This window comes from Rhodococcus sp. IEGM 1305 (assembly GCF_030058635.1).
Taxonomy (GTDB): domain Bacteria; phylum Actinomycetota; class Actinomycetes; order Mycobacteriales; family Mycobacteriaceae; genus Rhodococcus_F; species Rhodococcus_F opacus_D.
On sequence record NZ_JASHKX010000031.1, the window covers coordinates 1 to 57671 of the forward strand.

At 68.4% G+C, this 57671-nt stretch carries 53 protein-coding genes (1 of these 53 running past the window's edge); 20 read left to right on the forward strand and 33 right to left on the reverse strand.

Going from position 1 to position 57671, the window contains the following annotated elements; translation table 11 throughout:
• The coding region (locus tag QM693_RS28920) for a universal stress protein (protein ID WP_283354030.1) at positions 1-857 on the forward strand (857 nt) is incomplete at its 5' end.
• 55 nt (positions 858-912) lie between these two features.
• Positions 913-2493 carry an APC family permease gene (locus QM693_RS28925; RefSeq protein WP_283354031.1) on the forward strand — a complete coding sequence of 527 codons (1581 nt, stop codon included), beginning with the start codon at positions 913-915 and terminating at the stop codon, positions 2491-2493.
• Here QM693_RS28925 and QM693_RS28930 read toward each other — a convergent pair.
• Positions 2453-3064 carry a TetR/AcrR family transcriptional regulator gene (locus tag QM693_RS28930; RefSeq protein WP_283331535.1) on the reverse strand — a complete coding sequence of 204 codons (612 nt, stop codon included), beginning with the start codon at positions 3062-3064 and terminating at the stop codon, positions 2453-2455. The two genes, QM693_RS28925 and QM693_RS28930, sit on opposite strands and share 41 nt — an antisense overlap.
• Before the next feature lie 162 nt (positions 3065-3226).
• Between QM693_RS28930 and QM693_RS28935 the strand changes: the two genes are divergently transcribed.
• Both QM693_RS28935 and QM693_RS28940 read left to right on the forward strand, forming a co-directional pair.
• Positions 3227-4207 carry a nitrilase-related carbon-nitrogen hydrolase gene (locus QM693_RS28935; protein WP_283354032.1) on the forward strand — a complete coding sequence of 327 codons (981 nt, stop codon included), beginning with the start codon at positions 3227-3229 and terminating at the stop codon, positions 4205-4207.
• Entirely contained in the window at positions 4207-5229 is a 1023-nt protein-coding gene (locus QM693_RS28940) for an agmatine deiminase family protein (RefSeq protein WP_283354033.1), read from the forward strand. The genes QM693_RS28935 and QM693_RS28940 overlap by 1 nt, the downstream gene beginning before the upstream one ends.
• A 50-nt stretch (positions 5230-5279) precedes the next feature.
• Here QM693_RS28940 and QM693_RS28945 read toward each other — a convergent pair whose 3' ends face one another.
• From QM693_RS28945 to QM693_RS28960, 4 genes are all read right to left on the reverse strand, one after another.
• Positions 5280-7253, reverse strand: a complete 1974-nt coding sequence (locus QM693_RS28945) for a vWA domain-containing protein (protein ID WP_283354034.1) — start codon at positions 7251-7253, stop codon at positions 5280-5282.
• Positions 7253-8638 carry an ATP-binding protein gene (locus QM693_RS28950; protein ID WP_005238585.1) on the reverse strand — a complete coding sequence of 462 codons (1386 nt, stop codon included), beginning with the start codon at positions 8636-8638 and terminating at the stop codon, positions 7253-7255. Before QM693_RS28950 ends, QM693_RS28945 begins: the two co-directional genes overlap by 1 nt.
• 63 nt (positions 8639-8701) lie before the next feature.
• Entirely contained in the window at positions 8702-9118 is a 417-nt protein-coding gene (locus QM693_RS28955; RefSeq protein ID WP_280784105.1) for a DoxX family protein, read from the reverse strand.
• Complete coding sequence (locus tag QM693_RS28960) at positions 9115-9528, reverse strand: VOC family protein (RefSeq protein WP_283354035.1); 414 nt, start codon at positions 9526-9528, stop codon at positions 9115-9117. The genes QM693_RS28955 and QM693_RS28960 overlap by 4 nt, the downstream gene beginning before the upstream one ends.
• A gap of 136 nt (positions 9529-9664) precedes the next feature.
• Here QM693_RS28960 and QM693_RS28965 point away from each other — a divergent pair, with 136 nt between their 5' ends.
• A complete protein-coding gene (locus tag QM693_RS28965; protein WP_280784107.1) occupies positions 9665-10309 on the forward strand; it encodes a winged helix-turn-helix transcriptional regulator in 645 nt (214 codons plus the stop codon).
• An 8-nt stretch (positions 10310-10317) separates the two neighbouring features.
• Here QM693_RS28965 and QM693_RS28970 read toward each other — a convergent pair whose 3' ends face one another.
• Positions 10318-10629 (reverse strand): hypothetical protein, encoded by a 312-nt coding sequence (locus tag QM693_RS28970; protein ID WP_280784108.1) that lies wholly within the window; start codon positions 10627-10629, stop codon positions 10318-10320.
• Between the two features lie 164 nt (positions 10630-10793).
• Between QM693_RS28970 and QM693_RS28975 the strand changes: the two genes are divergently transcribed.
• Complete coding sequence (locus tag QM693_RS28975; RefSeq protein ID WP_283354036.1) at positions 10794-11366, forward strand: DUF4126 domain-containing protein; 573 nt, start codon at positions 10794-10796, stop codon at positions 11364-11366.
• Between the two features lie 17 nt (positions 11367-11383).
• Positions 11384-12349 (forward strand): alpha/beta hydrolase, encoded by a 966-nt coding sequence (locus QM693_RS28980; RefSeq protein WP_283354037.1) that lies wholly within the window; start codon positions 11384-11386, stop codon positions 12347-12349.
• On the opposite strand, the gene QM693_RS28985 is transcribed toward QM693_RS28980, so the two are convergent.
• Entirely contained in the window at positions 12350-13444 is a 1095-nt protein-coding gene (locus QM693_RS28985) for an N-acetylmuramoyl-L-alanine amidase (RefSeq protein WP_283354038.1), read from the reverse strand.
• 204 nt (positions 13445-13648) lie between these two features.
• Complete coding sequence (locus tag QM693_RS28990; RefSeq protein WP_283354039.1) at positions 13649-14512, reverse strand: hypothetical protein; 864 nt, start codon at positions 14510-14512, stop codon at positions 13649-13651.
• A 402-nt stretch (positions 14513-14914) separates the two neighbouring features.
• Here QM693_RS28990 and QM693_RS28995 point away from each other — a divergent pair, with 402 nt between their 5' ends.
• On the forward strand, positions 14915-15148 hold the full coding sequence (locus QM693_RS28995; protein WP_005238564.1) for a hypothetical protein: 234 nt from the start codon (positions 14915-14917) through the stop codon (positions 15146-15148).
• 55 nt (positions 15149-15203) lie between these two features.
• On the opposite strand, the gene purH is transcribed toward QM693_RS28995, so the two are convergent.
• The 4 genes from purH to QM693_RS29015 all read right to left on the reverse strand — a co-directional run bounded on the left by purH (position 15204) and on the right by QM693_RS29015 (position 20193).
• Positions 15204-16760 (reverse strand): bifunctional phosphoribosylaminoimidazolecarboxamide formyltransferase/IMP cyclohydrolase, encoded by a 1557-nt coding sequence (purH, locus tag QM693_RS29000; RefSeq protein ID WP_280784113.1) that lies wholly within the window; start codon positions 16758-16760, stop codon positions 15204-15206.
• The gene (gene purN, locus QM693_RS29005) at positions 16753-17418 is read right to left on the reverse strand and encodes a phosphoribosylglycinamide formyltransferase (protein WP_280784114.1); all 666 of its coding nucleotides are present in this window, start codon (positions 17416-17418) and stop codon (positions 16753-16755) included. Before purN ends, purH begins: the two co-directional genes overlap by 8 nt.
• Before the next feature lie 68 nt (positions 17419-17486).
• Positions 17487-19010 carry a cell division protein PerM gene (locus QM693_RS29010; protein ID WP_349307526.1) on the reverse strand — a complete coding sequence of 508 codons (1524 nt, stop codon included), beginning with the start codon at positions 19008-19010 and terminating at the stop codon, positions 17487-17489.
• 112 nt (positions 19011-19122) lie between these two features.
• The gene (locus tag QM693_RS29015; RefSeq protein ID WP_283354041.1) at positions 19123-20193 is read right to left on the reverse strand and encodes a DUF5336 domain-containing protein; all 1071 of its coding nucleotides are present in this window, start codon (positions 20191-20193) and stop codon (positions 19123-19125) included.
• A gap of 126 nt (positions 20194-20319) precedes the next feature.
• Here QM693_RS29015 and QM693_RS29020 point away from each other — a divergent pair, with 126 nt between their 5' ends.
• Complete coding sequence (locus QM693_RS29020; protein WP_283354042.1) at positions 20320-20946, forward strand: IMPACT family protein; 627 nt, start codon at positions 20320-20322, stop codon at positions 20944-20946.
• Between the two features lie 60 nt (positions 20947-21006).
• Here the strand turns inward: QM693_RS29020 and sucD are convergent, their stop codons facing one another.
• From sucD to QM693_RS29035, 3 genes are all read right to left on the reverse strand, one after another.
• Positions 21007-21909, reverse strand: a complete 903-nt coding sequence (gene sucD, locus QM693_RS29025) for a succinate--CoA ligase subunit alpha (protein ID WP_005238543.1) — start codon at positions 21907-21909, stop codon at positions 21007-21009.
• Positions 21910-21924: 15 nt separating this feature from the next.
• Positions 21925-23094, reverse strand: a complete 1170-nt coding sequence (gene sucC, locus QM693_RS29030; protein WP_005238541.1) for an ADP-forming succinate--CoA ligase subunit beta — start codon at positions 23092-23094, stop codon at positions 21925-21927.
• A gap of 169 nt (positions 23095-23263) precedes the next feature.
• Positions 23264-25216, reverse strand: coding sequence for a hypothetical protein (locus tag QM693_RS29035; protein WP_283354043.1), 1953 nt, complete (start codon positions 25214-25216; stop codon positions 23264-23266).
• 230 nt (positions 25217-25446) lie between these two features.
• Between QM693_RS29035 and QM693_RS29040 the strand changes: the two genes are divergently transcribed.
• Positions 25447-26508 carry a M23 family metallopeptidase gene (locus tag QM693_RS29040; protein WP_283354044.1) on the forward strand — a complete coding sequence of 354 codons (1062 nt, stop codon included), beginning with the start codon at positions 25447-25449 and terminating at the stop codon, positions 26506-26508.
• A 75-nt stretch (positions 26509-26583) separates the two neighbouring features.
• Here the strand turns inward: QM693_RS29040 and pcrA are convergent, their stop codons facing one another.
• On the reverse strand, positions 26584-29070 hold the full coding sequence (gene pcrA, locus QM693_RS29045; protein ID WP_283354045.1) for a DNA helicase PcrA: 2487 nt from the start codon (positions 29068-29070) through the stop codon (positions 26584-26586).
• A gap of 273 nt (positions 29071-29343) precedes the next feature.
• On the opposite strand from pcrA, the gene QM693_RS29050 reads away from it, so the two are divergent.
• Positions 29344-29640: a chorismate mutase gene (locus tag QM693_RS29050; RefSeq protein ID WP_005238528.1), complete on the forward strand. Its 297-nt coding sequence runs from the start codon at positions 29344-29346 to the stop codon at positions 29638-29640.
• Between the two features lie 38 nt (positions 29641-29678).
• Here the strand turns inward: QM693_RS29050 and QM693_RS29055 are convergent, their stop codons facing one another.
• A complete protein-coding gene (locus tag QM693_RS29055) occupies positions 29679-31133 on the reverse strand; it encodes an NAD-dependent succinate-semialdehyde dehydrogenase (protein ID WP_283354046.1) in 1455 nt (484 codons plus the stop codon).
• Positions 31134-31202: 69 nt separating this feature from the next.
• Here QM693_RS29055 and pgi point away from each other — a divergent pair, with 69 nt between their 5' ends.
• The gene (gene pgi, locus QM693_RS29060) at positions 31203-32855 is read left to right on the forward strand and encodes a glucose-6-phosphate isomerase (RefSeq protein ID WP_283354047.1); all 1653 of its coding nucleotides are present in this window, start codon (positions 31203-31205) and stop codon (positions 32853-32855) included.
• A 1-nt stretch (position 32856) separates the two neighbouring features.
• Here pgi and QM693_RS29065 read toward each other — a convergent pair whose 3' ends face one another.
• Positions 32857-33636: an FAD:protein FMN transferase gene (locus tag QM693_RS29065; protein WP_009478830.1), complete on the reverse strand. Its 780-nt coding sequence runs from the start codon at positions 33634-33636 to the stop codon at positions 32857-32859.
• A 104-nt stretch (positions 33637-33740) separates the two neighbouring features.
• Between QM693_RS29065 and QM693_RS29070 the strand changes: the two genes are divergently transcribed.
• Complete coding sequence (locus QM693_RS29070; RefSeq protein WP_283354048.1) at positions 33741-35000, forward strand: hypothetical protein; 1260 nt, start codon at positions 33741-33743, stop codon at positions 34998-35000.
• 1 nt (position 35001) lies between these two features.
• On the opposite strand, the gene QM693_RS29075 is transcribed toward QM693_RS29070, so the two are convergent.
• Together QM693_RS29075 and QM693_RS29080 are read right to left on the reverse strand one after the other, a co-directional pair.
• Positions 35002-36366 carry an NAD(P)/FAD-dependent oxidoreductase gene (locus QM693_RS29075; protein ID WP_283354049.1) on the reverse strand — a complete coding sequence of 455 codons (1365 nt, stop codon included), beginning with the start codon at positions 36364-36366 and terminating at the stop codon, positions 35002-35004.
• Between the two features lie 9 nt (positions 36367-36375).
• A complete protein-coding gene (locus QM693_RS29080; RefSeq protein WP_280784125.1) occupies positions 36376-37128 on the reverse strand; it encodes an SDR family oxidoreductase in 753 nt (250 codons plus the stop codon).
• 88 nt (positions 37129-37216) lie between these two features.
• Here QM693_RS29080 and QM693_RS29085 point away from each other — a divergent pair, with 88 nt between their 5' ends.
• The 4 genes from QM693_RS29085 (at position 37217) to QM693_RS29100 (ending at position 42708) form a co-directional block, all read left to right on the forward strand.
• Positions 37217-38650 (forward strand): dihydrolipoyl dehydrogenase family protein, encoded by a 1434-nt coding sequence (locus tag QM693_RS29085; protein ID WP_283354050.1) that lies wholly within the window; start codon positions 37217-37219, stop codon positions 38648-38650.
• A gap of 64 nt (positions 38651-38714) precedes the next feature.
• Positions 38715-40244, forward strand: a complete 1530-nt coding sequence (locus tag QM693_RS29090; protein ID WP_283354051.1) for a carboxylesterase/lipase family protein — start codon at positions 38715-38717, stop codon at positions 40242-40244.
• Positions 40241-41707 (forward strand): carboxylesterase/lipase family protein, encoded by a 1467-nt coding sequence (locus tag QM693_RS29095; protein WP_283354052.1) that lies wholly within the window; start codon positions 40241-40243, stop codon positions 41705-41707. The genes QM693_RS29090 and QM693_RS29095 overlap by 4 nt, the downstream gene beginning before the upstream one ends.
• A 98-nt stretch (positions 41708-41805) precedes the next feature.
• Positions 41806-42708 carry an SDR family oxidoreductase gene (locus tag QM693_RS29100; RefSeq protein WP_283354053.1) on the forward strand — a complete coding sequence of 301 codons (903 nt, stop codon included), beginning with the start codon at positions 41806-41808 and terminating at the stop codon, positions 42706-42708.
• Between the two features lie 6 nt (positions 42709-42714).
• On the opposite strand, the gene QM693_RS29105 is transcribed toward QM693_RS29100, so the two are convergent.
• Positions 42715-43092, reverse strand: coding sequence for a VOC family protein (locus tag QM693_RS29105; protein WP_280784131.1), 378 nt, complete (start codon positions 43090-43092; stop codon positions 42715-42717).
• 145 nt (positions 43093-43237) lie between these two features.
• On the opposite strand from QM693_RS29105, the gene QM693_RS29110 reads away from it, so the two are divergent.
• Positions 43238-44335, forward strand: coding sequence for a CaiB/BaiF CoA transferase family protein (locus tag QM693_RS29110; protein ID WP_283354054.1), 1098 nt, complete (start codon positions 43238-43240; stop codon positions 44333-44335).
• Positions 44336-44386: 51 nt separating this feature from the next.
• On the opposite strand, the gene yczR is transcribed toward QM693_RS29110, so the two are convergent.
• A complete protein-coding gene (yczR, locus tag QM693_RS29115) occupies positions 44387-45871 on the reverse strand; it encodes a MocR-like transcription factor YczR (protein ID WP_280784133.1) in 1485 nt (494 codons plus the stop codon).
• Positions 45872-45933: 62 nt separating this feature from the next.
• Here yczR and QM693_RS29120 point away from each other — a divergent pair, with 62 nt between their 5' ends.
• The gene (locus tag QM693_RS29120; protein ID WP_283331562.1) at positions 45934-46146 is read left to right on the forward strand and encodes a hypothetical protein; all 213 of its coding nucleotides are present in this window, start codon (positions 45934-45936) and stop codon (positions 46144-46146) included.
• On the opposite strand, the gene QM693_RS29125 is transcribed toward QM693_RS29120, so the two are convergent.
• Positions 46119-47657 (reverse strand): alkaline phosphatase D family protein, encoded by a 1539-nt coding sequence (locus tag QM693_RS29125; protein ID WP_283354055.1) that lies wholly within the window; start codon positions 47655-47657, stop codon positions 46119-46121. The two genes, QM693_RS29120 and QM693_RS29125, sit on opposite strands and share 28 nt — an antisense overlap.
• 32 nt (positions 47658-47689) lie before the next feature.
• Between QM693_RS29125 and QM693_RS29130 the strand changes: the two genes are divergently transcribed.
• Positions 47690-48283 carry a methylated-DNA--[protein]-cysteine S-methyltransferase gene (locus QM693_RS29130; RefSeq protein ID WP_411194565.1) on the forward strand — a complete coding sequence of 198 codons (594 nt, stop codon included), beginning with the start codon at positions 47690-47692 and terminating at the stop codon, positions 48281-48283.
• Here the strand turns inward: QM693_RS29130 and QM693_RS29135 are convergent.
• The 10 genes in view from QM693_RS29135 to QM693_RS29180 are tightly spaced (at most 57 nt apart) and all read right to left on the reverse strand, a layout consistent with a single transcriptional unit that may run on beyond the window.
• Positions 48219-48650: a racemase gene (locus QM693_RS29135; protein ID WP_283354056.1), complete on the reverse strand. Its 432-nt coding sequence runs from the start codon at positions 48648-48650 to the stop codon at positions 48219-48221. The two genes, QM693_RS29130 and QM693_RS29135, sit on opposite strands and share 65 nt — an antisense overlap.
• Before the next feature lie 20 nt (positions 48651-48670).
• Positions 48671-49159: a 2-oxo-4-hydroxy-4-carboxy-5-ureidoimidazoline decarboxylase gene (locus tag QM693_RS29140; RefSeq protein WP_283331565.1), complete on the reverse strand. Its 489-nt coding sequence runs from the start codon at positions 49157-49159 to the stop codon at positions 48671-48673.
• Between the two features lie 10 nt (positions 49160-49169).
• Positions 49170-50468, reverse strand: coding sequence for a hydroxymethylglutaryl-CoA lyase-like TIM-barrel protein (locus QM693_RS29145; protein WP_283354057.1), 1299 nt, complete (start codon positions 50466-50468; stop codon positions 49170-49172).
• Entirely contained in the window at positions 50455-51966 is a 1512-nt protein-coding gene (locus QM693_RS29150; protein ID WP_283331567.1) for a chlorohydrolase family protein, read from the reverse strand. Before QM693_RS29150 ends, QM693_RS29145 begins: the two co-directional genes overlap by 14 nt.
• Positions 51963-53426: an amidohydrolase family protein gene (locus QM693_RS29155; RefSeq protein ID WP_283354058.1), complete on the reverse strand. Its 1464-nt coding sequence runs from the start codon at positions 53424-53426 to the stop codon at positions 51963-51965. Before QM693_RS29155 ends, QM693_RS29150 begins: the two co-directional genes overlap by 4 nt.
• Positions 53423-54403, reverse strand: coding sequence for a sugar phosphate isomerase/epimerase family protein (locus tag QM693_RS29160; RefSeq protein WP_283354059.1), 981 nt, complete (start codon positions 54401-54403; stop codon positions 53423-53425). The genes QM693_RS29155 and QM693_RS29160 overlap by 4 nt, the downstream gene beginning before the upstream one ends.
• Positions 54400-55509, reverse strand: coding sequence for a sugar phosphate isomerase/epimerase family protein (locus tag QM693_RS29165; protein ID WP_283354060.1), 1110 nt, complete (start codon positions 55507-55509; stop codon positions 54400-54402). Before QM693_RS29165 ends, QM693_RS29160 begins: the two co-directional genes overlap by 4 nt.
• Before the next feature lie 57 nt (positions 55510-55566).
• Positions 55567-56394, reverse strand: coding sequence for an ATP-binding cassette domain-containing protein (locus tag QM693_RS29170; protein ID WP_283331571.1), 828 nt, complete (start codon positions 56392-56394; stop codon positions 55567-55569).
• On the reverse strand, positions 56394-57380 hold the full coding sequence (locus tag QM693_RS29175) for an ABC transporter ATP-binding protein (protein ID WP_283331572.1): 987 nt from the start codon (positions 57378-57380) through the stop codon (positions 56394-56396). The genes QM693_RS29170 and QM693_RS29175 overlap by 1 nt, the downstream gene beginning before the upstream one ends.
• A gap of 6 nt (positions 57381-57386) precedes the next feature.
• A protein-coding gene (locus QM693_RS29180; protein WP_283331573.1) for an ABC transporter permease crosses the window boundary here: on the reverse strand, positions 57387-57671 show its 3' portion. It continues 612 nt past the right edge of the window; the window shows 285 of its 897 coding nt (coding positions 613-897); its start codon lies off the right edge, out of view; it ends in the stop codon at positions 57387-57389.

Consider the following 57671-nt stretch of genomic DNA (forward strand, 5'->3'; position numbering starts at 1 on the left):
GCGGGGAGGACGGTCTTGCCCTCGGGGCGCAGCTCGCCCGCAGTCTCGGCGCACAGCTCGACATCTGCATGGTGCTCCCGCCGGACCGGACGGTCCCGGCGAGAGTTCCGGCAGAGACCGGCTACGACGACATCCTCGCCTCCCGTGCCCAGCGCTGGCTGGACGAGGCGAAGTCGTCGGTGCCGAGCGACATCGACGTGGACGTCCACCTGAGCTTCCACGAATCGTTCGCGCAGGGTCTCATCGACGAGGTTTCCCGGCTGGGGGCGCAGGCGATCGTCGTCGGCGCCGCCGGGGACGGCCTGCTGGGGCGGCACTCCGTCGGCTCCGTGTCGACGGAACTGCTGCACTCGGCGCACGTTCCGCTGGCCCTCGCGCCCCGCGGGGCGCGGCACTCCTCCGCGAAGAAGATCCGCGAGGTCACCTGCGCGCTCGGGACCCGGACCGGGGCCGACGTGCTGCTGCGGACGGCGGTGCGAACGTGCGAGCGGATGCAGACCCCGCTCCGCCTCGTCTCCCTCGTCGCACTCGACCCGCAGAACGACCTTCGCGATCACCGGGACACCCCCGACGACATCCGCGACCGGGCCGTCGCCCACGCGCAGAGTACCCTCGAAGCGGCGAAATCCGCTCTTCCCGAAGACTTTCCCGTGTCCGTCACGATCGCCGACGGATCCTCCGTGGAATCGGCGGTCCGCACACTCGACTGGCAGGACGGCGACCTCGTCATGGTCGGCTCCAGCCGGCTCGCCCAACCTCATCGACTGTTCCTGGGATCCACCGCGGCCAAGATGCTCCGCGTCCTGCCGGTGCCCATGGTGGTCGTCCCCAAGCAGGAGTTCCCCAACAGTGAGTAAACCGTCCGCGACACCCGCCCCGGATCCACGCTCGTTCCCGACCGGAGGTTCAGACATGACGAACAGCGAAGGCGCACCGGCGTCGGCCGACGGCGCCGTGAGCGCCAAGGGGCTGGCCACCGGCGCGGTCGGGACCTTCTCCGGGGCGATCCTCGGGATCTCCTCCGTGGCACCGGGTTACACGCTGACGGCCAGCATCGGACTGATCGTCGCGGCGGTCGGGTTGAAGATGCCCGCCATCTTCATCGCCGGCTTCATTCCCATGTTCCTCACGGCGTACGCCTACCGTGAGCTCAACTCCGAATCACCCGACTGCGGTGCGTCGTTCACGTGGTCGACCAAGGCGTTCGGTCCGTACGTCGGCTGGATGTGCGGTTGGGGCATGGTGATCGCCACGATCATCGTCCTCTCGAACCTCGCGGCGATCGCGGTCCAGTTCTTCTATCTGTTCATCGCGAAACTGTTCGACGCCCCGAGCATCGCCGACCTCCCCGGCAACAAATTCGTGAACGTCGGGACGACGCTCGTGTTCATCGCCCTGGCCACCTGGATCGCCAGCCGCGGCATCACCACCAGCGAGCGCCTGCAGGTCGCGCTCGTCGGCTTCCAGATGGTGCTGCTCATCGCCTTCGCGGTGGTGGCACTGGTTCACGTCGGCAACGGGTCCGCCCCGGCCGGGCTCTCGTTCGACCTGAGCTGGTTCAACCCGTTCACCGGACTGGCCCTCGGCGCGTTCGTGATCGGCCTGACGGGTTCGATCTTCGCGTTCTGGGGCTGGGACACCTGCCTGACACTGGGCGAGGAGTCGAAGAACCCGAAGAAGACCCCCGGTCGCGCCGGCCTGCTGTGCGTCGCGACGATCCTGCTGACCTACCTGCTCGTGTCGGTCGCCGCGATGATGTACGCCGGCGTCGGCGAGGACGGTCTCGGCCTCGGCAACCCGGACAACTCCGAGAACGTCTTCGGCGCCCTCGCCGATCCGGTTCTCGGCAACTGGGGCGGCATGCTGCTGTTCCTCGCCGTGTTCGTCTCCTCGGTCGCGAGCCTGCAGACCACGTTCCTGCCCGCCGCGCGCACGATGCTGGCCATGGGCGCCTACGGCGCGTTCCCCAAGAAGCTCGCCGAGGTGTCGCCGCGATTCCTGGTGCCGTCCTACGCGACCGTCGTCGCCGGTGTCGTGACCGCGGTCTTCTACACCGTCGTCACGTTCCTGTCCGAGCGCACGCTGCTCGACACGATCGCCGCGCTGGGCATCATGATCTGCTGGTACTACGGCATCACCGCGTTCGCCTGCGTGTGGTACTTCCGGGGCCGGTTGTTCACGAGCGTGCGCAACGCCGTTTTCCGGTTCGCGTTCCCGCTGCTCGGCGGGCTGATGCTGTTCGCCGTGTTCGTCATCTCGATCGACGAGAGCATGGACCCGGAGAACGCGAGCGGTGCGTCCATCGGCGGAATCGGCCTCGTCTTCTTCCTCGGCTTCGGCATCCTCCTGCTCGGCGCCGTGCTGATGATGGTCATGCGCTTCCGCAGCCCCGCCTTTTTCCGCGGCGAGACCCTCAACCGCGACACGTCCGCGTTGCGGGACGAGGGCGATCTCACGGCTCGATCGGAGCCTGCGCCACCAAGCCCGCGATAAGCGTCCGCAGCCCGAACTCGAATGCTGCATCCGCCCGTCCGGGGTTCGGCCCGGACGTGGCCAGGGCGGCCAGCATGGCCTCGTTCGCCTCGGGCGCCGTCGCCCAGACCACTTCGGGTGCGGCGAGGTCCAGCGCCGACCCGAGCACGAAGCTGTCGACCGTCGTGATGGCGTGCAGAATCTCTTCGGGCGTGAAGCCGCCGTCCGAGAATGCCTGCGCCAGCGCGTTGTACAGCCCGAACGCCACACCGGACTGCACTGTGTGCGCGGTGAACAGAGGAATCAGCCGAGGATGCTCGGCGTAATTGCGCCGATACTCGCGCGCCAGGCCGGCCACCGTCTCGCTCCACTTGCCGTCGGGGTCCACCACCACGATGCCCGCCATCATGCGGGCACGCATCAGTTCGATGATCTCCGCCCTCCCGGACACGTGGTTGTACAGCGAGGAGGGCCGCACCTTCAGCCGTTCGGCGAGACCCGGCATCGTGAAGTCACCGGTGAGGTCCACCATGCGCATGGCAGCTTCGGTGATGATCTCCGGCGACAGCAGTCGCTGTGATGGCCGTGGCATGGGTGCCCTCCTGGTCGGTGTGTGTCACCGGCGACCAGGGTGGATACCGAAGGAATCGAATTCGTCACGCCCCACCCCTTGATCGCCGAGCATTCACCCACCATACTTAACGAATCCAATTCGTTTTAGGCGCTCGCTGAACCGAACATCCGAGGAAACACAATGTTGACGATTACCGCCCTCACCCCTCCCGAGTCCCTGTCGCGGACGAGCGAGACGGGACGCACCCCGCTCCGTGTCGGTCTCGTCCAGCACCGCTGGCACGAGAACGATCAGGATCTGCGGGCCGAACTCGACGAGGGCATCGCCGCGGCAGCGAAACTCGGGGCGCGCGTGGTGTTCCTCCCCGAACTCACACTGAGCCGCTACCCCGCGTCGACGCCGGGTGGCGACAACCCGGGACGTACCGCCGAGGACCTCCTCACCGGCCCCACGTTCACGTTCGCCGCCAAGGCCGCCGCCGAACACGGCGTCCTCGTCCACGCCTCGCTGTACGAGCGGAACGACACCGAGGACGGTGTGCAATACGAGGACGGACTCGGGTTCAACACGGCCATCCTCGTCGCCCCCTCCGGTGAACTGCTCGCCCGCACCCGCAAGCTGCACATCCCCGTCACCGCCGGCTACTACGAGGACACCTATTTCCGCGGCGGTCCCGCAACCGATCCGTACCCCGTCCACACCGCCGAGGCACTCGGCGGGGCAAAGCTCGGACTGCCGACGTGCTGGGACGAGTGGTTCCCCGAGGTCGCCCGCGCGTACTCGCTCGGCGGCGCCGAAATCCTGGTGTACCCCACCGCGATCGGCTCGGAGCCCGACCACCCGCAGTTCGACACCCAGCCGCTGTGGCAGCAGGTGATCGTCGGCAACGGCATCGCGAACGGCACCTTCATGGTGGTGCCCAACCGCCACGGCAGCGAAGGCCTCATCACGTTCTACGGCTCGTCGTTCATCTCCGACCCCTACGGCCGGATACTCGCGCAGGCCCCGCGCGACGATTCCGCGGTCCTGGTCGCCGACCTCGACCTCCAGCAGCGCGAAGACTGGCTGGCCCTGTTCCCGTTCCTGGCCACCCGGCGCCCCGACACGTACGGCGTCCTCACCGAGCCGGTCGATCACGCCTCCCCGTTCGGGAGGGCCTGATGACCTGGCGCATGCCCGCGGAAGGCGAACTGCACGAACGCACCTGGATGGCCTACCCCAGTGAGGGCTACTCCCTGGGCGACACCGCCGAGGAACACCACGAGGCCCGCACCACGTGGGCCGAGGTGGCGCACGCCGTGGCCCGGTTCGAGCCCGTCACCGTCGTCGTCGACCCCGGACAGGTGTCCGCAGCCGAGGAATACCTGTCCGCCGACATCGACATCGTCGAGGCGCCGCTGAACGACGCCTGGATGCGCGACATCGGACCCACATTCGTGCTGTCCGAGGACGGACGCCTCGGCGGCGTCGACTGGATCTTCAACGGCTGGGGCGGCCAGGACTGGGCCCGGTGGGACAAGGACTCGAAGATCGGCGCACTGGTCGTCGAGCGGTCCGGGGCGGAACTCGTCGACTCGCCCATCGTCAACGAGGGCGGCGGCATCCAGGTCGACGGCCTCGGCACCGTGCTGGTGACCGAGACCGTGCAACTCGACCCCGGCCGCAACCCCGAACTGTCGAAAGCCGACATCGAGGCCGAGCTCGCCCGGACGATCGGTGCCACGAAGGTCATCTGGCTGCCGCGCGGACTGACCCGGGACCAGGACACGTACGGCACGCGCGGGCACGTCGACATCGTCGCCGCCATCCCGTCACCGGGCGTCGTCCTGGTGCACGACCAGCGCAACCCCGAACACCCCGACTTCGAGGTCAGCAAGGCCGTCATCGACGTGCTGAAGCAGACCACCGACGCCCGCGGTGAGTCGTGGGAGATCATCACCGTCCCCGCGCCGACAGTCCTGCGCGACGAGGAGGGCTTCGTCGACTACAGCTACATCAACCATTTCGTCGTCAACGGCGGCGTCATCGCGTGCAGCTTCGACGATCCCGCGGACGAGGAAGCGGTCGCGATCCTGTCGTCCGCCTACCCCGGCCGCACGGTCGTGACGGTCGACGCCCGCCCGCTCTTCGCGCGCGGCGGCGGAATCCACTGCATCACCCAGCATCAGCCCGCTGTGCGCTGACGCGCCCGTGAGTACTTGTTAACCGCCCGCGGTTAACAAGTACTCACGGGCTAGCGCCTGCGACGCATGTAGTCGCTGACGACGGCGGCGCCGAGACCGTCCAGCCCGGGCGCCACGACGCGTCCGCCGACCCGCTCGGCCATCCGGTCCACCACCCGCGCGAGGCCGGGATCCTCACCGAGCCGGAAGAACGTGACGTGGGCACCGAGCCGGGCGAGGGTGTCGAGTTCCCGGACCGTCAGACCGAGGGTCCGGGCGCTCGGCGGGTAGTCGAAGTAGGCGAAACCGTCCGGCTCGAGGTGGGCCGTCGGCTCACCGTCGGTGACGATCAGGACCACCGGCTGGGCGTTGGGGTGCCGGCGCAGATGCCGGGCCGCCAGCAGCAGCGCGTGGTGCAGGTTGGTGCCCTGGTCCCAGGCGCCGTCCAGGCCGGCCAGTTCCGAGGGCGTCAGCACCTGCGCGTGCCTGCCGAACGAGATGAGTTGCAGTTCGTCGCTGCGGAATCGGGTGCTCACCAAGTGGTTCAGGGCGAGGGCGGTGCGTTTCATCGGCACCCACCGGCCCTCCATCACCATCGAGAACGACGTGTCGACGAGCAGCGCGACCGCCGCCTGCGACCGCTGTTCGGTCTCCATCACCTCGACGTCCGCCACGGACAACCGGACGGGGACGCGACCGCGCTCGACCGGATCGGACGCCGCCCGCAGCACGGCGTTGGTGATCGTGCGCGTGACGTCCCACGGCTCGGTGTCGCCGAACGCCCATTCGCGGGACGCGCCGGTCGGCTCCCCCATCGCCCCGGCGCGGCGCGTCTCCCGTTGCCCGCCACGCGAAGACAGTTGCTGCGCCACGTCCCGCAGAGCGGTCTGGCCGAGTTGCCGCATCGCCTTGGGCGACAGCCGCCACTGGCCGTCCGCCCCGCGGTCGAAGAAGCCCTGATCGCGCAGGGCCTTCTCGAGTTCGGCGAGGGTCTGGGCATCGGCCGCCGCCTCGTCGCCGAGTTGCCGGGCCAGAGCGTCCGCGTCGATGTCGTCGAGTTGTGCGCCCGCGTACTGCTGCGACAGTTGCTCGGCGAGCGACTCGAGTTCCGCGATGTCCTGCAACGCCCCGGTGCCCTCGCCCAGGCCCATGCCGTCGTCGCCGCGGAACCGCTGCGCGCCCTGCCAGTCCTCGCCGGGGCGCGCGGCCTGCAGATGCTGGTCCAGCCGGTCGAGCTGTCCGATCAGCGACGGATCGCCGAACGCCTGCTGCGCCAGCGCATCCAGTTCGTCGCGCTGCTCCTGCGACAGCGAGTTCCGCAGGCGCTGCGCCGCCGCCGCCCGCTGCGCCAGTGAGTCGAGTAGTTCCTCGACGTTCTGCGGGTTCTCGGGGAAGTATTCCCCGTGCTTGTCCATGAACTCGTCGAACTGTTCCTGCGTGTCCTCGCCACGGGAGTGCTTGTCCAGCAGGTCGTTGAGGTCGGCGAGCATCTCGCGGATGCGTTCGCGGTCCTCTTCCGTGGCACCCTCGAGGGCCTGTTTCATGCCGGCGAACCGCTGGTCCAGCATTTCGCGGCCCAGGAGGTCCCGGATCTTCTCGTAGTCCTCGCGGGCTTCCGAACTGCGCCAGTCGTAGTCGGCGAGTTCCTGCACGGCCTGCGCGGTGGACGGCGACAGTTCCTCGAGGCGCATCTCCGAGAAGCGGGCGTCGTCGTCGAGCGCGCGGGCCAGCGTCTTGCGTTCCTCGAGCACCGCGCGGTCGAGGAGTTCCCGGACCTCTTCGAGTGTGCCGTTCAGGTTGTTCCGCTTCAGCAGCTCACGGCGACGCCGATTGGCCTCGGCCGCAAGCTCGTCCAGGCCGCGCATGTCCCGGTTGCCGCGCCGGAGCATTTCGCGCAGCGCCTGCCGCGGCGACGTGCCCGCGAACACGTCGTCGCCGATCGCGGCCAGGGCCTCGCGCAGGTCCACCGGCGGCGCCAGCGGATCACCGCCCTCGTACGGCCCGTACCGCGCGTTGTGCGGTCCGCGCTCCGCCTTGCGGGACATTACGAATACACCGTCTGCCCGTTGATGTCCGGGTTCTTCGAGATCCGCCGCGCCAGGTACAGCCCTTCGAGGGCGAACTCGGCGGCTGCGGCCCGCTCGCCGTCGGACTCCGCGCCCAGACGCTCGGCCAGCTCGTCGAGGACCTCGAGTTCGGGCAGTTCGTTCAGCAGCGCCTTCGCCGTGATCCGTTCACCGGTCACCACCGGGTCGCCCTGTTCGACCGCGTCCACGAGTTCTGCCAGGTCGATGCCGCCGAGCCGGGTGCGGACGGTGTCGGCCGTCGCCCGCCGGAGCAGGTGCTCGAGGACCTCGATTTCGCGCCCTTCCTCACCGGATTCGAATTCCACCTTGCCCCGCAGGACGTCGACGACGGTCTCGAGGTCGACCGGCCGCGCGACCGGGTCGGCTTCACCGAGCACGGCGCCGCGATGCACCGCAGCGGCACTGACGGTTTCGGCGCCTGCCACCGCGAAGCGGGCGGACACACCCGACCGCTGATCGACCGACGTCGACTCACGGAGCAGACGGGTGAACCGGGCCAGGATCTCGAGGAGGTACTCGGGCACCTCCGCGGTGAGATGCGCTTCCTGCAGGATGACCGCGACCTCGTCGTCGAGCCGGGTCGGGTAGTGCGTGCGGATCTCGGCACCGAACCGGTCCTTCAGCGGGGTGATGATGCGACCGCGGTTCGTGTAGTCCTCCGGGTTCGCGCTGGCCACCATCAGGACGTCCAGCGGCAGCCGGAGGGTGTATCCGCGGACCTGGATGTCGCGTTCCTCCATGACGTTGAGCAGCGACACCTGGATGCGTTCGGCGAGGTCGGGCAGTTCGTTGATGGCGACGATGCCCCGGTGCGCGCGGGGAACCAGCCCGAAGTGAATGGTTTCCGGGTCGCCGAGACTCCGGCCCTCCGCCACCTTGACCGGATCCACGTCGCCGACGAGGTCCGCCACCGACGTGTCGGGGGTCGCGAGTTTCTCCGAATACCGCTCGCTGCGGTGCCGCCACGCGACGGGGAGGCTGTCGCCCAGTTCCTGCGCCCGACGGATCGACGCCGGGGTGATGGGCTCATAGGGATGCTCCCCGAGTTCGGAACCGGCGATCACCGGGGTCCATTCGTCGAGGAGCAGATTGAGGGTGCGGAGGAGGCGGGTCTTGCCCTGACCACGTTCGCCGAGCAACACCACGTCGTGACCGGCGATGAGAGCCCGTTCGAGCTGTGGTTCCACCGTCTCCTCGAAACCGACGATGCCGGGCCACGGATCACGACCGTCGCGTAGGGCCGCGAGCAGATTCTCGCGGATCTCTTCCTTGACGGTGCGTTGAATGTGGCCCGACTCGCGGAGCTCGCCGACGGTGGAAGGTCTGTGTTCCGATGACGTCACCACTCCACGCTACGAGGGTTCGAGCGAATCGGCACGCGGTTAACGCGCGCCGACCCGCCCGGGTCAGTCCTCGCGGCGCAGCGGGAGCAGTTCGCGGACCTTGCGATCGCGCAGGTACAGACCCGCCCAGACCGCGATTCCGACGTACACCGCGAACAGCACCGTGCTGAACAACGGCTTCTCGACGCGCCAGTTGGTGAGCACCGCCCCACCGAGATAGCCGGTCAGCAGCACCGCACCGAGCGGGGCGGTCCGTGGCACCAGATAGAGCACCGTGCAGAGGAGCAGCACCACTCCGATCGGCACGATGATGTGCATCGGCAGTCCCAGTTCGGCGGCCGAGTCCTCCACCGGTCCGATCTTCAGGAGCTTGCCGACCGCGTCGAACAGGAGGAAGGCGCCGACGAGTCCGCTGAGGACCCAGCCCACCGTGCGCGCGGATCCCGACTCCGCCGTCACGGGTGTGGTCGCGGTGCTCACGACTCCTGCCCCTGCGCCGCATCGACATCCATCCACACGACCTCCCAGAGGTGACCGTCCGGGTCCTGGAAGCTGCGGCCGTACATGAATCCCTCGTCCATCGGATCGTTGGAGAAGGATCCGCCCGACGCGAGCGCCTTGTCGACCAGCGCGTCGACGGCCTCCCGGCTGTCCGCGGAGATGCAGATGATGGATTCGGTGGTCGTGGTGGCGTCCGCGACGGCCTTCTTGGTGAAGGTGGAGAAGAACTTTTCCGTCAGCAGCATGACGTGGATCTGCTCGCTGACGACGATCGACGACGCGTTCTCGTCCGAGAACTGGGGGTTCTTCCGGTAGCCGAGCGCCTCGTAGAAGGCCGTCGACTTGCCGAGGTCCTTCACGGGGAGGTTCACGAAGATCGTGGTCGACATCGAATTCTCTTTCCGTCGGTGGAGCCGAGTGTTTTCGGTTGACGAGCCGTGCGACCTTGTGGAGCAGATCACGTACCAATGTTGCAAAAAGAAGCCTATTGATGTCAATAGGCAACTTCGGTCTATAGTTGAAACCATGGCACGGCAGGCTTATGGGCAGTACTGCGGACTCGCGCATGCCCTGGACATCGTGGGACAACGCTGGGCACTGCTCATCGTCCGAGATCTCCTGGTCGGACCCCGGCGATATACGGATCTCAAGCAGGGTTTGCCGGGCATCCCGTCCAACATCCTGTCGGCGCGCCTGAAAGAACTCGAAGACGCCGACGTGATCGCTCGCCGCGCGCTGCCCCGGCCGTCGAACGCGGTGGTCTACGAACTGACCGACTACGGCAACGCCCTGGAGGACGCCGTGAAGTCGCTGGGCCGGTGGGGCGCCCGCACTCTCGGCGAACCCGACCCGGACGATGCCGTGACCGTCGACTCGATGGTGATGGCGCTGCGATCGACGTTCCACCCCGACGCCGCACGGGACGTCACCCTCACCTACGAATTGCGGCTCGGGCCGATCGTGCTGTCCGCCCGCATCGACCGCGGCGCACTCGAGGTCGTGGAGGGCGCAGCCGAGCGGCCCGACCTCGTGATCGAGACCGGGCCGGCGGTGAAGGCACTAATGGCGCGCGAGATCACCCCGGAGGACGCCATCGCTCTCGGCAGCGTGTCCGTCACCGGCGACCCGGCGCTGCTCGCCACGTTCGCCGACGTCTTCAGCATCCCCTGAGGGTCCGCCTACGCGGCGGCACCGTACGCGGACGCGGCGTCCAACTCGCACCAGGCGCAGCGGTAGCGCTCGAGTGTCACCGGATCTGCCTCCGCCAGAAGGGAATCGAGCAGGACCCGCGGATCGTGGCGCCAGGCCCGGACCACGTCCGCGACCGCGCGGTTCGAGAACAGACCCGACCCGGTGAGCGCGGACACCCACTCGTCGATCGCTCCCCGGTGAATCCGCTCGACGGCCTCCGGGCGGAATCCGCCGTCGACGAAGTCGAGGGAGAACATGGCGGCGACGACATCACCGGTGGTCAGCTGTACGACGTTCATGGTGCGGCACCTTCCTGGAGTCGGGGGCTGTCCTCGGACGTAATCCGTTGGAACAACTGGTGATGCAGACGCTAATCGCCGATTGTGTGAGTTCTGTGATGCTTCTCTGAGATCTCGGCCGCGATGCCCGCCTGCCGTGATCGCCGAGCTTCTACACTCCGTGCATGGAGGCCTGGGTTCTGCCCGGACTGCTCGGCCTCGGCCTCGCCGCCGCGTCGGGACTGCGCACGTTCCTGCCGTTGCTGATGCTCAGCGCCGCGGTGCACTTCGAGGTGCTCGGGATCACCCTGAACGAGTCGATGCGGTGGCTCGGTTCGACCGGGGCGCTGGTCGCGCTGTCGATCGCGACAGTGGTGGAACTGACCGCCGATCTGATCCCGTTCGTCGACAACGTGCTGTCCGTGATCGGCAACGTCACCGGTCCCGTGGCGGGTGTCATCGCGACCTGGGCAGCCTTCGCGGACGTGGACCCGTCGACCGCCGCGATCGCCGGAATCGTCATCGGCGCGCCCACCGCTCTGGCGTTCAGCACCGCGCAGACCGGGACCCGTGCCGTGAGCACGGCCTCCACCGGCGGACTGGCCAATCCCGTGGTGTCGGTGATCGAAGACGTGGTCTCGTTCGTCACATCCCTGATCGCCCTGCTGCTTCCGCTGCTCGTCATCCCGCTACTCGCGTTCCTGCTGTGGTTCGCATGGCGAGGGGTGCAGCGGGTGCGGCGACTGCGCGCGACGTGAACTGGTAGACAGTCCCCATGCCTGACACCGAGATCACGTTCGACAGCGGTGCCGTCACGTACTACGGCAGCCTGCGCACCCCCGACCACGCGAACGGGTCGGCGCCCGCCGCGCTGCTGCTCGCCGGCAGCGGCCCCACCGACCGCAACGGCGACAGCGCCCTGCTCCCCGGTGACATCGGAACGCTCCGCCACCTCGCCGATGTGCTCGAACAGCACGGCATCCCCAGCCTGCGCTACGACAAGATCGGCAGCGGCGAGACCGCCCTCGGCCCCTACGAGGTGGAAGAAGTCGGGGGTCTCGGATTCACCACCTTCGTCGACGCCGCGTCCGCGGGCCTCGACTTCCTGGCCGCCCAACCCGGGGTCGACCCGTCGAAGCTGATCGTCATCGGTCACAGCGACGGCGGACTCGTCGCCCTCGCGCTCGCGACCGCGGAAGACGAGTCGCGGGTGCGCGCCGTCGGACTGCTCGAACCGCTGAGCGTCCGGCTCCTCGACCTGCTCACCACGCAGATCCACGGCCAGCTCGACGCCGTCGTCGGCACCGGCCAGCTGCCGGTGGAGCTGGCCGACGAACTCCGGCTCGCGCTCGCGGACACCGTTGAATCCCTGCGCACGTCGGGCACGATCCCCGACGACCTTCCGGAACCGTTGCAGAACGCCGGGCTGGTCCATGCCAACGCGAAGGCCCTCGCGGAGGAGGACGCTCTCGACCCGCGCGCACTGGCCGGCCGGCTGCCCGCCGGGTTCCCCGTCCTCACCAGTTGCTCCGCCAAGGACATCCAGGTACAGCTCGCGGACGTCGACGGCCTGAACGACGCCCTCGCGCACACCGCGCTGACACCGGTGCGGATGACGAACGCCAATCACGTCCTCAAGGACGTCGGCGACCGTCCGTCCACCGGACCGGATTACGTGGAACCGCTCCCCTACTCGGCGGAGTTCACCGAACCGTTCAGCAGCTGGATCGCCGCTCTGTAATCAGTTCCCGCCGGCTCCGGTGATCACGGCCATCAGTGTGCTCGCCAGATCGGACACGAGCCCCAGGTTCTTGTCGTTGACGAGATCCTCGAGCCCGTCGAGGCCCTCGACCTCGAGCAGCGGCGCCAGCATCTCCATCAACTCGGAGAACTGCGCCGAATCGGGTGCCGTCGACTTCGGTGCCGCCTTCGGGGTGGTCGCCTTCGGGGTCGTGGTGGTGGTCGACGACGCGCTGTCCTCGCTCGCCTCGGGCGTCGTCGTGGTGGCCGCCGGCGCTGCTGCCAGCTCCTCGGCCGGCGCCGCCTCCGACCCCGTCAGCAGGTAGGTGACGACGCCCGTCGTGATGGTGATCGCGTGCTTCAACTGGCCGTCGGTGCTCTCCAGCTGGGCGGAGTCTTCCTTGTTGGAACCGTTGCCCATCTCGACGAACACCAGCGGAACCTGAGTCAGCGCGGGCCCGGCCACATCGGCGCGGGTCTGAAGGCCGTCGTTCACGCCGGCGTAGTTGGCGGGAACGAATCCGTCGGATTTGTAGGCGTCGCGCATCATCGTCGACGCCTCGAGCCCGCCGCCGGACTGCGCCGCGTCCGCCTTCTCGTCGGGGATGGGCAGCGACGGGATGATCATGTGGAACCCGTGCTTGCTCGCGTCCTCGCCCTGCGCCGTCGAGTCCGCGTGAATGCTCACCGCGAGATCGGCATTCGATTCGCTTGCCGCACGCGCTCTTTCGTCGACGCATCCGCCCCAGCCGGTGTCGTCCTGGCGACTCAGGACGACCTTCGCGCCGAGACTCTCGAGGCTGCTCTTCACCAGCTGGGAGACGTTCCAGTTGATGGTGTGCTCGGGCACCCCGCCGAGCGACGTCATGCCGCTCGTCTGGCAGTCCTTGGTGTTGCCCCGGCCGTCGTTCACCTGCTGCGCGAGGTCGTGGCCCTCGCTGGAACCCTGATGTCCCGGGTCGAGGAACACCGTCATCCCGGACAGTTCGGTGCCGGTCGCCGTCGCCGCGGGTTCCGCCGAAACCTGGGCAGGGATGAGCACGGACGCACCCAGGACGCAGGCGCCGAGGCCGGCCTTGATCGCAAATCGGTTCATAACGGGGATGGGCGCACCGTCGCAGTCCGGGCGCCACTCTCCTTCCACAGGTGCCACTCGAGTCACATCAGCCCCGAGTGAATCAGCTGCACCGTGCGCGCGGGCAGCTCGAGGCCGTATCGAAAGCAACCTGTAACCAAAGTGTGGGGCCGAATACGCAGTTCCGCCGGCAAACGCCGAGAGGAGGCCTGCGGTTCTGCGCACTCACACCGGAGCACCCGCCTGCCGCAATCGGTCCCGCACTCGCGCGACGATCACCTGCGGCCGCCGACGCAACTGCTCCGCGTTCACCCGCACCACCCACCCGAGCTCGGCGAGCCGTTCCATCCGCTCGATGTCCCACGTGCGCTGACGTTCGTCCGACCAGTGATGTTCGCCGTCGTACTCGACGAGCACCTTCCACCTCCTCCAGCCCAGGTCCGCACGGGCGAAGACGCGGCCGCGGCGATCCTCGATCGGTATCTGTGTCTCCGGTGCGGGCAGCCCTCCACGGATCAGGACGAGGCGAGTGCGTGTCTCCGGTGGGGATTCGGCACCGGGATCCACGAGCGACACGACGTCACGCAGCGACGCGAGTCCACGTTCGCCCCGATGCCGTCCGGCCACCGAGGAAATCTCCGCCGGGCGCAGTCCGGTGTCGTGGCAGAGGGAGTCGAGGACCTCGACGGCGCGATCAACGGGCAACCACCGGCCCAGGTCGAAGGCTGTCCGCGCCGGAGTGGTGACGAGCATCTCGCCCACGCGACACACTTCGTCCGGCAGGAGGGCATCCGCGCGCACCTCGATGCCGTCGACGGATCGGCGGCTGCCTCGCCGGATGAGCGTCGCCGACTCGCCTACGCCGATCCACCGGGTTCCGTGTACGGCGGCCGCGGAGAAGCCCGCGAGTACCGCTTCGCCGTCGGCCCACAACCAGGCGGCACGTGCACGTGAGAGCGCTGTCAGTTCGGCACTTCTGTGCACGTACACGTCCCGGTGCAGGCGCCGGTAGGTACGTAAACCGTGCCGCGTGAGCTGCCCGTCCCGCAGCGCTTCGGATCCTCGGAACGGTTGCTGGAATTCCCCCATCGTCGAACCCTGACAGTCCGGCACTCGACATACGTCGCGAATTCCGGGTCTGTGGATAACGCACGTCGCCATCCACAGAAGCGTCACTGCGCAGAACTGTGGGTAAACATCGAGTACAACCCTGCATTTCTGCGCAGCCGCTGGATAATGGAAGTGCAAACCCTCAACCGGTGATGTACGGTCATCTACCAACCAGCAACGACACGCAGAAAGGTACGGCCATGATGCAGCTTCACGCGCTCTTCGCGTCCGTACCCGCATGGCGTCGCTGCTTCGCCGACAAGCACATCACCAAGTTCGGCGCACCCCGAGAATGTTGAGACTCAACCAAGTCATTCTCGGGCACCCAGGGCAAACCCCTCGGGTGCCTTTTCTTTTACCTTTCACTTTCAGGAGCACCCCATGAAACTTCGTATCAACCAACTGTCCACTTCTCCCCCGTATCTCGATCTGCCGGACGACCTCACCGGTTACGCCGTCACCCTCGACCTGTCGCACTGCGATGCCGCCCACGAGGCCGGTCTGGGTGAGCTGATCAGCGAGGTCCGCAGCCGCGGCGCCGCCCGCGTGGTCATCACCGGTTCGCCTCGCGAACTCCAGGGCACGGGCCGAGCACACGGGGCCGCAGCCGCCTGACGACGCGGAACGGGCCCCGGCATGATGCCGAGACCCGTTCGAGAGTTGCCGAACGCTAGTGCGCGAAGTGCCGCGCACCCGTCAGGTACATGGTGATGCCGGCCTCCTTGGCCGCATCGATCACCTCGTTGTCGCGGACGGAACCACCCGGCTGCACGACTGCCTTGACGCCGGCGTTCGCGAGCACCTGCAGTCCGTCGGGGAACGGGAAGAACGCGTCCGACGCGCCCACCGACCCGACCACCCGGTCACCGGCCCGCTGCACCGCGAGGTGCGCGGAGTCGACGCGGTTGACCTGGCCCATGCCGACGCCGACCGACGCACCGTCGGAGGCGAGCAGGATCGCGTTGGATTTCACCGAACGGCACGCGCGCCATGCGAACTCGAGATCCTTCAGGGTCTGTTCGTCGGCGGCGTCGCCGACGGCCAGCGTCCAGTTGGCGGGGTCGTCACCCTCGGCGTCGAGCACGTCGCGCTCCTGGAGGAGCGCTCCCCCGGACACGGGACGCAGTTCGATTCCCGTCGCAGTGGGTGCCTGGGCAAGGAGGACGCGAATGTTCTTCTTGCGCTGCAAGACTCCGAGCGCACCGTCCGCATAGGAGGGGGCGATGATCACCTCGGTGAAGATCTCGGCGACCTGCTCGGCCATCTCGACGGTGATCTCGCGGTTCGCGGCGATGACTCCGCCGTACGCGCTGACCGGGTCGCAGGCGTGCGCCTTGCGGTGCGCCTCGGCGATGTCGGCTCCGACCGCGATGCCACACGGGTTCGCGTGCTTGATGATCGCGACAGCCGGTTCGCTGAAGTCGAACGCCGCACGCCAGGCGGCGTCACCGTCGGTGTAGTTGTTGTACGACATTTCCTTGCCGTGCAACTGCTCCGCCTGGGCCAGACCGGCCGGGGCGGCGGGGTTCACGTAGAGGGCGGCCGCCTGGTGCGGGTTCTCGCCGTACCGCAGGACCGCCGAGCGGTCCCAGGTGGCGCCTGCCCACTCGGGGAACTGCGAGTCACCCGGTTCAACCAGTGTGGACGTCATCCAGCTGGCGACCGCGACGTCGTACGACGCGGTGTGCTGGAACGCCTGCGCGGCGAGCGCGGTGCGCTCGGGCAGCGTGAAACCGCCGTCGGCGACCGCGGTGAGCACGTCGTCGTAGCGGGCGGGATCCACCACGACCGCGACGGACGGGTGGTTCTTCGCGGCGGCACGCACCATGGACGGCCCGCCGATGTCGATCTGCTCGACGCACTCGTCGGGGGTCGCCCCCGATGCGACGGTCTGCGTGAACGGATACAGGTTCACGACCACCAGCTGGAACGCCTCGATGCCGAGTTCCTCGAGCTGCGCGAGGTGCTCCGGCTTCCGGGTGTCGGCGAGGACGCCGGCGTGCACCCGCGGATGCAGCGTCTTGACCCGGCCCTCGAGGCATTCGGGGAAGCCCGTCAGCGCCTCGACGGGGGTGACCGGGATGCCGGCGTCGGCGATCTTCGCTGCGGTCGACCCTGTCGACACCAGCTCGACGCCTGCCTTGTGCAGGCCCGTAGCCAGTTCGACCAGACCGGTCTTGTCGTAGACGCTGACGAGCGCTCGGCGTACTGCCTTGCGTTCACTCACTGGGGATCACGGCCTTTCGTCCATCGGAAACAACTCCACGGGTGGCGACAGCGGCGATGACGTCCGCCAACAACCGTCGCTCCACAGTCTTGATGCGCTCGTGCAGGGTCGACTCGTCGTCGCCGTCGAGCACCGGCACGGGTTCCTGCGCCAGGATCGGGCCGGTGTCGACACCCGCGTCCACGAGGTGGACGGTCGATCCCGACACCTTCACGCCGTAGGCCAGCGCATCGGGGACCGCGTGCGCGCCGGGGAATGCGGGCAGCAACGCGGGATGCGTGTTGATGATGCGACCGCCGAAACGGTCCAGGAAGGCGGGGCCGAGGATCTTCATGAACCCCGCCGACACGACGAGCGACGGCTGGTGCGACGCGACGGCCTCGGTCAGCGCGAGGTCCCAGGCGGCACGGTCTGCGTGGTCGCGCAGGCTCACCCGGAAGTGGGGAATGTCCGCCGCGTTCGCGTGGGTGGTCGCGTCACAGTCGCGGTCGACGCCGACGGCGACGATCTCGGCGGGATACCCGTCCGTGTGTGTTGCGTCGATCAGCGACCTCAGGAGGGTTCCCGCACCGGAGGCGAGTACGACGATCCGCGCCGGCGAACCGGTCGTGGGCCTCAGGTGGTCACGCGAGGAAGTCAGCGCTCTACTCCTGAACAATCGAAAGGCCGGGTGAATCGAACGACGGGCGAAAATGGGGGCGGTCGCATCGTCGACCGACCAAGAGCCTAGTCGCTGGGGGTTGCGGGCCCTCGGGGCAGGTCGGCTTCCGGGCTCTCGCCGGCGTCTCCGGACCCCTCGGGTTCCTCCGTCGCCGGGTCTTCCTCGACCTCGACATCCACCACGACCTCGGTGTCGGAGTCGGTGTCCTGCGGTGCAACCGGCGCTGCCGGCGCTTCGGTGTCGTCGACGAGTTCGGCTTCGATCACCCGACTCGGCGCGACGTCTTCGGCGACCACCGGCTCCTCGGTGATCGGGGCGGCGATCGCCGGAACCTCCTCCGCGCCGGGAAGGTGCGGCTCCTCGTCCTCGGTGTCGGCGGCGTCCTCGTCCACGGCGCCCCGGCTCCGATGCCAGGCCACGACCACCGCCGTCACCGCGCCCGCGAGCCCGAGCCACGCGAACGTGAGCAGCCCGAACGCCCACCAGTTCAGCTCGACCGTTCCGAATGCGCCGAGCCTGCCGCCGGACACGAGGCCGAGTACCGCCGTCACCGCGCCCACCCCCGCGGCGGCGGTCAGCACGGTGAACAGCGCTTCCTGCCCGGCGACGCGGCGTCCGCAGTCGCGTCCGAGCATCACACCGATCAGCAGGGGAATCACCAGCAACGCAGGCCAGGCACCGCCCGACACCCCGTCGGGGACGGCGCCGAGCAGCGGCAACGGCGGCAGTGAACCACCGACGTTCCCGAACACGCTGACCGAGACGTCCCCGATCTGCGCGGTCCCTCCCATCACCGCGGCCGCGGCACCCACCACGACGTTCGGCAGGTACAGCACCGACAGGATCGTCAGTCCGAGCATTCCGACGACGCCGTCGCCGCGTTCGAGCAGCGAGCCGACCGTCGACCACTCCATCAGCAGCGAGATCGTGACCATGACCGCGCCGGCACCGAGAAGCGCCGCCAACGCGCGCAGTCCCGGCCGTACCGCGTCCCGGACCCACGACGGAACCCGCGCCCCCAGCGTCGGCCACATCGCGACCGTCACACCGATCGCCGACGCGAGCAGGTGCACGAACAGCACCCATCCGAACGCGGCGAGCGCGTTCGGCGACGACAACGGGATGACCGCCGACGCGTCCGCGATGACAGCGAGGCTGATGGCCGTCACGACCAGCGGTCCGGCCACCGCAGCGCCGATCACCTGCAGAGCATGCCGCCGCGAGGACGCCGGGTGCACCACGCCGGCGCATCCACGGGCGACCACCCACACCATCCCCGCAGTCGGGATCAACGGGAGGACTCCGAGTGACGTGCCGTCGATAGTCAACGGCACCTGGTGGATCGCCAGCCACGACGCCGCGATGGCACCGAACGTTCCCGTGAGATCGCTGTTCGCCGCCACCAGCGTGACGACGATGAGTGCGGACAGCAGGACGACGGTGACACCCGCCGGCCGGAACGCGACCGCGAGCAGCGCCCGCATCTCGTCTGCGTCGGGCACGGGTCGCTGTCGCGGGACTTGCCGCTCCTCGTCACCGACGGCTCGCCGTCGCGCACCCTGTGCGACGCGCTGCGCACGATCAACCAAAGAACTCATCCCCTCGAGAGTGGCACTCCGACGCCGCGACAGCGGTCAGGCGCGCCGCACAGAAGTGGCCTCCGACCACGTTCGGTCAGAGGCCACCTTGCTGGTTGGGCCGCTACTTGTCGTCCCTGTCGGCACGCGTGTCGAACGCCTGGGTCGGCGCGCTGTAGCCCTCCGATTCGGGCTTGTCCGCCGATTCGGCCGGCTTCGCCTCGGTGGGCGGCTGCTCGCCGTACTCCAGCGTGCGCTCGACGGGGGACGACTCCGACTGCGAGCCGTACGCAGGCGCCGCGTGCTGCGCGGAACCGTAGCTGGTCCCGGCCGGGTACTGCGAGCTGGGCGTTCCGGTGGATTGCGACGGGCTCGACGGCTGCGAGTACCCCTGGTACTGCGGCTGCTGGTAGGCGGTGGTCGGGGCGTCGTACGACGCAGACCCGGCACCCGCACCGGCGCCGTAACCGGGCTGCTGGGGCTGCCCGTAGCCCTGGCCGTAGCCGGGCTGGCCCTGCGAGGGCTGACCCTGCTGGCCGTAGCCCTGCTGGCCGTAACCGGGTTGGTTCTGCTGCCCGTAGCCGGGCTGCGACTGGCTCTGCTGCCCGTAGCCCTGCGGCGCGCTCTGGCCGTAGCCCTGCGGCGGCTGTCCGTACGACTGCTGCGGGCTGCCCTGCCCGTAGCCCTGCGGGGCGCCCTGGCCGTAACCCTGCGGCGCCTGACCGGGCTGACCGAAGCCCGCGGCTGCGGACGGCTTGGGTGCCGGCTGCTTGAGGAGTCCGATGTCGAACAGGGTGGCCGCGACGGCCACGGCCGACTGGATGAAGCCGAGAACGAGTATCAGGATTGCGCCCCAACCGGAATCCGCGTCGACGTTGAGGTACACGAACAACGCGACTACCCAGCCTGCGACGGAGGCCGCCGCTGCCGCGCCCGCATAGGACTGCTTCGGAAGGAGCGAGACCGCCGCGAGAAGACCACCGAGGAACAGCAGGCCGAGCCCGTCCGTGTTCGCTTCGAACGAGTTCACGGACTCTCGCGCCAAGGTGGCGTACGGGGCGAACCCGAGCAGCAGGTTGAGGACACCGAGAACTGCGACACCGATCAGAAGGAAGAAGCCCAGGCCTTTCGGTTCTCCCCCTGCAGTCGGTTGCGCGGGCGGACCGTAACTCGGTCCTCCGGGCGTGAACGTCATGACTTCTCCTAGTCGACAAGTGGTCGTCTGCGTGCGCTCTTCCGACGCTAGCCTACGTATACCCGTCGGTCACTGCCGTCACTCGCGGCACGCAGCGGCGGGAACAGCGCAGGAGACAATGGTCCGGTGCCGTACACCCTCGCCCATCGCACCGCCGATCTCACCCTCGAGACGGAGGTGAAGCACTCACGTTTCATCGCCGCCCTGCGGCGCGTCGAGGACGCAGAGGCGGCGCAGGCTTTCGTCCAGGATCAGCGGCGCGCGTATCCCGATGCGCGACATCACTGTTCGGCGTACATCATCGGAAACGGGCCCAGCGACCGGGTCGAGCGTGCGAGCGACGACGGCGAACCCGGTGGCACCGCGGGCATACCGATGCTGCAGGTACTCAAGGCCCGTGATCTCGTCGACGTCACGGTGGTCGTGACACGGTATTTCGGGGGAATCAAGCTGGGGGCGGGCGGACTGGTGCGCGCCTACTCGGGCGCGGTGGCCACGGCGGTCGATGCCGCACCGCTCGTGCGAAGGGAACTGCGCCACCTGCACACCCTCGCCGTCGGCCACGCCGAGGCGGGACGTGTCGAGTCGGAGTTGCGTGGGCGGGGCGTCGTCGTGGTGGACACGACTTACGGGGAATCCGCGGTCCTCACCCTCGCGGCGAGGGACTCGGCGGAACTGGCCGATCTGGTCGCTGCCGTCACGTCGGGGACGGGGACACTCGATCCGGCCGGGGAGATGTGGGTCGATGCCTGAACGACCCGTGCGCCTTTTTGGTAGCGGGAGCTACCAAAAAGGCGCACGGGCGCGGAGCGCCTAGGCCTGGACGGTCAGGCTCTGCAGGATCTCGCGAGCGAGCGCAGCGGTCTCGGACGGCGTCTTGCCGACCTTCACGCCGGCAGCCTCGAGGGCGTCCTTCTTGGCCTGCGCGGTGCCCGAGGAACCGGAGACGATGGCGCCTGCGTGGCCCATGGTCTTGCCCTCGGGGGCGGTGAAGCCCGCGACGTAGCCGACGACCGGCTTCGTGACGTTCGCCTTGATGTAGTCGGCGGCACGCTCCTCGGCGTCGCCACCGATCTCACCGATCATCACGATGACCTTGGTCTCGGGGTCCTTCTCGAACGCCTCGATGGCGTCGATGTGGGTGGTGCCGATGACCGGGTCGCCGCCGATGCCGATTGCGGTGGAGAAGCCGAAGTCACGCAGCTCGAACATCATCTGGTAGGTCAGCGTGCCGGACTTGGACACGAGACCGATCGGGCCGGTGCCCGCGATGTTGGCCGGGGTGATGCCGACCAGCGACTCGCCGGGGGTGATGATGCCGGGGCAGTTGGGTCCGATGATGCGGGTCTTGTTGCCCTTGGACACGTTGTACGCCCAGGCGTACGCCGAGTCCTGGACCGGAATGCCCTCGGTGATGACCACGAGCAGCGGGATCTCCGCGTCGATGGCCTCGACGATGGCGTCCTTGGCGAATGCCGGGGGGACGAACGCAATGGAGACGTCCGCGCCGGTCTTCTCGATGGCCTCGGCGACGGTGCCGAAGACGGGCAGCTCGACGCCGCCGTCGTGGGTGACGGTGGTGCCGGCCTTACGGGCGTTGACACCGCCGACGACCTGGGTGCCGGCCTTGAGCATCAGCGCGGTGTGCTTGGTGCCCTCGCCGCCGGTGATGCCCTGGACGATGACCTTGGAGTCCTTGGTCAGGAAGATAGCCATGTTTTTTGAGTCCCTTTACTTTGCGGCGAAGGCCAGCTCGGCAGCCTTGTCGGCAGCCTCGTCCATGGTTCCGACGACCGTGACCAGCGGGTGGGCGGCCTCGGCGAGGATACGACGACCCTCTTCGACGTTGTTGCCGTCCAGGCGGACGACCAGCGGCTTGTTGGCCTCGTCACCGAGCGTCTTCAGGGCGCCGACGATGCCGTTGGCGACCGCGTCACACGCGGTGATGCCACCGAAAACGTTCACGAACACGCTCTTGACCTGCGCGTCGTTCAGGATGACGTCCAGGCCGTTCGCCATGACCTCTGCGGAGGCGCCGCCACCGATGTCGAGGAAGTTGGCCGGCTTCACGCCACCGTGCTTCTCACCTGCGTAGGCGACGACGTCCAGGGTCGACATGACCAGGCCGGCGCCGTTACCGATGATGCCGACCTCACCGTCGAGCTTGACGTAGTTGAGGTCGTTTTCCTTGGCCTTGAGCTCGAGCGGATCCGTGGCGTCCTTGTCCTCGAACGCCTCGTGGCCGGGCTGACGGAACGCAGCGTTCTCGTCGAGCGTGACCTTGCCGTCGAGTGCGAGGATCTGGTCGTCCGGCGTGCGGACGAGCGGGTTGACCTCGACGAGGAGAGCGTCTTCGTTGATGAAGACCTCCCACAGCTTCTGGATCGTCACGGCCGCTGCGTCGAGCACCTCGGCGGGCAGCTTTCCTGCCTCGGCGATGCTGCGCGCGAACGCGAGGTCGACACCCTTGACGGCGTCGACGGGGATCTTCGCGAGAGCGTCGGGGTTCTCCTCGGCGGTGACCTCGATCTCGACGCCACCTTCGACCGAGCACATGGCCAGGTAGGTGCGGTTGGTGCGGTCGAGCAGGAAGGAGATGTAGTACTCCTCGGCGATGTCACTCGCCTCTGCGACCAGCAGCTTCTTGACGACATGACCCTTGATGTCGAGGCCCAGGATCGCCTCGGCGTTGGCCTGGGCGGCATCGGCGTCGGCGGAGTACTTCACGCCACCGGCCTTGCCGCGGCCTCCGACCTTGACCTGCGCCTTGACCATCACGGGCTTGCCGATTTCTTCGGCAATCTCGCGTGCGCCGGCGACCGTGTCGGTAACACGCCCAGCCGAAGTCGGCACCTCGTGCTTGGCGAAGAGTTCCTTCGCCTGGTATTCGAAGAGATCCATCTGCTCACCGTCTCGTCTGCGTTGACACCCGCTCGAGGGGTAGGAGCGGGTCTGTTTTGGACTTTAACCAGTTGCCGGGCCCGGTCTGCGCCCGCGTGTCTGCTATGTGGTCCACATCACGCGATATCACGTATTGAGGCGGGCCTCACCGCCGTCGACGGGGCGGACCTCACCGATTTCTGCTGCGTGTCGTGAGGGCCGCGGCAGCCGCAATCAACACTATGCCCACCGTTGTCGGGACGACACCGGCCCCCATTGAGGGATCGGTCACCCGGGCCGCGGTGAGCGGCCACGACAGGAGGTATACCCCCACCACAACGGCCGAACCGAGCAGGAGTGCCACCGCCCGGGCCGGCCGGGCACGTGAGGCGACGATCACTGCGAGGACCACCGCGACGCCCAGTAGGACGCGCCCCCACACGTCGAGGTTCCACGGGAACTCCGCGAACGACGCGGGCGCGTAGTCGTCGCCGCGTGCATCCGTCCCGTGGAAGAGCGGCAGTCCCAGTCCGACGAACGCGGCGACCGCCCCGAGACCACCGACCGCGAGGACCGCGATCGAGGTGGACGGCTCCTCGGACGTGTCGATCTCCTCACGTTCCGCCGAACCGGCGAACCACGTCAGCACGCCGGTGACGACAGCGGTGACGGCCGCACACCACAGCAGCGCGGCACCGATTCCGGCGCCGATTCCGGGGACGTCGGTGGCGAGCACGACGGACTGCGACACCGAGGCGACGGAGAACGGGATCGTCACCCACAGCACTCCGACCGCGGGCCGGACAGTGGAGGCGAACTCCGACAGCAGCAGCCAGACGCAGCCGACGACGAGCACGAGGGCGGCGACGAGCACGACCCGGGTGGCGTAGACATCGGGGCGCACGGCGTCGGCCGGGATGTCGAGGACGGGGAGCAGGGCACCGGCGGCGGCGAGCACGGCGGTGACGATTCCGGTGGTCCCGGCGGCGACGTGCCAGCGGGCGATTCGAGCGCGGGCCGCGGCGGCCTCGGCTCGCAGCGCCGCCTTGGCGACGCCCTTCGCGGACGGGGCGACGGCCCCCTTCTTCGCCGGGCCGCCCTGAGCCGGCGCGGACGACGAGGGGGTGGCGAGCGTCTTCACGATCCTGCTGTCGCGAGCTCGGTCGACCATCGGGATGCAGACACCGACGAGTACGAGGACACCGGCGCCGACGGTCCCCCACACCGCGCCGGGCCCGGGCTGGATCCGTTCGCCCGCGGCGAGTCCGGCCACCAGGCGCGTCCCGACCACGCCGAGCGCGGCCAGACCGGCCCCGACGAGCGCACCGGACGCGACGGGCGGCGAGATGGACGCCAGTGCGGAGGCGACCACGATCAGAACGGCCGCCGCCAGCAGCCCGGCGCCTGCGGACGCGGCGAGGTCCGACTCCACGACCGTCGGGACGAGGATGACCGGATCCTCGGACACGAAGGCAGGAGCGAACAGCGCGCCGACGAGCACGACGGCGGCGACCACCGCGACCGCGGACGGCAGGAATCCGACACGGGCGCCGGTCGCCCGTCCGACCTGTTCGGAGCTGCGGGCGTCGCCGTAACCGTCCATCAGCGATTCCCGGTGGACCGCGACCATGCCGAGGAGGCCGGCGAAGGCGATCAGCAGGTGTCCGCCGAGGGCGGCGTACGCGCCGGACCCGGCGGCGAGCTCGGCCGCCGTCTCGGGCCGGAACAATTCGAGTCGATTGGCGTCGATGGCGTCCGTCCACAGCTGCGTGTCGAGCACGGCGGCGCCGAGGGACATCGCACCGGCACCGGCCAGCAGCGCACCCGCCACCGCGGTGCGCCGGGCGAGAAGCGCGAGGACGGCGAGAACGGATGGGGCGAGGGCGAAGACGGCAGCCCACAGTGCGGCTGCGCCGATCGCGGACGGCGCGGCCACCCCGTCGGCCGAACGGACGGCGTGCAGGACGGGCGCCGAGGCCACTCCCACTCCCCCGACGAGACCCAGGACGACCGCGAGCACGCACCCCCGGCGCGCACGGGCGGGATCGGGCTCCTCGACGGCCGTCAGACCGGTGCCGCCGGACGAGGGAATACGTTCGGGCTCGGCCCTACGCCCGTCCGGAGATCGAGTTGATGACGCCACAGGCCGACGCTAGCGCTAACCCACTGCCTCCCCCACGTTGTGACACGCGTATTCAGGGGCGAGATTGAACCGAGACGAAAAGTGGGTTCGACGTTTCCCCAGCTCAGTTTGTGATGCCCGTCACATGTAGCCGTTCCTCCGCGTTACAGGTTGCGCGCATCGCAACCGTTTCGTTACCGTCGCCAAGGTCTAAGTCACAGGCAGGTCACGAGCAGGAGGGGGACGGGCGTATGCACCATCGCAGCCAGTTCACGGCCAGCCGTTTTGTGAGTCACCACGATGACGAGTTGCGGGGTCACAACGACGAAGTCGCGCCCACGTACCCCTCGAGGTCGGTCGAGCGTTATCCCGAGACCGATAGTTCTGAGATTTCACGCATGCTCTTCCGCAATTCGCAGTCCACACGCTCCACCCCCGACAGCGTCGACGCCGGCAACGGCTTCGAGACCATCGACACCGAGTCCGAGATTCCCGGCTTCACCCCCCGCAGCGGTTCCGAGTCCTTCGAGGGTGCACCCTCCCACTCCCGCCGCGGAGCCCACCGCATCCCGACTCCTCCCTCAGCTCTCAAAGGTCGCGCCGCAGTCCTCGCCGTCGCAGCGGGCGCCGTAGTCGCCGCAGGCCAGGCTGCCGTCACCAGCGGATCGTCCAGCTCCTCCGACCACTCCGAGGTCGCCCTCGCCAGTGACGAGTCGAGCACCATCGGAACCACCGCCGAGCCACAGGCCGCCCAGTTCTCCACGGTCGCCGACACCGCCGCGTCCGATTCGAACGCCCCGCAGGTCCTCAACATCGCGAACCCGACCGACCTGTCGCAGTTCAGCAACCTGCTCGCCAAGGGACAGCGTTTCAGCGAAGAGCGCGCCGCCCGCGAAGCCGCTGCCCGCCGCCCCCTGTTCGTCCTCCCCGCCGTGGGAACCTTCACCTCCAACTTCGGAAGCCGCTGGGGCACCCTGCACGCAGGCGTCGATATCGCCGCCCCCATCGGCACCCCCATCGTGGCCGTCGCCGACGGCGAGGTCATCGACTCGGGTCCGGCTTCCGGGTTCGGCATGTGGGTCCGCCTCAAGCACGCCGACGGCACCATCACCGTCTACGGCCACATCAACACCTCCACCGTCACCGTCGGCCAGAAGGTCATGGCGGGCGACCAGATCGCGACCGTCGGCAACCGCGGCTTCTCCACCGGCCCGCACCTGCACTTCGAGGTTCACCTCGCCGGCGAGAACAAGATCGATCCCCTCCCCTGGCTGGCCTCCCGCGGCATCAGCCTCGGCCCCGAGATGGACTGACCGAAACCTCTCGGCACCACCTGACACACGACTGCGGCGCATGCATTGCATGCGCCGCAGTCGTCTTTCGTGTCTCTACAGCTTGACCATCGGGACGCCACCGATCAGCATCAGCCGGACCTTGCCCGCGCTGCCGAAGTCGATGGTGACCGTCGCGGTCGGCCCTGCGCCCTTGGTCTCGAGGACCGTGCCGAGGCCGTACTTGTCGTGACTGACACGGTCGCCGACCGTGAGCACCAGGTTGTTGTTGCGGGAGCGGGCGGCGCCGAAGCTCGGCGTGCCCGCCGACCCGCCGCCGTAACCGGAACCGCCACCGAAGCCCTGGCCGCCGTATCCCGATCCACGCGCACGGCCACCGCCGATCGCGCCCCCCGAACCGATACCGGTGCCCGGGTCCTCACGACGCCAGTGCACGAGATCCGACGGGATCTCCTGCAGGAACCGCGACTCCGGGTTCTGGATGGGCTGGCCCCACGCCGACCGCATGACGGCCCGCGTCAGATACAGCCGCTGCCGGGCACGGGTGATGCCCACGTATGCGAGCCGGCGCTCCTCCGACAGTTCCGTGGGGTCGCCGAGAGCCCGCATGTGCGGGAACTGACCGTCTTCCCACCCGGTGACGAAGACGACGGGGAACTCGAGCCCCTTCGCGGTGTGCAGGGTCATCAGCGTGACGACGCCCTCGTCGTTGTCGGGTAGCTGATCGGAGTCCGCGACCAGGGACACCCGTTCGAGGAACGCGGCGAGGGAACCGGGATCGGGTTCACCGTCCCGGGCGTCGACGTCGCCGTCCTCCGGCGGTTCCACGAGGCCGGCCGCGTTCCGCGCGTCGGAGCTGAACTCACGCGCCACGCTCACGAGTTCGTTGAGGTTGTCGAGACGCGCCCCGTCCTGAGGGTCGCTGCTCGCCGCGAGTTCGGCGCGGTAGCCCGTCCGCTCCAGGACCGCCTCGACGACGTCGCCGATGTCGCCGAGCTGGTCGGGGACGACGTCATCCGCAGTGGTCTCCGGCGGGAGCATCCCCCGCAGTCCGTCCATGAGCTCGAGGAACGACGCGATGGCCTTCTGGGAACGGGTGTTCAGCAGCGGTACGCGGCCCTCACCGCCGTCCCGCAGTGCCTCCGCGAAGCTGATGCCCCGCTGCTCGGAATGGACGGCCACACACGCCTCGGCGCGGTCGCCGATGCCGCGGCGGGGTGTGTTGAGGATCCGGCGCAGGCTGACGGTGTCGTCCTCGTTCGCGAGGACCCGGAGATATGCGACGATGTCGCGCACCTCCTTGCGCTCGTAGAACCGCACTCCGCCGACGACCTTGTACGGAACGCCGAGCCGGATGAAGATCTCTTCGAGGGCACGGGACGAGTTGTTGGTGCGGTAGAACACGGCGACGTCACCGAACTTGGCATCGCCGGAATCGACGAGCTTGTCGATCTCGGACGCCACGAACGACGCCTCGTCGTGCTCGTTGTCCGCGACGTAGCCGGTGATGAGCTCACCCACACCCGAATCGGTCCACAGCCGCTTCTCACGCCGGCCGGTGTTCTTCGAGATCACCGAGTTGGCCGCCGACAGGATGTTCTGGGTGGAGCGGTAGTTCTGCTCCAGCAGGATGGTGCGGGCGTCCGGGTAGTCGCGCTCGAACTCCTCGATGTTGCGGATCGTGGCGCCGCGGAACGCGTAGATCGACTGATCCGCGTCGCCCACCACACACAGCTCGGCCGGGGCGACCCGGTGGTCCGCGTCCTCGCCGTCCGCGGTTCCGCCGACCAGCTCGCGCACCAGCATGTACTGGGCGTGGTTCGTATCCTGGTACTCGTCGACCAGCACGTGGCGGAACCGTCGCCGGTAGTACTCCGCCACCTGGGGGAACGCCTGCAGCATCGCGACCGTCTCGCCGATCAGGTCGTCGAAGTCCAGCGCGTTCGCCGAACGCAACCGCTGCTGGTAGTGCCCGTACACCTTGGCGATCAGCCGAGGCAGTTCCGCCGGATCCTTGTCGGCGTCGGCGCTCGCCTGCTCGGGATCGACAAGCTCGTTCTTGAGATTCGAGATGTGGGTGGCGAGCAGCCGAGCCGAGTAGCGCTTGGTGTCGATGTTGAGATCCTTGGCGATCATCGTCAGCAGTCGCCGCGAGTCGTCCGCGTCGTAGATGGAGAAGTTCGAGTTGAGGCCGGGGAGCAGCGCCGCCTGGGCCCGGAGGATCCGCACGCAGCTCGAGTGGAACGTGGACACCCACATGCTGTTGGCCCTGGGGCCGACGAGGTGGGCGACGCGTTCCCGCATCTCCGCGGCAGCCTTGTTGGTGAACGTGATTGCCAGGATCTGACCGGGCATCACCCCCCGCTCGGCCAGCAGATATGCGATGCGGCGGGTGAGCACAGCCGTCTTGCCCGAGCCCGCACCCGCGACGATCAACAGCGGAGAACCGGCGTGCACGACCGCTTCCCGTTGCTGTGGGTTGAGGCCCTGGAGGAGCGCATCGGACCCTGCGCGCGCCGGTGCAGCGGCGTGCGGAGTCGACGTGGCGCTCAGGGGAGAAGCGGTGCCGGAGATAGTGTTCATCAACTATCAAACTTACCGGCGTGTACCGACAGCGTCACAGCCGCTTGGCCTGCGCGGTACCGCCATGGCAAACTGGTACACATGTTCAGTCCGCCGTCGCGCCCCCTGTGGCGATTTTTTTACGGGTACCGGCCTCCGGTGCCCGTGAACTGAACAGCTCACGAGCCCCGAGGTCCGCACCGGATCCGGGGCTTTTTTCGTCAAACGAGCCTGGATCGGTAACGACTCGAGCCAAAACAACGATCCAAGTTCTGACAAGAGGGAGACGAACCAATGAGCACTCAGACCGTCGCATCAGCCGCCAAGGAAACCGCTGTGCCCACCAGCGAGGCCGAGATCGAGGTTCTCCGCCAGGAGATCGACAAGCTCGACGCCGAGATTCTCGCCGCTATCAAGCGCCGCGCAGAGGTCTCGCAGCTCATCGGGCGCACCCGGATGGCGTCCGGCGGTCCCCGCCTCGTCCACAGCCGTGAGATGAAGGTGCTCGAGCGGTTCAACGAGCTCGGCCAGGAAGGCCACACACTCGCCATGCTGCTGCTGCGCCTCGGGCGCGGCCGCCTCGGTCACTGATTTCCCGAAGCGGCCCGCCCGTCCCCCGACGGCGGTCGCTACGGCTCGAGTGCCACGTACTTGGTCTCCAGGTACTCCTCGATGCCTTCACTGCCCCCTTCGCGCCCGAAGCCTGACGCTTTGACGCCGCCGAAGGGGGCAGCGGTGTCCGAGATGACTCCCCGGTTGATGCCGACCATGCCCGATTCGAGGGCGTCGGCCACCCGGAGTGCACGGTCCAGATCCCGGGTGAAGATGTACGACGCCAGGCCGAACTCCGTGTCGTTGGCCGCGGCGATGCCCTCCTCCTCGGTGTCGAACCCGGCGATCGCGACCACCGGCCCGAACACCTCCTCCTTCAGGATCCGAGCCTGCGCGGGGATCTCGTCCAGCACGGTCGCCGGGTAGAAGTAACCGGGACCTTCCGGTGCGACCCCGCCGAGCCGCACCCGGGCACCGGCGCCGACGGCGTCCTGCACCAGTTCCCCGACCTTCTCGAGTTGGTCCGCGTTGATCAGCGGGCCGAGCGTCGTGTCGGAATCCGTGCCGGGTCCGAGCGTGTACGAGGACAGCTTGTCGACGAGCTTCGCGGTGAACTCCTCCCGCACACTGTTCGCGACGTGGAAGCGATTGGCCGCGGTGCAGGCCTCGCCGCCGTTGCGCATCTTGGCGAGGACGGCGCCCGCCACCGCCTTGTCCACGTCGGCGTCGTCGAAGACCACGAACGGCGCGTTCCCGCCGAGTTCCATGGACGTGCGCAGCAGCCCCTTCGCCGACTTCTCGACGAGCATCCGGCCGACCCCGGTCGAGCCGGTGAACGTGAGCTTCCGTAGCCGGGGGTCGTCGAGCAGTGGACCGGTCACCTCCCCCGACTTCGACGTCGGCAGCACGGACAGCACGCCCTTCGGGAGCCCCGCGTCGGCCATCACCTCGGCGAGCAGGAGCATCGTCAACGGAGTCTCGGAGGCGGGTTTGACGATCATCGTGCAGCCGGCCGCCAGTGCGGGTCCGATCTTGCGGGTGCCCATCGCGAGCGGGAAGTTCCACGGTGTGATCGCCAGACACGGCCCGACGGGTTGCTTGGTCACCAGGATGCGTCCGTTCCCCGCGGGTGCCGGTGTGTAGCGGCCGGCGATACGCACGGCCTCCTCGCTGAACCACCGGAAGAACTCGGCGCCGTACTTGACCTCCGCCGCGCTCTCCGGCAGCGCCTTGCCCATCTCCAGCGTCATCAGCAGCGCGAAGTCGTCGGCCCGGGCCGTGATCTTCTCGAACACCGCGCGGAGCAGTTCCCCGCGGTCACGTGCCGGCGTCGCCGCCCACTCCCGCTGCACCGCGACCGCGGCGTCGAGCGCTTTCATCGCGTCGGCGGGACTGGCGTCCGCGACCTCGGTGAGCGCGTCACCGGTGGCGGGGTCGAAAACGGTGAACGTGGCGCCGTTCTCGGCGTCACGCTTCTCGCCGCCGAGGAAGAGGGTTGTGGGAACGGTTCGCATGAGTTCGACAGCATCCATGACGTCCATCATGCGCCGCACCGAAGTTCGCACGGAAGTTTCGACGCGCGGGCATTAAGCTCAAATCTCGTGAGCTCAGACATCACCGGAACCGCTGCCTGGCAGAAATTGCGTGATCATCACGCTCAGATTCAGTCCGTCCATCTTCGAGAACTCTTCGAGAAGGACCCGGCACGCGGGCAGGAGCTCACCGTCTCGGCCGGCGACCTGTACATCGACTACAGCAAGCACCGCATCGACCGCGACACCATCGGGTTGCTCCTCGAACTGGCCCGCAGTGCCGACCTGGAGGCACGCCGGGACGCGATGTTCGCGGGCGAGCACATCAACACCTCCGAGGACCGCGCCGTCCTCCACACGGCGCTGAGGCTGCCCGCCGACGCGTCTCTCGTCGTCGACGGGCAGGACGTCGTCGCCGACGTCCACGAGGTCCTCGACCGCATGGGCGACTTCACGGATCGGGTGCGCTCCGGTGAATGGCGCGGCGCGACGGGCGAGCGAATCAAGACCGTCGTCAACATCGGTATCGGCGGATCGGATCTGGGTCCGGTGATGGTGTACCGCGCGCTGCGGCACTACGCCGACGCGGGCATCAGCGTCCGGTTCATCTCCAACGTCGACCCCGCCGACCTGGTGCGCAGCCTGCAGGGCCTCGACCCGGCCACCACCCTGTTCATCGTGGCGTCCAAGACGTTCTCGACGCTCGAGACGCTCACCAACGCCACCGCCGCGCGTCGGTGGCTGCTGGGCGGTCTCGGCCTCGGAAACGAAGCGGTCGCAAAGCATTTCGTCGCCGTCTCGACGCACGCGGATCGGGTGTCGGAGTTCGGAATCGACACGGCCAACATGTTCGGATTCTGGGATTGGGTGGGTGGCCGGTACTCGGTCGATTCCGCCATCGGGCTGTCGGTGATGGCGGCGATCGGCAAGGAGCGTTTCGCGGAGTTCCTCGCCGGCTTCCATGCCGTGGACGAACACTTCCGGACGGCGCCGCTCGAGGAGAACGCGCCGGTCCTGCTCGGCCTGATCGGCCTCTGGTACTCGAACTTCTTCGGCGCCGAATCCCGTGCCGTGCTGCCCTATTCCAACGACCTCATGCGGTTCGCGGCCTATCTGCAGCAGTTGACGATGGAATCGAACGGCAAGTCGGTGCGCGCCGACGGCACACCCGTCCCCACGTCCACCGGTGAGATCTTCTGGGGCGAACCCGGAACCAACGGGCAGCACGCCTTCTACCAGCTCCTGCACCAGGGCACGCGGCTCGTCCCCTCCGATTTCATCGGTTTCGGCGAACCCACCGACGACCTGCCCACGGCGGACGGCACCGGCAGCATGCACGACCTGCTGATGAGCAACTTCTTCGCCCAGACGAAGGTCCTGGCGTTCGGCAAGACGGCCGAGGAGATCGCGGCCGAGGGAACGCCCGAACATCTGGTGCCGCACAAGGTCATGCCCGGCAACCGGCCGTCCACCACGATCCTCGCGCCGAAGCTCACCCCGTCGGTGATCGGACAGCTGATCGCCCTGTACGAGCACCAGGTATTCGTCGAGGGCGTCGTGTGGGGCATCGACTCGTTCGACCAGTGGGGTGTCGAGCTCGGCAAGACGCAGGCCGTCGAGTTGCAGCCGGTGCTTACCGCGGCGGAAGAACCGGCCACGCAAAGCGATTCGTCGACGGACAGCCTGGTGCGCTGGTACCGCCGTCAGCGCGGACGGGCCTGATTCACCAGCTCTCGGTGGTGTAGACCCGGCCCGACCGGTCCACCAGCCGGGCGCGCAATTCGTGCTGTTCGATCCAGCGGATCGCACCGATGCCGCGGGCGAGGGCAGCGACGCTGGCCGCGTACGCCCAGAGCGCGTCGTCGGCGATCACCGACACGGTCTCCCACTCGGTGGCGGTGGGCGGTTCGGCAGCCGGGGGCGCGAACGCCGTCGCCATCGCCGTCCCGTTCACCAGTTCGACCTCGCCGTCGCCGGGCACCGGGATCTGCCAGCCGCCGGCGGGACAGTGCCCGGCCGTCGCGACGACGTCGCCGATACGCACGGCGGCCCCGCACTCGAGTTGGCGGGCCACCAGTTCCGCCGCCCGGTCCACCGTGTCGGCCTTGGCGGTGTCGGTGATGTCGAACGAGGCGCCCCACGGCGCGAACACGACGTCGTCGTCGATCTGGACGTCGAGGAAGCTGGGTGCCGGGTGCACGGTGGGGATCAGGTCCTCGTCAGGAGATTCGGTGGCGAGCGGGTTCACCACCCCGTCGGTCATCCGGGCGGCCCAGAGCGCCGACCGCAGCAGTGCGGACATCCGCCGGCTGACCTTCACCGGCGCGCCCTGCGAGAGGTTGACGGCGTGGATCTCGGCGTCGCCGCGGTGGATGTCGCAGACCGATTCGGTCTCGTCGATGACGGCCGCGATCAGCGCTGCAGCCTCGGGTAGGGCGGCGCCTTCGGTGACGTCGACTTCCACGACGGAACCCCACACCTTCCATTTCTCGACGCTAACCATGGTGTTCTCCGTGTGCGGTCCGTACAGCGCTGCACTTCCAGTATGCGCCGGCTGTCCAGAGGTCGGCCTCCTGCGACCACCTCGACCGGTCGTACACTTCGCTGGTGAGCGCCCGATTGAGCGTCGTCGACGAGATGTTCCTGCGCACCCATCGGGGGTGGGGAACGCCGATCGTGATGCAGGGCCTGTGGCGTACCGACGGGGAGGTGACCGCCTCGACCCTCGATGCCCTGAGCGCAGACTTCGCCCGCGGACCGCTGGGAAGGCGGGTGGTGCGTCCGCGGATTCCCGGCGCGCGGCCCCGGTTCGAGCCGAGTACCGACGCCTTTCCCGTCGAAGACGCGGAGATCCAGGCCGGGGCGGTCCTCGCGTGGGCCGACGAGCAGGGCTCGTTGTCGGTGGACCCCGAGCGAGGTCCCGCCTGGCGTCTGGCGTGCGCACGACCGGCGGGCGGAGGCACGGTGCTGTCGCTGGTGTGTTCGCACGTGATCGCGGATGCGCGCGGGCTGGCGGCCGCCATCGCGGCGGCGCTGCGGGGACTACCCCCGTCGGATCAGGGAGGTGCGGAAGGCGCTGTCGCGGACATGTGGGACGCCACCCGGCTCGCCCGCCGCGTGACCGAGGGAACCGTGCGTGCGGTCACCGGTCTCGTGGTGAGCGGGGCCCGTCGCGCGGAACTCCGCCGCTTCCTGCACGTGAGTGGCAAAGCGTCCCCCGGCACACTTTGCCACTCACCTGTGTCGGCGGTGCTGGACGTGGACGCCGAGCAGTGGGACGCCGCCGCGGAGCAGGCAGGCGGAACCCCGAACAGCCTGTTCCTGGCCGTGGTGGCCGAATTGGCGCGGCGGGACGGCGAGTCCCGCCCGCTCACGATCAGTGTGCCGATGGACCTGCGGGGCGCGGCCACCTCGTCGGGTACCGCGAACTCCGTCGCCATGGTCGAGGTGGATGTCGGCCCGCAGGACACCGTCGCGGACGTTCGGGCGGCGAGCCGCGCGGCGTTCTCCGCGCCCGCGATGACGAGTCCGGCCGGGTTCCCGGAGGAGATGCTGCAACTGGTCCCCGACCGGGTGGCGCATGCCCTCACGGGCAGACCCGGCGAACGGGACGTGCTGTGTTCGAACATCGGACCGCTACCCGAGGCGCTCGTCTCGATCGGCGGTCACCGCGCCACCGGCATCGCCACCCGGGCCGTGCATCCGGGTGTCGTGACCAGCCGCACCCGGCTCTCCGCCTATCTCAGCCGATTCGGCGACAACTACACCCTCGCGCTCGAATCGCTGGACAGTCCGGACCGCGCGGAACTCCGGGAGCGGGCGACGACCGTCCTCGCCCGGCACGGTCTCGATGCCCGCGGCTGGTGAGTCAGGACTCGGACGCGGGTTCGGCGTAGGGCTGACGCGCCGACTGCGGATCGCCGTAGGTGATCGCCCGCTCCCGGCGCGTCCGCGACGCCAGCGTGACGGCCCAGTTGAGCAGGGTGCCGAACCGGTTGCGGTACCCGGCGAGGAACGCGATGTGGATGGCGCCCCACGACACCCAGCCCAGGAACCCGGACATCCGGATCGGGCCCGCCTGAAGCAGCGCATGCCTGCGGGCGATGTACGCCGCGCTCCCCAGGTCGCGGTACTTGAAGGGTTTGCGGTCGGGCGTTCCCCCCGCGACCGTGCGGGCGATGCACCCACCGACGTGCTTGCCGCCCTGCATCGCGACCTCGGCCACGCCGGGGAGGTCGTTCAGCGACATCAGGTCGCCGATCACCCAGACGTTCGGGTGTCCGGGCACGGTGAGGTCGGGTTCGACGGCGATGCGCCCGCCCTGAATCTGCTTCACGCCCAGCGCATTCGCGAGAGCTTCCGCGAACGGCACGGCCTCGACGCCCGCGGTCCAGAGGATCGTGCGAGCCCCGTAGCGCTTCTTGGTGCGCGCAGCATTCTTGGCCGTCGTCTCGATGCTGGTCTCGCAGACGTCGGTGACGTGCACCCCGAGGTGCGTTTCGACGCCGATCTTGTCGAGGGTGCGCTGCGCCGCCGCGGACAGTTTCCGATTGAACGACGGGAGAACGCGGTCGCCGCCGTGGAACAGCAGAACCCGGGCCTCGCAGGGGTCGATGGACTGGAACTCGTGGGCGAGAGCGTGCACGGCGAGTTCCCGGATCTGGCCCGCCAGTTCGACCCCGGTGGGCCCACCGCCCGCGACGGCGAAGGTCAGCCACGGCCTGCGTTCCTCCGCGGTGGGCAGCGATTCGGCCATCTCGAAGGCGCAGATCAGCTTCCGGCGAATGGCGAGCGCGTCGTCGAGGGTCTTCATCCCCGGCGCCCATTTTATGTACTCGTCGTGCCCGTGGTACGTCTGTCGCATGCCCGCGGCGACGATCAGGTAGTCGTAGGGCAGGTCGAATGTGGATCCGTCGAAGCGACTGGCGGTCAGGACCCTGCTGACGGCGTCGATCGCGTGCGCCTCCCCGAGGGCGACGTGCACGTTGCGGTTGCCGCGCAGCAGGTGCCGCAGCGGGCTGCTGATCTCGCCCTCGGAGAGCAACCCCGTCGCGCATTGATAGAGCAGCGGCTGGAAGAGGTGGCTGGTTCCCCGGTCCAGCAGGGTGACGTCCACGTCGACGTCGCGGAGCCGCCGGGCGGCGTGGATTCCGCCGAACCCTCCCCCGACGATGACGACACGCGGCCTCGAACGCTGCAGGCCGAGGGACGAGGATTCCTGGGCGGTCGTCATAGGTCAGTCCTACACGAACCGGGATGTCCATGCATGAGGAAGGAATCTCAATGCGAGGTCGATTCCTCGCCATGTGATTCCGGGTAGCGCAGCGCGGTTCGTCTCCTTCTCGATGGCCGCGACCATCGCATCGACGCCGTCGTCGAGGGTGGCCGTCATCTTGGCAGTGTCGCCGGCCCGGCCCGACATGTCGGTGGCGATGTACCCGGGCAGCAGCGTGGTCACCACGATCGGACTCTTCGCCAGCTCCGCGGTGAGCGCCTCGCCGAGGGCCGACACTCCGGCTTTGCTCGCCGAGTACGCCGCCTTCGGGCCGGGCAGACCACGATCGGCACTGATCGAGGACACGAGCACCAGGTGCCCGGCGTTCTGTTCGCGGAAGATGCCGAGCGCCGCCTCGCACTGCGACAGGGCACCGACGAAGTTGGTGCGGACGGTGGCGAGATTGGCGTCGGCCCGGCCCGTTCCGATCCGGGCCCCTTTGCCGAGTCCGGCGTTGACGACGACGCGGTCGAGCCCGCCCAGCTCGGCGCGCAGTTCCCCGAAAACGCGGATCACCGCGTCATGGTCGGTGACGTCGAGTTCGCGGATGGCGACGGTGATCCCGGGATGCGCCGCCCGCAACTCGTCACGCACGGACTCGAGCCGCTCGACGCGTCGCGCACACAGCGCGAGGTCTCGTCCCTGGGCGGCGAACCGGCGAGCCATCTCCTCGCCGAGTCCCGAGCTGGCCCCGGTGATCAGAATCTTCTGCCGTCTCATTCCGCCACACTATCTACCCGCGGGTAACAACGCGAGGGGCCCGCCTGAACCTCTGACATCCACCACCGACCGGCTTACGGTTACAGGTATGACTGACTCGGGGAGCGGCGCGGAAGAGTTCGATGTCATCGTGATCGGAGGCGGCCCCGCCGGTGAGAACGCGGCGAGTTACGCCATCGCGGGCAGCGACCGCACCGCGGCACTGATCGAACACGAACTCGTCGGCGGGGAATGCTCCTACTGGGCGTGCATGCCCAGCAAGGCACTGCTGCGTCCCGGTGAGGTCCTCGGGGCGGCGCGCAACATGCCCGGGGTGTCGGCCGGTCCGCTCGACGTGGACGCCGTGCTGGCGCGACGCGACTCGTTCACCGGCAACCACGACGACTCCTCGCAGGTGATGTGGGCCGACTCGCAGGGGATCGACGTCATCCGCGGATCGGCACGCATCACCGGGGACCGCACGGTGACGGTCGGCGATTCCCGCCGGCTGCGCGCCCGGCACGCCGTCGTGGTCGCCACCGGGACGACCGCCGCGGTCCCCGACACCCCCGGCCTGCGGGCGGCGTTGCCGTGGATCTCGCGGGACGCCACCAACCTGAGAGAGATTCCGCGCCGGGTCGCCGTGATCGGCGGCGGCGTCGTGGCCTGTGAGAGCGCGACGTGGCTGCTGGACCTCGGCGTCGAGGAACTGACGATGGTGGTGCGCGGCCGGGCGCTGCTCCCCAAGAACGAGCCGTTCGCCGGTGAGCGGGTGGCCCGCTCGCTGGAGAAGAAGGGTGCGCGGGTCCTGTTCGGCGCGGACCTTCGCGGCGTCGAGCGGGCCGACGCCCGGGACACGGGGATCGGCCGCATCCACGGCGGCCCGGTGACGCTGGACGTGGCGGGACAGGAGCCGCTCGTCGTCGACGAGGTCGTCGTCGCGACCGGGCGCACGCCGGCGACGGCGGCGCTCGGCCTCGACGCGCGACTGCTGAACTCCCACGGATACCTCACCACGGACGACCACCTGACGACGGCGGACGAATGGTTGTACGCCGTCGGCGACGCCAACGGCCGCGCGCTGCTCACTCACATGGGCAAATACCAGGCCCGCGTCTGCGGCGACGTGATCGCCGCGCGCGCCGAGGGCAGGCCGCTGGAGGGGGCCCGCTTCCGGGCGACCGCCGATCACGGCCAGGTTCCCCAGGTGGTGTTCGCCGACCCGGAGGTCTCGGCCGTCGGGATCACCGAGAAGGAGGCACGCGACGCCGGCGTGGACGTGGAGACCGTCGAGGTCGACATCGCCGTCGCCGGCTCGTCACTGGCGCGCGACGATTTCAGTGGTCACGCCAAGCTCGTGATCGACCGGGCCACCGACACCCTGGTCGGGGCGACGTTCGCGGGCACGGATGTCGGCGAGCTCATCCATGCCGCCACCATCGCGCTGGTCGGGAAGGTGCCGCTGGACTCGCTGTGGCACGCGGTCCCGTCGTACCCGACCGTGAGCGAGGTGTGGCTGCGGCTGCTGGAGGCGCGGCGCTGAGCCGAACGGAACACCGTCGGCGGAGGTGAATGTCCCCTCAGGCGGTCTCCGTATAGTTTCCGACATGGCGTCTGACACTCTCACAACCGACACGCTGGTGAGGACGACCGCAGGGGTGGTCCGTGGCCGGCGCGTCGGCGACCTGGTCGCGTGGCGGGGAATTCCCTACGCGGCTCCCCCGGTCGGGCCGCTGCGGTTGCGCGCACCCCAGCCGGTCACGCCGTGGTCCGGTGAGTTCGACGCCTCCGAATTCGGCGACGCCGCCGTGCAGCACAAGAAGTTCACCGTTCTCCGGCCAGGCAAGTATCAGCCGTCCAGCGAGAACTGCCTGACGCTCAACGTGCTGGCCACGCCCGGCACGTCCGGGGCACGCCCGGTGATGGTGTTCATCCACGGCGGCGCGTACACGCTGGGCATGTCGGCGACCGCGCTCTACGGCGGACAGTCGCTGGTCCGCCGCGGTGACATCGTGTACGTGTCGATCAACTACCGCCTCGGATCGCTCGGATACCTCGACTTCACCCAATTCTCCACCTCCGAACGACCTTTCGACTCCAACCTCGGACTCCGAGACCAGGTCGCCGCACTCGAATGGGTGCAACGCAACATCGCCGAATTCGGCGGCGACCCCGACAACGTCACCGTCTTCGGCGAATCCGCGGGCGCCAACGCCGTCACCACACTCATGACCACCCCCGCCGCGAAAGGACTGTTCGCGCGGGCCATCTCGGAGAGTTCCGCCCCCGGCCTCGTCACCACCGCCGACCGCGCCGCCCGGTGGGCATCCGACTACGTGACGCTGCTCGGGGCCGAACCGGACACCGCCGCAGAGGCCCTCGCCTCGTCACCGGTCGGCGCACTGGGCCGGGCCGGAAATCGTCTCGGCGCGAAAGTGCTGTCGGAGACGCCGGGACTGCACCCGTTCGGACCCGTGATCGACGGCGACTTCCTGCCGAAGCCGCCGCTCGACGCGTTCGCCGACGGCTCGGCGCACCGGGTACCGCTGATCATCGGTACCAACGCCCGCGAGGGCACCCTGTTCCCGAAACTCCTCGACGCGCTGCCGACCGACCCCGACCGGATCGGGCGGATGTTCGCACTCACCGACCCCGGCGCCGAGGCCCGCGTCACCGCCGCGTATCCCGGCTACCCGGCGCCGGACGCGGCCACCGACCTGGGCGGCGACCTCACGTTCTGGAAGCCGTCGATCGAACTGGCCGAGGCCCATTCCGCGTTCGCCCCCACCTTCAGCTATCGTTTCGACTTCGCTCCGCGCGCCATGAAATGGCTCGGACTGGACGCCACACACGGATTCGAGTTGTTCGCGGTGTTCGACATCGCCGACACCCTGATCGGCCGCGGCCTCACCCTGCCGGGCGGTCGTCGCGGGCTCAAGGACGTGACGGACACCGTGCAGCGGCACTGGCTGCACTTCGCCTCGCAGGGAACACCGTTGGCGTCGTGGCCGCAGTACGACACCGACAGGAGGGCAACACTCGTGTTCGACACCGTCACCACCGTCCAGGACGATCCGCGCCGGGAGCGCAGGCTGGCCTGGGAGGGGTACCGGGGCTATTACGGGCAGGGCCTGTGAGCGCTCTCGAGGTCCACACCGAAGCCGGCGCCGTCGGAGGACGCCGGATCGACGACCTGACTGCCTGGCGGGGTATCCCCTACGCCGCTCCCCCCGTCGGGCCGCTGCGGTTGCGGGCCCCGCACCCGGTCGAACCGTGGTCGGGGGTCCGGCGGGCCTTCCACTTCGGGTCCCCCGCACCGCAGGGCGATGGGACCGACGAGGACTGTCTCACCCTCAACGTGCTCGCCCCCGGGTCCACATCCGAGTCGCCGCGACCGGTGATGATGTTCATCCACGGCGGCGCCTACTCCGGCGGGTCTTCGTCCTCGGCGCTCTACAGCGGCGAATCGCTGGTCCGCCGCGGCGACATCGTGTACGTGTCGATCAACTACCGCCTCGGATCGCTCGGATACCTCGACTTCACCCAATTCTCCACCCCCGAACGACCTTTCGACTCCAACCTCGGACTCCGAGACCAGGTCGCCGCACTCGAATGGGTGCAACGCAACATCGCCGAATTCGGCGGCGACCCCGACAACGTCACCGTCTTCGGCGAATCCGCAGGCGCCAACGCCGTCACCACACTCATGACCACCCCCGCCGCGAAAGGACTGTTCGCGCGGGCCATCGCGGAGAGCCCTCCGGTGGCGTCGGCGTACCACCCCGAGCGGGCGGCGCGGTGGTCGCGCGAATTCCTCGAGATCGCCGGGGTCCCGCTCTCCGAGGCCGCGACGTGGCTCGCGACCGCCGACCCGGCCGACTTCGTCGAAGCGGGGACGACACTGGCGCACCGGGGCGCCGACGAGGAACCGGGAACCCGCGCGTTCGCGCCCGTCGTCGACGGCTTCTTCCTTCCCACGCATCCGCTCGACTGCTTCGCGTCCGGTTCCGGGCACCCGGTTCCGCTGATCATCGGCACGAACCGCCACGAGGGCAGGGTCTTTCCCCGGTTCCTGAACATCCTGCCCACCGATCCCGCCCGGATCGACAAGATGTTCTCGCACGTGGACGCGTCGGTGAAGGAACGGGCCATCGCCGCCTACCCCGGTTATCCCGGGAGGCGTGCGGCCGCGGACCTCGGCGGCGACGTGACGTTCTGGGAACCGTCCGTCCTGTGCGCGCAGGGTCACACGACCGTCGCACCGACCTACAGTTACCGGTACGACTTCGCACCCCGGTTGCTTCACATCCTCGGGCTGGGCGCCACCCACGCGACGGAGATGTACGCGGTGTTCGGGCTGACCGGGCCGTGGGCGCGGCTGCTCACCGCGCTCGGGGGCCGCCGCGGGTTGCGGGCCGTCACCGACACCGTTCAGTCGCACTGGCTGCATTTCGCCCGGCACGGGACCCCGGCACCCGGATGGCCCCGGTACTCGCCGGAGCGCCGCGAGACGCTCATCATCGACGCCACGAGCCGGGTGGAGAACGATCCGCTCGGTGAGCGTCGACGCGCCTGGCTGGGGTACGAGCACCGACGCTAGCCGGCGGCAGTCGCGGGCGGATTCGCGGTGTTTTCGTTCCCCGGTGCGACCCTCCCGGTTGCCCTAGTCTCGTAGAGACCTGCATTCGGGAGGCGAGAATGACCGAGTCGAACGATCTCGCAGGCCGCACCATGGTGGTCACCGGTGCCACCTCGGGGCTCGGCCTGGAGACCTGCCGCCAACTCGCACGCCGCGGGGCCACCGTCGTTCTGGTCGGCCGGGACCAGGACAGGATCGACGCGGTGATCGCCGAACTGTCCGAGAACACCGACCGCGACCGGCTGAACTCGGCGCTCGCCGACCTGTCCTCGCTCGACCGTGCACGCAGGCTGTCGGAGGAACTGCTGCACCGGTTCCCGCGGATCGATGTGCTGGTGAACAACGCGGGCATCGACGTGGGGCATCGTCAACTGACGGTGGACGGCTTCGAAGAGATGTTCGCCGTGAACTATCTCGCGCCGTTCGTGCTGGCGACGTCGCTGGCTCCGGCGATGGCGCAGGCGTCGACCGCCGACGCCGCCGGTTACCGGCATCCGGCACGCATCGTCGACGTCAGCTCGTCGGGACATCGCGGCGGGCACCTCGACTTCGACGACCTCGACGGCACGAAGGACACGTTCCACGGCCAGCGTGCGTACAACAACTCCAAACTCGCCCTGACCCTGTTCACCCGCGAGTTGGCGCGCCGGTCCGATCCGGCGAGGCTGGTCGTCAATTGCGCCGACCCCGGGTTCGTCCGCGGCACCTCCCTCGGGCGGGGTCTGTTCGGCTACCAGGTGGTGGGGACACTCCTGACCCCGTTCGCGTCGGACGTCGCGAAGGCAGCGGACACGGTGGTCTGGACCGCCACCGCGACGGAGAGCGGCAAGTTCACCGGCGAATACGTCAAGGGCTGCAAGGTTGTTCACCCGAGCAAGGACGCACGTGACGCCGAACTCGCCGCGCGGTTGTGGGACGCCACCGAGGCACTGCTCGCCGGCCGCGGTGCGGCCCGCCGCTGACGCCGGTCAGTTCGGTTCCTCGAAGAGCGACAGCACGTTGCCGTGCGGGTCCCGGAACCACGCGACGCGGATGCCGTCCGGGGCGCGCCAGGCGGCGTGCTCGTCCTGATCCATGCCCGGGTACTCGGTGAACTCGATGCCCTTGCTGCGCAGTGTTTCGACGACCTTGTTCAGGTCGCCGACCTTCCACCCCAGCACCGTGTACCCGGTGTCGGCCTTCGCCTGCACCAGCGTGACCCGGAGCAGGGAGCCGTTGCAATCGAGGGCCAACGCGAACTCGTCCCGTGAGACGAGCGTCAGCCCCAGGGTCTCCACGTAGAACATCTCCGAGACGTCCAGATCGGTGCTGGCCACGAAACTCACGAGCTCACCCTGAAGACTCATGAATCAACTGTGCCCCGCGCACCCGCGGGCAGGCAAGAGCGCGGGCTCACTGACGGCGGTATCCCGTGACCCGGGGCACACGGACCGAGGGTCGCAAGTTAACGTCGATTCGACAGGTTGTCTCGTACCGGAATGAGGAACTCGCGTGTCTGCTCCAGTTACAGAGAAGAAGGGCCCCCTCGCGGGCATTCGCGTCGTCGAATTCGCAGGCCTCGGACCGGGCCCGCACGCCGCCGCCCTCCTGGCCGATCTCGGCGCCGACGTGGTGTGCGTCCAGCGTCCCGGAGTGATTCCGCCGGACGGCCCGTACGACCAGATCCAGCGGGGTCGTCGCGTCGTCGAGGCCAATCTGAAGGACCCCGAGCAGGTGGAGAAGGTTCTCGGTCTGATCGAGCGCGCGGACGTCGTGATCGAGGGCTTCCGCCCCGGTGTCACCGAGCGCATGGGCCTGGGCCCGGACGTCTGCCTCGGGCGCAACGAGCGACTCGTGTACGGACGGATGACGGGCTGGGGCCAGGAGGGCCCGCTGGCCAGCGCGGCCGGGCACGACATCAACTACATCTCGCTGACCGGTGTCCTGCACGCCATCGGCCGCAAGGGTGAACGTCCCGTGCCGCCGCTGAACATGGTCGGCGACTTCGGCGGCGGTTCGATGTTCCTGATCTTCGGGATCCTGTCGGCGCTGGTGGAACGCCAGTCGTCCGGCAAGGGCCAGGTCGTGGATGCGGCCATGGTCGACGGCGCGCTGGCCCTCTCGCACATGATGTGGGCGTTCCGCGGCCGCGGCGTCTGGTCCGACGAGCGGGGTGTCAACCTGCTCGACACCGGCGCGCCGTTCTACGACACCTACGAGACGTCCGACGGCAAGTACATGGCCGTCGGCTCGATCGAGCCGCAGTTCTACGCTCTGCTGTTGCAGGGCCTCGAACTCGACCCCGCCGAACTGCCGCAGCAGATGGACATCTCGGCGTGGCCGCAGATGAAGAAGGTCTTCGCGGAGAAGTTCCTGTCGAAGACCCGCGACGAGTGGGCCGCTATCTTCCTCGGCACCGATGCCTGCGTGTCGCCCGTGCTGACGTTCGCGGAGGCGCCGTCCAACGAGCACATCGCCGCCCGCGGATCGCTGATCGATCTCGACGGCGTCACGCAGCACGCCCCGGCGCCGCGGTTCTCCCGCACCCCGGCCGGCGTACCCACCCCGCCTGCCCGCGAGGGCGTCGACATCGACACCGTCTGGACCTGACCCCCACGTGAGTGGCGATGCGTGTTCCGGCACGCTTCGCCACTCACGTGCTCAGACGACGAGGGACGGTTCCGCGAGCTCTCGGTCGACGGCCAGCGTCTCGTACGCTGCCGCGATGCAGTCGACACCGCGGCGCAGTTCGTCGGACGTCCGCGCGTACGGGAGCCGGACGAACCTCTCGAACGCGCCCTCCACCCCGAACCGCGGTCCCGCCGCCAGCAGCACCCCGAAGTTGGGGGCCGTCGCGGCCAGCGCCGTCGACACCGGCGCGGGCATGCGCAGCCACAGCGACATTCCTCCCGAACCGATGGTCGGGACCCAGTCCGGCAGGCGGTCGGCGAGAGCGTCGAGCATCGCGCTCCGCTGTTCCCGCAGTTCCGCCCGGCGCCGGGCGAGGACGAGTTCGTCGTCGGACAGCAGATGCGCCGCCGCGAGCTGGTCCATCACCGGCGTGCCCAGATCGACCGCGGCCCGCGCCCCGGCGAGCCGGGTGATCAGCGCCGGATCGGCGCGAATCCAGCCGACGCGCAGCCCGCCCCAGAACGACTTCGCCGCCGACCCGATCGTCACGACCTCCGACTTCGCGGCGCCCCTGCCGTGCGCCGCGACCGGTCCCGGTGACGGTTCGTCCAGCCACAGGTCGACCATCGTCTCGTCCACCACCAGGGTCATGCGGGTGTCGCGCGCGATCCGCGCCAGTTCGGCCCGCCCGGACGCGTCGAGGCACAGTCCGGTGGGGTTGTGGAAGTCCGGGATCAGGTACGCCATCCGGGCCGCGGTCTGCCGGGCGGCGCTGCGGATTCCGTCGAGATCCCACGCCCCGGACGCACCGCCCTCCGGACGGACGGGAACCGGGACCGGACGCGCACCGACCCTGCGGATCGCCTCCAGCGCGTTGGGGTACGTGGGGTGATCGACCAGCACCCGCTCCCCCGGCGCCGTGAGCACGTTGAGGAGCAGCCGCAGCGCGTGCTGAGCACCGGAGGTGACCATGATCTGCTCGGGCGAGGTCTCCAGCCCCCGCGCCCGGTAACGCGCCGCGATGACGTCCCGCAACGCGCCGATCCCCACCGGCTCCATCCCGTGAGTCGGCAGGAACTGCGGAAGCGATTGCAACGCATAGGCGTAGGCCTGCTCGACCGCTTCCGCGGGCGCGGCCATCGCGGCGTAGCTGAGGTCGACCACCGAGCTGTCGGAACCGGGCTGGTGCGCCCGGAACATCAGCCCGTTCTGCCGTGCCCCCAGCGGCAGCGCGACGGTGCTGCGCGACCCCTGACGGCTGATGAGATACCCCTCGTCCCGGAGTACCGAATACGATGACGTGATCGTGGTCCGGCTCAACTCCAGCATCGACGCCAGTTCGCGCTCGCTCGGCAGCGCGACCCCCAGCGGGATGCGGCCGTCGTGCACGAGTAACCGGATCCCGTCGGCCAGCGCCCGGTAGGCGGGCCTCGCGGCCGACCGGCGGCCGCTGTCGTCCTGCCAGTTACCGAGGTCCCTGGCCAGGGAGCGTGCACCGAGTACGCGAGTCATCATGCAGTCCAGTATCAACCTCTTGGCTATTCAACTCAAAGCCAGTTCTGGCGAGGCTCGAATCCATGACGACACTGATCACCCTCGCATGCATGGCTCTCCTGGCCGCGGCGGTCGCGCACTACGGTCCCAAAGAGGGAGGTAAGGGCGTGTTTCGCCTGGAGCAGTTCCGGATCGGCGCCCCACTCGGCGGGATCTTTCCCGACCAGTCGAGCAGTCCAGAAGATCCGGACTGGCCTTCTCCGGGCGATCAGCGCGCCGGCGGCGGCAGCAGCTGACTGAACAGCACCGTCCCGGCCGCGTCGAGGAGGTCCACCCGCAACTCCGACGTCTGCCCGTCGATGAACACCTCCCCGAAGTGCTGGTATCCGTCGAGCGGCGACGAATTGGGTGCGGGCGGCGCGTGCACGAACACGGCCTCGGGGCCGAACGTGGCGTCGAGGTCGTTGGGACCGAAACCGCCCGCGTTGAGTGGACCGGAGACGAACTCCCAGAATTCGTCGAAATCCTTGTACGCGGCGCGGTCGGGCGAGTACCGATGCGCGGCGGTGTAGTGCACGTCCGCGGTGAGCCACACCGTCCCGGTGATCCGTCCCGCCTTGATCGCCGACAGCACCTGGGCGATCTCGGATTCCCGGCCCGACGGCTGACCGGGCTCCCCGTTCGCGACGCCCTCGAACGCGGTGTCGCCGTCCGGGACCACCACCCCGAGCGGGAGGTCGTTGGCGATGATCTTCCACGTCGCCGTGGACGCACCGAGTTCCCGGATCAGCCACTCCTTCTGGGCTGCACCGAGAATCTGCCCGGCCGCACCGGTGTTGACTCCGTTCGCGTCCTTGTAGGTGCGCATGTCGAGGACGAACACGTCGAGCAGTGGGCCGTATCCGATCTTGCGGTACACGCGACCGTCGACCGCGTCGGCCGGCTCCACCGGCTGCCACTCGTGGTACGCCTGGAATGCCCTCTGCGCCAGCACGTCCACGTTCTTCTCCGTGTACGCGTCGAGGTCGAGGACCTCACCGGGGTACCAGTTGTTGACCGTCTCGTGGTCGTCCCACTGAACGATCTGCGCCACAGAGGAATTGAACCTGCGGTAGTTGTCGTCGGTGAGGTTGTACGCGTACTGGCTGCGGTACTCGTCCAGCGTCTGCGCGACAACGCTCTTCGCCTCGCTGACCGTGTTCCGCCACACGCGTCCGTCCGGCAGCGTGACGGACTCCTTCAGCGGACCGTCGGCGTACACGACGTCGCCCGAGTGCAGGAACAAGTGTGGGTCGCGCGCGGCCATCGTGTCGAAGATTCGCATTCCGCCGATGTCCGGATTGATTCCGTATCCCTGACCCGCCGTATCCCCGGACCACTGCAACCGGATGTCGCCTGCGGCGCTCGGAGCGGTGCGGAAGACACCCGTCACCGCCTCCGAGGTGGCGCCGTCGTCACCTTCGAGGGTCACCCGGTAGTGCACCTGCTGCCCGGCGGGTAGTCCGGTCACACGCAGCCGCCCGGTGCCGTCCGCGTCCGGGGTGAGCAGTCCACCCTCGAATCGCACCGGGTCGGTGAAGGACTCGGTGGCCGAGGTCTCCACGATCATCGTGGCGGGACGGTCGGACCTCGCCCAGACGAGCGCACCGTCTGCTCGCACGTCACCGGCCGCGACACCGTGCGTGAGGGTGGGTCGGTCACGGACCAGCGACGGACCCGCGCTGCCGGAGTCGGAGCACGCGGCAGCGGGCACGGCCAGCAACCCGAGTGCGGTGGAGCGGAGCAGGGCACGGCGGGACAGATACACGAAAACATCTCCTCGGTCGGCGAGCTTCGAGGATGCCGAACCGTGGTCAACGGAAGGTGAACGTCGGATGTGGGAGGCATACTGGATTGGTGACCACAGGAATCGCCCTGTTCGACACGGCCCTCGGCACCTGCGCCATCGCATGGCGGGCCGCCGGGATCGTGGGTGTGCAATTGCCCGAAGGTTCCCCCGAATCCACCCGGCAGCGTCTCGAACACTGCTTCCCGGATGCGGTGGAGCACCAGCCGCCTGCGCCGGTCCAGCGGGCCATCGACGGGATACGCGAACATCTGGGCGGCGCACTCGACGATCTGCGGTGGATCGACCTCGACTTCGAGGGAGTCCCCGAATTCGACTGCACCGTATACGAACTCACCCGCGCAATCGACCCGGGCACCACACTCACCTACGGTGACATCGCGGCGGAACTCGGCAAGCCGGGGGCCGCGCAGGCCGTCGGTCAGGCCCTCGGCCGCAACCCGCTGCCGATCGTGATCCCGTGCCATCGCGTCCTCGCCGCAGGCGGGCAGGTGGGCGGCTTCTCCGCCGGTGGCGGCACGCTCACCAAGCGCGAATTACTGGCCCTCGAACACGCTCCGGGGTTCGACGACCCGGTGCTGTTCTGATCAGAGGCTGCGGGTCGCCGACGAGTTCACGCGCCAGCGCCGCGGCCGCCGCCATCCTGTCGCCGTCGGGAACCCGGAGGGTCCGGACCACCCGCTGATCGACCCCGGTCACCCTGGCGCATCCCAACACGAACGCCTGCCCGCCGGCGACGATCGCCCGCTCCACGGCATGAACGAACGCGTCGACCGTCGACCGCGGGTCACCCTCGAAGACCCAGACACCGAGATCCGTCGACACCACCGCCACGCACCTGCCTGCGTCCGGTCGGTCGTGCCCGAATGCCTCCAGGACGACGGCCGCTGCATGGAAGCTGTCGTACCACCGGGCGGCCGGCACCCGGGTACTCGCTTCGACAGTCCTGATCATCGGCTCGAATGTATCGCAGTTCACCCCGGTCCTTCACACAGCGCGATCAACGTCGCGATCCTCCCCTCTCCGATCGCGACCATGTGGCGCGTGGCGACAACCAACTCGTCGGCTCGGTCGTTGGTCACCCTTCGGTCGATCTCCGCCAGGATGCTGTCGAGGGTGAGCCCCTTCGCCGCGATGACGACCGGAAAGCCGAACCGAGCGCGATACCGGGACTCCCGCTGGCGCAGGAGGGTGAGTCTCCCGGCCGAACTGGCGACGAGTGCACCGTGCTCGGCAGCGGCATGAGCCGAGTCGGGAGGGGCCGAGAGCGGAAGATAGTTCTCCAGTGCCGCCGCGACGTCGTCGAGTGTCATGGACCGCCACGCGGCCGCCGCCGCCGCGAGGAGGTCCTCACGGTCGGCGTACGGGCGTGCGGACAGCACCGCGGTTGCCCAGGTCCGCGACGGCGTGCAGATCAACAGCTCTTTCTCCAGAGCGGACTCGTCCAGGGCGTTGAGTGTCACGACGGCAGTGTCAGGCATGGGCGCTCGCACGCCGATGAAGTGCGAGGCTTTCCTCCGCCACCCGGGCCGCTTCCCCGGCCGTCAGCCAGCGTGGATAGGACGTCACCGCTGCCACCGCGTCGTCCAGAGCGGTGCGGACGAACGCGATCTCCTCCGCGTCGGCCTCGAGTCCGAGCGACCGCAGCAGCACGTCGGCCATACGGTCGGTGGTCAGGCTGTCCCACACCCATTCCTGCCGACCGCCCACCACTGCGGGGCTCACGCACGACGAGACGGGCGGGAACACATCCGGTCCCCCGGCGATCGCAGCGATGACGTCGCCGGGCATGTGCTTGAGGTGGGCATATCCTCCGACCACCGGCTTGAGCGGCGGCAGGCTCACCGAACTTTCCGTCGCGACGAGTTGCGCCAGGGAGGTCAGCTGTTCGACGTGGATCCCGGTGTCCACTCCGTAGAGCACTTCGAGAGCGAGAACCACCTCTTCCAGCGCGGCGAAGCCGGCGCGGTAGGACATTCCGGACACCGACACGTCCGGGCTCGCGCCTGCCGTTGCGGCCGCGATGGCCGTGGCGGTGCCGAGACCGAAGTCGTCGTGTACGTGCATCGTGATCGGCACGTCGTCGACGAGGCGCTCCCGGAACGTCCGCACGAACAGTTTCATCGCTTCGGGGCCGAGACTGCTGGTCGAGTCCATCAGATCGAGGCGCCGCGCACCGAGTTCGACGGCGACGTTGCAGGCTGCCACGAGATCGTCGAAGTCGCGGCGGCCCACGTTGGCGAGTGTGATCGTGACGTCGCAGCCCAGCTCACGCAGGTACTCGAAGAACTTCTCGAGATCGCGGTACTGACATGAGCGGGCGGCAGCCGAGGGTGCCGGGACGATGCCCGGTGCGAACGTGCGCACTCCCCATTCGTGCAGTTGATCGACGGTTTCCTTCATGCCGACCTGCTGGTAGTTCTCTCCGTCCGACAGCAGGGTGTCGGCGTACACATTGAGCCGGAATCCGAAGTCCCGGGCGGCGACGGCGCGAACGAGCGCCGCTTCGCGCGGCATCGGTGACGCTCCGCCACCCCAGTTGATGTTGACGCTCTCCTCCCGGATCCCCGCGGCACCGAGCGCCGCGGCGATCCGCACGAATCCGTCCATCGACGTGGTTGCGCCTGCGGTGAAGAGCGTCTTCCGCAGAGTGCTGTCGATCAGCGCGAACGGTGAAGGCCAGTCGAACTGTGACTGGACGGTGGCGTCGAAATTGAACGGGCTGACCCAGTGACTGCCGTCGACGAGGTGGGAGTGCTCAGGATTGATCATGCGAATACCCCTTCGGTGTCGTGGTTTTCGTGGTTTTCGTGATGTCGGGGAATGTCGGCGGAAAGAGTTCGGCCGACGGTCTGCGTCGGTGGTCTCGTTCGCTGTATGCCGCTCTCATGCGTTCGAACAGGACCTGCGCGTGAGCCTGCAGCCGCGATTGGTCGGCGCCGAGGACGACGCCGTCGACCATGACGGTGCTACCTGCGACCACCGTCCGGCGGACGTCGCGGGCCGATCCGTTCATCGTGAGAGTGCGAAGTGGATCGTCGCGGACACCCATGGCGAAGTCTGCGAGATCGACCACGATGAAGTCGGCGCTCGCTCCGGGCTGCAGGCGTCCCAGATCCGGTCTGCCGAGGGCACGAGCACCGCCGATCGTCGCCGAACGGATGTAATCGGCTGTGGCACCCGCCGAAAGTGATCCGTCAGCCCGTTTCGCGAGATGGGTCCCGTAGTCAATTCCGCGGACGAGGTCCGGGGGAAACGAGTCGGTTCCCAGAGCGAGGTGGACACCGGCCGTTCGATACCGGTCGTACGACTCCAGCACCGCCCCGTATCGAATGGACGTCATCGGGCAGTGCACGATCGTGACACCCGCCTCCGCCAGGCGCCGCAGGTCGGCCTGCCCACCCTGACCGCCCGGTGCCCCGAGATGGATGCCGTGGGGCACCAGCAGACGCGTCTCCAGAAGTCCGGACGTCTCGAGGAGTTCGACGGGGCGCATCCCGTACCACTCGTCGAGCAGCGCCAACTCCACCTCACCCTGCATGCAGTGCAGTCGCACCACCGTGTCGCGGGCGATCGCCACCTGTGCGGTCGCCGCCATCAGTTCCCTTGTCAGCGTCTCGATCCGGCAGGGCAGGAGAGCGCCGTGCACAAGATCGCCGCCGTGGTCGGCGGCATGATCGAGGAAGCGCTCGGCGTCCCGAAGCCCGGCTCGGCCCCGTTCCTCGTCGAACAGCACCGACCGGCGTCCACCGTCGACGACGTTGACACCGGACCTGTAGGCGGGACCGAGGTATCCCCGAATTCCGAGACGCTTCGCGATCCGAGCCACCTCGACCATGTCCTCATAGGTCTCCGCCCACTTGCTGTGAGACTCGGAGGCGATCGGCATGAAGGTGGTGATTCCGTGCCGAAGAAGCTGCGACAGAGCGTATTCGCGGATGACGGCACGCTCGGGTGCGTCGAATACGTCGCGCCGCCCCGATCGGAAATAGTCGGCCGACCACTGCAGCCCGAGTGCCAGATCGGGTGTCGCCCAGGAATCGAGCAGCGCGTGATCGATGTCTGCGAGCGCATCGAGGTCGATGAATCCCGGCATGATCAGAGCATCACCGCAGTCGACCGTCTCGTCGACCGGGCCGTCCCATCCCCGTCCCGCGTGCAGGATCCGCGCGCCCCGATAGACGATCTCTCCGTCGGAGACGAGCACGTGGTCGCCGTCACGATAGGCCAGGATGTGGGCCGCCGTCATTCTGACCACAGGTTCCGTCATGGCACCGGCACCTCGATCGGCCCGTCGAATTCACGCCTGTTGCTTCGCCATCCGGGATCGGTGAGGTGGTGCGCCAGGCCGGCGCGTTCGACGAGCAATCGGGCGTGCCGGTCCCCCTCGTCCAGCGCCGCCGTCTCGTCGACTCCGCACACGATGCGGTCTTCCATGACCACCCTTCCCCCGACGATCACCGTCTGCACGTCGGCTCCGGTCGCCTCGTAGACGAGGCGATGCACCGGCATCCAGTTGGGTACGAGATGCGGCTTGCGCATGTCGAGAATCGCGAGATCGGCGCGTTTACCCACTTCGATGGATCCGATGACGTCGGCCATTCCGAGGACCGCCGCAGCATCGATCGTGATCATCTCGAGCAATCGACCTGGTGGCAGCAGGTAGGGATCGTCGGCGAGAAGTTGATTGGCGGCCTGAGCGGCGCGCGCGGCCTGCAAGAGGTCGAAGGGACGGCGCGGCGACGAACCGTCGGTGGTGATCGCAACGGTGATGCCTGCCTGCAACATCTGAGGGACCGGCGCACGTCCTCCCGGTGCATGGCCCACGGACGTCCCGGTCTCCGCCAGGATCGCGACCTCCTCGGCAGACAAACCCGTGCAGTGTTGCAGATGGATGTCCGGCCCGAGGAGCGCGTTCTCCCGATCCTTCGCCGCGAGCCGCACCATGCCACCGAAGGCATCCGAGTGGATGCGGACACCCCAGCGCTCCGCCGCCTCCCTGACCCGGCGCGCCTGGTAGCGATCGTCCTCGGTGAGATGGGTGGCGACGTCGGGTCGCGACGGGTGGGACGGATCGACCGAAGGGACAATCGTGAAGGGTGTCAGGAACACCGACGTGAGATCGCCCTCGTAGCCGTTCACCGTCTCGATCACCGATTCCGCGCCGGACAGCAACTCGTCGAATCCGACCTCACGTCGACGGGGAACCCCGCCGGACCACTGCGTGACCGGATGGGGCAGCGGCAAACCCGCCGGCCCGACACACACGACGTCGCGTATTCCGACCTCCCGGTAGGCGCGCGCGTGAGCAAGTGAGATCTCGGGATCGTCACTGCGGGGCTGTGATCCCATGACACTGACTCCGCACGTCACTCCGGCGCGGACGCGCTCGAGCGCGGACACGAGCCCGTCGTGATACCAGTACTCCGGTGTCGTCGCGTGGAAGTACGCAGGTGTGACGGTGCGCATCCAGAACGTCGGGCTGTCGCATCCCAGCGTCTTGATCAGCGAGTGGCCGGCGTGACCGTGGGCGTCGACGAGCCCTGGTATCACCAGGTTGCCCAGGCAGTCGATTCGGCGGACGGACGGATCCGTGACGGCGAGGAGCGCCTGGCTGTCAACGACCGCGCTGATGAGGCCACGGTCGATCAGGACGGCGCCGTCCTCGATGATCCGGCGTTCACGGTCCACGGTCACGACTGTGGCCCCGTGCAGCAACATCGCGGTCATGCCGCCGTCCCGCGCGTCATCGTCGCCAGTTCGGACAGCGCAGCCCGCAGTCGCGGCGCTGTTGCCATCACCGGAGGCCGGTCGGGCCGCGCCCGGGACGACAGTATCGAGAGTTCTCTCAGTGAGACGTCGCTGTTCTGCAGCAGCCACCGTTCGTCACACACCGGCATCTCGAACTCTCCGCGGTGCAGGTCGACGAGGACCGGCGGGCTGGAGCCTGCGCCATCGAGGATCCGGAAGATCGCTCCCCAGTCGATGTCGCCCTGACCGCCCGGGCACAACCGTCGCGCGAGACCGCGACCGGTGAAGGTGATCCACGCGTCGTCGTAGTGAATCCGGGCGACGTGCGGGGCGAGCCGGGCGGTCGCCAGCTCCGGATCCTCGCCTCGCACCGGCAGGTTGACCGGATCGAGGCCCACCGCCAGATGGTCGGAGCCGACGGCGTCGATGAGCTGGAGGATTTCGTGTGACGTGATCTCCTCGTGCGTCTTGACCGCGAGTTTCAGGCCCAGGTCGGTGAGCACCGGGGACAGGTTCCGATACAACTGCGCCGTGGCGTCGAGCTGCTCAGGCCACACGACCGATGCGTCATAGCGGTCGTCCAGCATCCCCACGACGACCTGGACGTAGTCGGTGTCGAGTTCCCCGATGGCCGTCAACGCCTTGCTCAGTCCCGCCACCAGATCGCCTCGCCCTGCCTCGCGGAAGCGCGTGGTTCGTTCGGCATGCCCGGCGGACACCATTCCCAGCGCGCAGCTCAGCCGGACACCGAGTGAACGTCCGTAGTCGGCGAGTGCCCGAAAGGCGGTCGGATCGAGCGCGGGCGAAATCGCAAAAGGAGAAGCGAACTCCACGTGCCGTAGACCGAGACCGGACGCCGTGCGGATGGTCTCCCGAGGGGTTGATTCCTCGCCCAGCGCACGCGCGCACGCTCCGATGTCCCGGCGAACGGTGCCGACGTCGTCGCCGACGATCACCGCGCCGACTCCGCGAGATTGCCTGCCTTCGTGTCCGATTCGACGGGAAGATCGTGTTTCGCACACACACTCCGCACGTGGTCCGCACTCGACCTGATGTACGACACCGTCTCCGCGTAGCCATACGGCAGCGCGGCATAGCTGGCGTTGTCGATCCGTTCCCCCGACCTTATCTGCCGGTCGTACGACTGCACCATGTCCACGTACGCCGCCATCTCCTGGACCGTCAGATCGGGGTGGCCGTCGAGGAATTCGGAGTCGAACGCTTCGATGAGCATCGTCCGCCGGGGACGCGGCAGGTCGTCGAGCGACTCGTCGTTCTCGATCGTGAGATTGAGCGCCGGATTCGCCGCCGCGAGTACCGGCAGTATGCGATCGAAGTCGACGACGCCGGTGCCGCATGGGCGCATCTGATAGGCGAGACCGCCCTCGGTGTGGGTGATCGCGGCGTCCTTGATGTGTGTCTGACGCACGTACGGCGCCAGCCGTTCGGCCGCCCAGACAGGATGTTCGAGGCGTTGAAGCACGTTCGCGGTGTCGAACACGACCCCGACCACGTCCGAGCCGGCCGCCTCCACCAGCCGGACGAGTTCGAACGACGTGATCTCCTCGTGTGTTTCCAGGTTGAGGTGGATACCGAGGTCCCGTGCGATCGGAGCCAGTGTTCCGAGGAAACGCGCCGTCGCAGCCAGCTGTTCCGTCCACGCCACGTCGGTGCGGAAGCGGTCGTATGCCCAGCGGCCGCGGTACGCCGACTTGTAGTTCGCGGTGGCCACCCAGAGCTCACGGCAATCGATGGCGGCGCAAGCTTCCATCATCCGGCGGAAGCCGAGGACGATGTCACCGTCGCCGACGGCGCGCAGCTCCGGCGCCTCCGGGTTCGCGTAGGGATTGACCTTGCCCAGACCGGTCTCCAGGTACATACCCAGTTCGTCTGCCTTGGATCGGATGTCGCGCAGTTCAGCGGCGTCCAGGGCCGGACTCATATCGAGTACGGTCCGGAAGAACAAGCCGGCCATACCCAGTTCGTGGGCGTGTTCGAGGCTGTTCACGGGACCCCGAGTGCGGCTTTCGGGAATCTTGCGTCCGTCTACACCAATTCGCATGTCTACCTACTTCCGTCAGGGATGATCGATGTAATGAGAGGCCGAGACTCGACGGCCTCACGGCAGAGTCAGGACGCCACCGGGGATGGTTCGCCCGGCACGTGCCAGATCCGGGTCGGGAACCGGCACCGCCTCGAGCAGTTCGCGGGTGTATCGGTGACGCGGAGTGGAGAACACCTGCCGGGTGGGCCCTTCCTCCACCACCACGCCGGATCGAAGGACCGCCACCTGAGAACAGAGTTGCTGCACGATCGCGAGATCGTGCGCGATGAACAAGATCGTCAAACCGAGCTCCTCGTGCAGGGACGCCAGCAGGTTGATCACCTGTGCCTGTACCGAGACGTCCAGGGCCGACACCGGTTCGTCGCACACGAGCAACCTCGGGCGAAGGATCAGGGCACGCGCGATGGCGATACGCTGCCGCTGTCCACCGGAGAACGTCGCCGGCAATCGGCCCATCGCATCCGGGTCGAGACCCACCTCGATCAGGGTCTGCGCGACCCGCTCGCGCCGCTCCGCGCGGGTACGGGCCAGCCGGTGCACGACGAGTCCCTCGCCGACGATCTGCTCCACCGTCATCCGAGGGTTGAGGCTGGCGTACGGATCCTGCGCGACCAACTGGACGTCGCGACGAAACCGGCGCAGCTCTCCGCCCCGGAGCGCATGGACGTCACGCCCTTCGAAGGTGGCGGTCCCGGAGTCCGGTCGCTCGAGCCGAACGATGCACTTGACGAGCGTGGATTTGCCGGAACCGGATTCGCCGACCAGCCCGAACGTTCCGCCCTCTGGTACCGACAGGTACACGTCATCGAGCGCCTTGCTGCCGCGGGATCCTCCGAAAGACTTGTTCAGAGCTCGGATGTCGAGAAGAGGTGTCCCGTTCATCAGTTCCCGCTCCCTTGATCGAGATGGCAGGCGAGACGTCCGCCGTCAGCGGTCGCCGTCGTCGGTGGGGTTTCACTCGCGCAGCGCTCCATCGCGACAGGACATCGCGGATGGAAGGGGCAACCGGCGGGCCGCAGCGCCGGTGACGGAGGCGCACCGGGAATGGTGGTCATCCGCGAAGGATGAACATCCAGCCTCGGCACCGCAGCGAGCAGTCCTGCGGTGTAGGGGTGCAGAGGGTCCGCGAACAGTGCTCGGACCGGACGATCCTCCACGATCCGCCCCGAGTACATCACCGCGACACGGTCGGCGAGTCCGGCGACGACCCCGAGGTCGTGCGTGATCAACAGGAGGCCGAGCCCTCGTTCACGGGTGACCTCGTCGAGCAGATTCAGCACCTGTTGTTGCACTCGGACATCGAGTGCGGTCGTCGGTTCGTCGGCGATCAGAACTTCCGGCTCACCGATGAGGGCCATCGCGAGAACTACCCGTTGCCGCATGCCCCCGGAGAATTCGTGCGGATAGGCGCCGAGTCGTTCGTGCGCACGCACCACCCCGAGTTCGCTCAGCACCTCGGCAGCCCGCCGCAGTGCGTCCTTCTTCCTGATGCCGCGTTGCCGGAGTGGCTCGCTCACCTGTGCGCCGATCGACTGCAGCGGGTCGAGCGCACCCATCGGGTCCTGGAACACCATCCCGATGCGATTGCCCCGGATCGTGCTGAGGCGGCGTTCGGTCTGCGCCAGGATCTCCGTGTCGCCCAGCCGAATCGAACCGCCGATCGTCAGTGAACCGTCCAAACGCATGAGTGCGCGTGCCGTCACCGACTTTCCCGAACCCGATTCGCCTACCAGAGCCACGCGCTCGCCCGCCGCCACCGTGAGATCCACGCCGTCCACCAACCGGACGGACGTGCCGCCCGGCTCCGTGTCGATGGTCAGCCCGGAGATCTGGAGAAGTGCCGTGCGCTGAACTGTTTCTGTCGTCATGTTCGATCACGCTCCTTGTCGTGCAGGGTCGCGCCGCTCGTGCAACATGTCACCGAGCAGGCCGAAGGCCGCGGCCGTGATGACGATCGCGATGCCCGGCACGAGCGCAGCCCACCAGGCCGTCGACAGGTAGTCACGTGCGCCGGCGACGGCCGCGCCCCACTCCGCGCTGGGCGGCTGCGCGCCGACACCGATGAACGACAGACCCGCGAGCACCAGAACGGTGTTGCCGATGTCCCCTGCCCATTTGACGGTCATGACGTCGAGCGAGTTCGGCAGCACGTGCCGTGT

Bases quoted from the DNA above. Each gene is read 5' to 3' on its own strand.
- QM693_RS28925 (WP_283354031.1), top strand. From the start codon at position 913: ATGACGAACAGCGAAGGCGCACCGGCGTCGGCCGACGGCGCCGTGAGC.
- QM693_RS28930 (WP_283331535.1), bottom strand. From the start codon at position 3,064: ATGCCACGGCCATCACAGCGACTGCTGTCGCCGGAGATCATCACCGAA.
- QM693_RS28935 (WP_283354032.1), top strand. From the start codon at position 3,227: ATGTTGACGATTACCGCCCTCACCCCTCCCGAGTCCCTGTCGCGGACG.
- QM693_RS28940 (WP_283354033.1), top strand. From the start codon at position 4,207: ATGACCTGGCGCATGCCCGCGGAAGGCGAACTGCACGAACGCACCTGG.
- QM693_RS28945 (WP_283354034.1), bottom strand. From the start codon at position 7,253: ATGTCCCGCAAGGCGGAGCGCGGACCGCACAACGCGCGGTACGGGCCG.
- QM693_RS28960 (WP_283354035.1), bottom strand. From the start codon at position 9,528: ATGTCGACCACGATCTTCGTGAACCTCCCCGTGAAGGACCTCGGCAAG.
- QM693_RS28965 (WP_280784107.1), top strand. From the start codon at position 9,665: ATGGCACGGCAGGCTTATGGGCAGTACTGCGGACTCGCGCATGCCCTG.
- QM693_RS28970 (WP_280784108.1), bottom strand. From the start codon at position 10,629: ATGAACGTCGTACAGCTGACCACCGGTGATGTCGTCGCCGCCATGTTC.
- QM693_RS28975 (WP_283354036.1), top strand. From the start codon at position 10,794: ATGGAGGCCTGGGTTCTGCCCGGACTGCTCGGCCTCGGCCTCGCCGCC.
- QM693_RS28980 (WP_283354037.1), top strand. From the start codon at position 11,384: ATGCCTGACACCGAGATCACGTTCGACAGCGGTGCCGTCACGTACTAC.
- QM693_RS28985 (WP_283354038.1), bottom strand. From the start codon at position 13,444: ATGAACCGATTTGCGATCAAGGCCGGCCTCGGCGCCTGCGTCCTGGGT.
- QM693_RS28990 (WP_283354039.1), bottom strand. From the start codon at position 14,512: ATGGGGGAATTCCAGCAACCGTTCCGAGGATCCGAAGCGCTGCGGGAC.
- QM693_RS28995 (WP_005238564.1), top strand. From the start codon at position 14,915: ATGAAACTTCGTATCAACCAACTGTCCACTTCTCCCCCGTATCTCGAT.
- QM693_RS29015 (WP_283354041.1), bottom strand. From the start codon at position 20,193: ATGACGTTCACGCCCGGAGGACCGAGTTACGGTCCGCCCGCGCAACCG.
- sucD (WP_005238543.1), bottom strand. From the start codon at position 21,909: ATGGCTATCTTCCTGACCAAGGACTCCAAGGTCATCGTCCAGGGCATC.
- sucC (WP_005238541.1), bottom strand. From the start codon at position 23,094: ATGGATCTCTTCGAATACCAGGCGAAGGAACTCTTCGCCAAGCACGAG.
- QM693_RS29040 (WP_283354044.1), top strand. From the start codon at position 25,447: ATGCACCATCGCAGCCAGTTCACGGCCAGCCGTTTTGTGAGTCACCAC.
- pcrA (WP_283354045.1), bottom strand. From the start codon at position 29,070: ATGAACACTATCTCCGGCACCGCTTCTCCCCTGAGCGCCACGTCGACT.
- QM693_RS29050 (WP_005238528.1), top strand. From the start codon at position 29,344: ATGAGCACTCAGACCGTCGCATCAGCCGCCAAGGAAACCGCTGTGCCC.
- QM693_RS29055 (WP_283354046.1), bottom strand. From the start codon at position 31,133: ATGGATGCTGTCGAACTCATGCGAACCGTTCCCACAACCCTCTTCCTC.
- QM693_RS29065 (WP_009478830.1), bottom strand. From the start codon at position 33,636: ATGGTTAGCGTCGAGAAATGGAAGGTGTGGGGTTCCGTCGTGGAAGTC.
- QM693_RS29075 (WP_283354049.1), bottom strand. From the start codon at position 36,366: ATGACGACCGCCCAGGAATCCTCGTCCCTCGGCCTGCAGCGTTCGAGG.
- QM693_RS29080 (WP_280784125.1), bottom strand. From the start codon at position 37,128: ATGAGACGGCAGAAGATTCTGATCACCGGGGCCAGCTCGGGACTCGGC.
- QM693_RS29085 (WP_283354050.1), top strand. From the start codon at position 37,217: ATGACTGACTCGGGGAGCGGCGCGGAAGAGTTCGATGTCATCGTGATC.
- QM693_RS29090 (WP_283354051.1), top strand. From the start codon at position 38,715: ATGGCGTCTGACACTCTCACAACCGACACGCTGGTGAGGACGACCGCA.
- QM693_RS29100 (WP_283354053.1), top strand. From the start codon at position 41,806: ATGACCGAGTCGAACGATCTCGCAGGCCGCACCATGGTGGTCACCGGT.
- QM693_RS29105 (WP_280784131.1), bottom strand. From the start codon at position 43,092: ATGAGTCTTCAGGGTGAGCTCGTGAGTTTCGTGGCCAGCACCGATCTG.
- yczR (WP_280784133.1), bottom strand. From the start codon at position 45,871: ATGATGACTCGCGTACTCGGTGCACGCTCCCTGGCCAGGGACCTCGGT.
- QM693_RS29120 (WP_283331562.1), top strand. From the start codon at position 45,934: ATGACGACACTGATCACCCTCGCATGCATGGCTCTCCTGGCCGCGGCG.
- QM693_RS29130 (WP_411194565.1), top strand. From the start codon at position 47,690: ATGCCGAACCGTGGTCAACGGAAGGTGAACGTCGGATGTGGGAGGCAT.
- QM693_RS29135 (WP_283354056.1), bottom strand. From the start codon at position 48,650: ATGATCAGGACTGTCGAAGCGAGTACCCGGGTGCCGGCCGCCCGGTGG.
- QM693_RS29145 (WP_283354057.1), bottom strand. From the start codon at position 50,468: ATGATCAATCCTGAGCACTCCCACCTCGTCGACGGCAGTCACTGGGTC.
- QM693_RS29150 (WP_283331567.1), bottom strand. From the start codon at position 51,966: ATGACGGAACCTGTGGTCAGAATGACGGCGGCCCACATCCTGGCCTAT.
- QM693_RS29155 (WP_283354058.1), bottom strand. From the start codon at position 53,426: ATGACCGCGATGTTGCTGCACGGGGCCACAGTCGTGACCGTGGACCGT.
- QM693_RS29165 (WP_283354060.1), bottom strand. From the start codon at position 55,509: ATGCGAATTGGTGTAGACGGACGCAAGATTCCCGAAAGCCGCACTCGG.
- QM693_RS29170 (WP_283331571.1), bottom strand. From the start codon at position 56,394: ATGAACGGGACACCTCTTCTCGACATCCGAGCTCTGAACAAGTCTTTC.
- QM693_RS29175 (WP_283331572.1), bottom strand. From the start codon at position 57,380: ATGACGACAGAAACAGTTCAGCGCACGGCACTTCTCCAGATCTCCGGG.